The 55,742-nt window shown below is 69.0% G+C and carries 55 protein-coding genes (2 of these 55 only partly in view); 34 read left to right on the plus strand and 21 right to left on the minus strand.

Annotated elements, in window-relative coordinates; all coding sequences use genetic code 11:
• The 10 genes from ACFWV8_RS05580 to ACFWV8_RS05625 all read left to right on the plus strand — a co-directional run.
• On the plus strand, window positions 1-1,097 hold the 3' portion of the coding sequence (locus ACFWV8_RS05580) for an amino acid ABC transporter substrate-binding protein (RefSeq protein WP_384198234.1). 94 nt of this gene lie to the left of the window's left edge; only the last 1,097 of its 1,191 coding nucleotides appear in the window; the start codon falls outside the window, past its left edge; the stop codon is at window positions 1,095-1,097.
• A 178-nt stretch (window positions 1,098-1,275) separates the two neighbouring features.
• Window positions 1,276-1,584 carry a GNAT family N-acetyltransferase gene (locus ACFWV8_RS05585; RefSeq protein WP_384198236.1) on the plus strand — a complete coding sequence of 103 codons (309 nt, stop codon included), beginning with the start codon at window positions 1,276-1,278 and terminating at the stop codon, window positions 1,582-1,584.
• A 31-nt stretch (window positions 1,585-1,615) separates the two neighbouring features.
• Window positions 1,616-2,038, plus strand: coding sequence for a (4Fe-4S)-binding protein (locus ACFWV8_RS05590; RefSeq protein WP_384198238.1), 423 nt, complete (start codon window positions 1,616-1,618; stop codon window positions 2,036-2,038).
• A 49-nt stretch (window positions 2,039-2,087) separates the two neighbouring features.
• The gene (locus tag ACFWV8_RS05595; protein WP_384198240.1) at window positions 2,088-3,008 is read left to right on the plus strand and encodes an NADP-dependent oxidoreductase; all 921 of its coding nucleotides are present in this window, start codon (window positions 2,088-2,090) and stop codon (window positions 3,006-3,008) included.
• Between the two features lie 102 nt (window positions 3,009-3,110).
• Complete coding sequence (locus tag ACFWV8_RS05600; RefSeq protein WP_384198242.1) at window positions 3,111-3,950, plus strand: alpha/beta fold hydrolase; 840 nt, start codon at window positions 3,111-3,113, stop codon at window positions 3,948-3,950.
• A 157-nt stretch (window positions 3,951-4,107) separates the two neighbouring features.
• A complete protein-coding gene (locus ACFWV8_RS05605) occupies window positions 4,108-5,340 on the plus strand; it encodes a glutaminase (RefSeq protein ID WP_384198244.1) in 1,233 nt (410 codons plus the stop codon).
• Window positions 5,341-5,433: 93 nt separating this feature from the next.
• Window positions 5,434-6,078 (plus strand): LysE family translocator, encoded by a 645-nt coding sequence (locus ACFWV8_RS05610; protein WP_384198245.1) that lies wholly within the window; start codon window positions 5,434-5,436, stop codon window positions 6,076-6,078.
• Window positions 6,079-6,312: 234 nt separating this feature from the next.
• Entirely contained in the window at window positions 6,313-7,845 is a 1,533-nt protein-coding gene (locus tag ACFWV8_RS05615; RefSeq protein WP_384198246.1) for a glycosyl hydrolase, read from the plus strand.
• A 258-nt stretch (window positions 7,846-8,103) separates the two neighbouring features.
• Window positions 8,104-10,971, plus strand: coding sequence for a BTAD domain-containing putative transcriptional regulator (locus ACFWV8_RS05620; RefSeq protein WP_384198248.1), 2,868 nt, complete (start codon window positions 8,104-8,106; stop codon window positions 10,969-10,971).
• Window positions 10,972-11,106: 135 nt separating this feature from the next.
• A complete protein-coding gene (locus ACFWV8_RS05625; protein ID WP_384198249.1) occupies window positions 11,107-11,574 on the plus strand; it encodes a DUF4913 domain-containing protein in 468 nt (155 codons plus the stop codon).
• A 19-nt stretch (window positions 11,575-11,593) separates the two neighbouring features.
• Here ACFWV8_RS05625 and ACFWV8_RS05630 read toward each other — a convergent pair whose 3' ends face one another.
• Window positions 11,594-13,009 carry an RICIN domain-containing protein gene (locus ACFWV8_RS05630; protein ID WP_384198251.1) on the minus strand — a complete coding sequence of 472 codons (1,416 nt, stop codon included), beginning with the start codon at window positions 13,007-13,009 and terminating at the stop codon, window positions 11,594-11,596.
• A 1,136-nt stretch (window positions 13,010-14,145) separates the two neighbouring features.
• Window positions 14,146-14,664 (minus strand): MarR family winged helix-turn-helix transcriptional regulator, encoded by a 519-nt coding sequence (locus ACFWV8_RS05635; RefSeq protein WP_384198253.1) that lies wholly within the window; start codon window positions 14,662-14,664, stop codon window positions 14,146-14,148.
• Window positions 14,665-14,780: 116 nt separating this feature from the next.
• Between ACFWV8_RS05635 and zwf the strand changes: the two genes are divergently transcribed.
• The 4 genes from zwf to ACFWV8_RS05655 are packed head-to-tail and all read left to right on the plus strand — an operon-like array spanning window position 14,781 to window position 18,356.
• On the plus strand, window positions 14,781-16,334 hold the full coding sequence (gene zwf / locus ACFWV8_RS05640) for a glucose-6-phosphate dehydrogenase (RefSeq protein ID WP_384198255.1): 1,554 nt from the start codon (window positions 14,781-14,783) through the stop codon (window positions 16,332-16,334).
• A complete protein-coding gene (opcA, locus tag ACFWV8_RS05645; protein WP_384198257.1) occupies window positions 16,331-17,242 on the plus strand; it encodes a glucose-6-phosphate dehydrogenase assembly protein OpcA in 912 nt (303 codons plus the stop codon). The genes zwf and opcA overlap by 4 nt, the downstream gene beginning before the upstream one ends.
• A gap of 35 nt (window positions 17,243-17,277) precedes the next feature.
• Entirely contained in the window at window positions 17,278-18,165 is an 888-nt protein-coding gene (gnd, locus tag ACFWV8_RS05650) for a phosphogluconate dehydrogenase (NAD(+)-dependent, decarboxylating) (RefSeq protein ID WP_384198381.1), read from the plus strand.
• A gap of 23 nt (window positions 18,166-18,188) precedes the next feature.
• Entirely contained in the window at window positions 18,189-18,356 is a 168-nt protein-coding gene (locus tag ACFWV8_RS05655) for a hypothetical protein (RefSeq protein WP_384198259.1), read from the plus strand.
• A 5-nt stretch (window positions 18,357-18,361) separates the two neighbouring features.
• Here ACFWV8_RS05655 and ACFWV8_RS05660 read toward each other — a convergent pair whose 3' ends face one another.
• On the minus strand, window positions 18,362-19,234 hold the full coding sequence (locus ACFWV8_RS05660) for a ketopantoate reductase family protein (protein WP_384198260.1): 873 nt from the start codon (window positions 19,232-19,234) through the stop codon (window positions 18,362-18,364).
• Between the two features lie 70 nt (window positions 19,235-19,304).
• On the opposite strand from ACFWV8_RS05660, the gene ACFWV8_RS05665 reads away from it, so the two are divergent.
• The 5 genes from ACFWV8_RS05665 (at window position 19,305) to ACFWV8_RS05685 (ending at window position 24,887) form a co-directional block, all read left to right on the plus strand.
• On the plus strand, window positions 19,305-19,934 hold the full coding sequence (locus tag ACFWV8_RS05665) for a TetR/AcrR family transcriptional regulator (RefSeq protein ID WP_384198262.1): 630 nt from the start codon (window positions 19,305-19,307) through the stop codon (window positions 19,932-19,934).
• 160 nt (window positions 19,935-20,094) lie between these two features.
• Window positions 20,095-21,198 (plus strand): type III polyketide synthase, encoded by a 1,104-nt coding sequence (locus tag ACFWV8_RS05670; RefSeq protein WP_384198263.1) that lies wholly within the window; start codon window positions 20,095-20,097, stop codon window positions 21,196-21,198.
• On the plus strand, window positions 21,195-22,511 hold the full coding sequence (locus tag ACFWV8_RS05675; protein WP_384198265.1) for an aldo/keto reductase: 1,317 nt from the start codon (window positions 21,195-21,197) through the stop codon (window positions 22,509-22,511). The genes ACFWV8_RS05670 and ACFWV8_RS05675 overlap by 4 nt, the downstream gene beginning before the upstream one ends.
• A complete protein-coding gene (locus tag ACFWV8_RS05680) occupies window positions 22,504-23,721 on the plus strand; it encodes a cytochrome P450 (protein WP_384198267.1) in 1,218 nt (405 codons plus the stop codon). Before ACFWV8_RS05675 ends, ACFWV8_RS05680 begins: the two co-directional genes overlap by 8 nt.
• Before the next feature lie 98 nt (window positions 23,722-23,819).
• The gene (locus tag ACFWV8_RS05685; RefSeq protein WP_384198269.1) at window positions 23,820-24,887 is read left to right on the plus strand and encodes a DUF418 domain-containing protein; all 1,068 of its coding nucleotides are present in this window, start codon (window positions 23,820-23,822) and stop codon (window positions 24,885-24,887) included.
• A 173-nt stretch (window positions 24,888-25,060) separates the two neighbouring features.
• On the opposite strand, the gene ACFWV8_RS05690 is transcribed toward ACFWV8_RS05685, so the two are convergent.
• From ACFWV8_RS05690 to ACFWV8_RS05725, 8 genes are all read right to left on the minus strand, one after another.
• Window positions 25,061-26,890, minus strand: coding sequence for a type IV secretory system conjugative DNA transfer family protein (locus ACFWV8_RS05690; protein WP_384198271.1), 1,830 nt, complete (start codon window positions 26,888-26,890; stop codon window positions 25,061-25,063).
• Complete coding sequence (locus tag ACFWV8_RS05695) at window positions 26,887-28,326, minus strand: ATP/GTP-binding protein (RefSeq protein WP_384198383.1); 1,440 nt, start codon at window positions 28,324-28,326, stop codon at window positions 26,887-26,889. Before ACFWV8_RS05695 ends, ACFWV8_RS05690 begins: the two co-directional genes overlap by 4 nt.
• A 137-nt stretch (window positions 28,327-28,463) precedes the next feature.
• On the minus strand, window positions 28,464-29,960 hold the full coding sequence (locus tag ACFWV8_RS05700) for an SCO6880 family protein (protein WP_384198273.1): 1,497 nt from the start codon (window positions 29,958-29,960) through the stop codon (window positions 28,464-28,466).
• 59 nt (window positions 29,961-30,019) lie between these two features.
• Window positions 30,020-31,312, minus strand: a complete 1,293-nt coding sequence (locus ACFWV8_RS05705; RefSeq protein WP_384198275.1) for a hypothetical protein — start codon at window positions 31,310-31,312, stop codon at window positions 30,020-30,022.
• Between the two features lies 1 nt (window position 31,313).
• Entirely contained in the window at window positions 31,314-32,099 is a 786-nt protein-coding gene (locus ACFWV8_RS05710) for a hypothetical protein (protein WP_384198277.1), read from the minus strand.
• A 22-nt stretch (window positions 32,100-32,121) separates the two neighbouring features.
• Window positions 32,122-32,427 carry a hypothetical protein gene (locus ACFWV8_RS05715; protein ID WP_384198278.1) on the minus strand — a complete coding sequence of 102 codons (306 nt, stop codon included), beginning with the start codon at window positions 32,425-32,427 and terminating at the stop codon, window positions 32,122-32,124.
• A gap of 56 nt (window positions 32,428-32,483) precedes the next feature.
• Window positions 32,484-32,792, minus strand: a complete 309-nt coding sequence (locus tag ACFWV8_RS05720) for a hypothetical protein (RefSeq protein WP_384198280.1) — start codon at window positions 32,790-32,792, stop codon at window positions 32,484-32,486.
• Window positions 32,789-33,286 (minus strand): DUF6668 family protein, encoded by a 498-nt coding sequence (locus ACFWV8_RS05725; protein WP_384198282.1) that lies wholly within the window; start codon window positions 33,284-33,286, stop codon window positions 32,789-32,791. The genes ACFWV8_RS05720 and ACFWV8_RS05725 overlap by 4 nt, the downstream gene beginning before the upstream one ends.
• A 290-nt stretch (window positions 33,287-33,576) precedes the next feature.
• Between ACFWV8_RS05725 and ACFWV8_RS05730 the strand changes: the two genes are divergently transcribed.
• The 3 genes from ACFWV8_RS05730 to ACFWV8_RS05740 all read left to right on the plus strand — a co-directional run bounded on the left by ACFWV8_RS05730 (window position 33,577) and on the right by ACFWV8_RS05740 (window position 36,188).
• A complete protein-coding gene (locus tag ACFWV8_RS05730; RefSeq protein ID WP_384198284.1) occupies window positions 33,577-34,392 on the plus strand; it encodes a transglycosylase SLT domain-containing protein in 816 nt (271 codons plus the stop codon).
• 24 nt (window positions 34,393-34,416) lie between these two features.
• Window positions 34,417-35,373, plus strand: a complete 957-nt coding sequence (locus ACFWV8_RS05735; protein WP_384198286.1) for a hypothetical protein — start codon at window positions 34,417-34,419, stop codon at window positions 35,371-35,373.
• A 230-nt stretch (window positions 35,374-35,603) separates the two neighbouring features.
• Window positions 35,604-36,188, plus strand: a complete 585-nt coding sequence (locus ACFWV8_RS05740) for a sigma-70 family RNA polymerase sigma factor (RefSeq protein ID WP_384198287.1) — start codon at window positions 35,604-35,606, stop codon at window positions 36,186-36,188.
• A gap of 46 nt (window positions 36,189-36,234) precedes the next feature.
• On the opposite strand, the gene ACFWV8_RS05745 is transcribed toward ACFWV8_RS05740, so the two are convergent.
• From ACFWV8_RS05745 to ACFWV8_RS05755, 3 genes are read right to left on the minus strand one after another with little or no spacing between them, the layout of a single operon-like run.
• On the minus strand, window positions 36,235-37,167 hold the full coding sequence (locus ACFWV8_RS05745) for a hypothetical protein (protein WP_384198288.1): 933 nt from the start codon (window positions 37,165-37,167) through the stop codon (window positions 36,235-36,237).
• Window positions 37,168-37,222: 55 nt separating this feature from the next.
• The gene (locus ACFWV8_RS05750; RefSeq protein WP_384198290.1) at window positions 37,223-37,912 is read right to left on the minus strand and encodes a hypothetical protein; all 690 of its coding nucleotides are present in this window, start codon (window positions 37,910-37,912) and stop codon (window positions 37,223-37,225) included.
• Entirely contained in the window at window positions 37,909-38,961 is a 1,053-nt protein-coding gene (locus ACFWV8_RS05755; RefSeq protein WP_384198292.1) for an NlpC/P60 family protein, read from the minus strand. The genes ACFWV8_RS05750 and ACFWV8_RS05755 overlap by 4 nt, the downstream gene beginning before the upstream one ends.
• Before the next feature lie 316 nt (window positions 38,962-39,277).
• Between ACFWV8_RS05755 and ACFWV8_RS05760 the strand changes: the two genes are divergently transcribed.
• The 8 genes from ACFWV8_RS05760 to ACFWV8_RS05795 all read left to right on the plus strand — a co-directional run bounded on the left by ACFWV8_RS05760 (window position 39,278) and on the right by ACFWV8_RS05795 (window position 46,496).
• A complete protein-coding gene (locus tag ACFWV8_RS05760) occupies window positions 39,278-39,721 on the plus strand; it encodes a DUF6668 family protein (RefSeq protein ID WP_384198294.1) in 444 nt (147 codons plus the stop codon).
• Window positions 39,722-39,733: 12 nt separating this feature from the next.
• Complete coding sequence (locus ACFWV8_RS05765) at window positions 39,734-40,054, plus strand: hypothetical protein (protein ID WP_384198295.1); 321 nt, start codon at window positions 39,734-39,736, stop codon at window positions 40,052-40,054.
• An 81-nt stretch (window positions 40,055-40,135) separates the two neighbouring features.
• Window positions 40,136-40,894 carry a hypothetical protein gene (locus ACFWV8_RS05770; RefSeq protein ID WP_384198297.1) on the plus strand — a complete coding sequence of 253 codons (759 nt, stop codon included), beginning with the start codon at window positions 40,136-40,138 and terminating at the stop codon, window positions 40,892-40,894.
• Window positions 40,894-42,135 (plus strand): hypothetical protein, encoded by a 1,242-nt coding sequence (locus ACFWV8_RS05775; protein WP_384198299.1) that lies wholly within the window; start codon window positions 40,894-40,896, stop codon window positions 42,133-42,135. Before ACFWV8_RS05770 ends, ACFWV8_RS05775 begins: the two co-directional genes overlap by 1 nt.
• A complete protein-coding gene (locus ACFWV8_RS05780) occupies window positions 42,132-43,628 on the plus strand; it encodes an SCO6880 family protein (protein ID WP_384198301.1) in 1,497 nt (498 codons plus the stop codon). Before ACFWV8_RS05775 ends, ACFWV8_RS05780 begins: the two co-directional genes overlap by 4 nt.
• Before the next feature lie 40 nt (window positions 43,629-43,668).
• Window positions 43,669-45,135, plus strand: coding sequence for an ATP/GTP-binding protein (locus ACFWV8_RS05785; protein ID WP_384198303.1), 1,467 nt, complete (start codon window positions 43,669-43,671; stop codon window positions 45,133-45,135).
• 155 nt (window positions 45,136-45,290) lie between these two features.
• Window positions 45,291-46,166, plus strand: a complete 876-nt coding sequence (locus tag ACFWV8_RS05790) for a glycosyltransferase family 2 protein (protein WP_384198305.1) — start codon at window positions 45,291-45,293, stop codon at window positions 46,164-46,166.
• 84 nt (window positions 46,167-46,250) lie between these two features.
• On the plus strand, window positions 46,251-46,496 hold the full coding sequence (locus ACFWV8_RS05795; protein WP_384198307.1) for a hypothetical protein: 246 nt from the start codon (window positions 46,251-46,253) through the stop codon (window positions 46,494-46,496).
• Between the two features lie 191 nt (window positions 46,497-46,687).
• Here ACFWV8_RS05795 and ACFWV8_RS05800 read toward each other — a convergent pair whose 3' ends face one another.
• The 3 genes from ACFWV8_RS05800 to ACFWV8_RS05810 form a co-directional block, all read right to left on the minus strand.
• The gene (locus ACFWV8_RS05800; protein ID WP_384198309.1) at window positions 46,688-47,386 is read right to left on the minus strand and encodes a response regulator; all 699 of its coding nucleotides are present in this window, start codon (window positions 47,384-47,386) and stop codon (window positions 46,688-46,690) included.
• Between the two features lie 4 nt (window positions 47,387-47,390).
• On the minus strand, window positions 47,391-48,632 hold the full coding sequence (locus ACFWV8_RS05805) for a sensor histidine kinase (protein WP_384198311.1): 1,242 nt from the start codon (window positions 48,630-48,632) through the stop codon (window positions 47,391-47,393).
• A gap of 208 nt (window positions 48,633-48,840) precedes the next feature.
• Window positions 48,841-49,674: an enoyl-CoA hydratase/isomerase family protein gene (locus ACFWV8_RS05810; protein ID WP_384198385.1), complete on the minus strand. Its 834-nt coding sequence runs from the start codon at window positions 49,672-49,674 to the stop codon at window positions 48,841-48,843.
• Window positions 49,675-49,796: 122 nt separating this feature from the next.
• Here ACFWV8_RS05810 and ACFWV8_RS05815 point away from each other — a divergent pair, with 122 nt between their 5' ends.
• Window positions 49,797-50,186, plus strand: a complete 390-nt coding sequence (locus ACFWV8_RS05815) for a winged helix-turn-helix transcriptional regulator (RefSeq protein ID WP_384198312.1) — start codon at window positions 49,797-49,799, stop codon at window positions 50,184-50,186.
• Between the two features lie 71 nt (window positions 50,187-50,257).
• Here ACFWV8_RS05815 and ACFWV8_RS05820 read toward each other — a convergent pair whose 3' ends face one another.
• A complete protein-coding gene (locus ACFWV8_RS05820) occupies window positions 50,258-50,596 on the minus strand; it encodes a GNAT family N-acetyltransferase (protein ID WP_384198313.1) in 339 nt (112 codons plus the stop codon).
• 37 nt (window positions 50,597-50,633) lie between these two features.
• Complete coding sequence (locus ACFWV8_RS05825) at window positions 50,634-51,590, minus strand: pirin family protein (protein ID WP_384198315.1); 957 nt, start codon at window positions 51,588-51,590, stop codon at window positions 50,634-50,636.
• Window positions 51,591-51,693: 103 nt separating this feature from the next.
• On the opposite strand from ACFWV8_RS05825, the gene ACFWV8_RS05830 reads away from it, so the two are divergent.
• Window positions 51,694-52,182 (plus strand): carboxymuconolactone decarboxylase family protein, encoded by a 489-nt coding sequence (locus tag ACFWV8_RS05830; protein ID WP_384198316.1) that lies wholly within the window; start codon window positions 51,694-51,696, stop codon window positions 52,180-52,182.
• 74 nt (window positions 52,183-52,256) lie between these two features.
• On the opposite strand, the gene ACFWV8_RS05835 is transcribed toward ACFWV8_RS05830, so the two are convergent.
• Together ACFWV8_RS05835 and ACFWV8_RS05840 are read right to left on the minus strand one after the other, a co-directional pair.
• Window positions 52,257-52,496: a hypothetical protein gene (locus ACFWV8_RS05835; RefSeq protein WP_384198318.1), complete on the minus strand. Its 240-nt coding sequence runs from the start codon at window positions 52,494-52,496 to the stop codon at window positions 52,257-52,259.
• A gap of 27 nt (window positions 52,497-52,523) precedes the next feature.
• Complete coding sequence (locus tag ACFWV8_RS05840) at window positions 52,524-54,263, minus strand: pyruvate dehydrogenase (RefSeq protein ID WP_384198320.1); 1,740 nt, start codon at window positions 54,261-54,263, stop codon at window positions 52,524-52,526.
• Between the two features lie 173 nt (window positions 54,264-54,436).
• On the opposite strand from ACFWV8_RS05840, the gene ACFWV8_RS05845 reads away from it, so the two are divergent.
• A complete protein-coding gene (locus ACFWV8_RS05845) occupies window positions 54,437-55,507 on the plus strand; it encodes an LLM class flavin-dependent oxidoreductase (protein WP_384198321.1) in 1,071 nt (356 codons plus the stop codon).
• Window positions 55,504-55,742, plus strand: partial view of an NADPH-dependent F420 reductase gene (locus ACFWV8_RS05850; RefSeq protein ID WP_384198323.1) — the 5' portion only. The gene runs 430 nt beyond the window's last position; 239 of the gene's 669 nt are visible here — the first part of the coding sequence; it begins with the start codon at window positions 55,504-55,506; its stop codon lies beyond the right edge, outside the window. The genes ACFWV8_RS05845 and ACFWV8_RS05850 overlap by 4 nt, the downstream gene beginning before the upstream one ends.

Consider the following 55,742-nt stretch of genomic DNA (forward strand, 5'->3'; position numbering starts at 1 on the left):
TCTGGCGCGCGGACGTCAACGCTCGCGGTGGACTGCTCGGCCGTCCTGTCGAGTTCGTCCGCTACGACGACCAAGGGGACGCCGACCTTGTCCCCGGGATCTACGAGCGGCTGATCGACGAGGACAAGGTGGATCTCGTCATCGGTGGTTACGGCACCAACACCCTGTTGCCGGCCATGCCGTTGATGGTGGAGCGGGAGCGCTTCTTCGTCGGGCTCATGGGCCTTGGCGTCAACAACGCGCTCCTCTATCCGAACTACTTCGCCATGATCCCCACCGGGCCGGACCCGAATGCCGCACTCACCGAAGGGTTCTTCGCTCTCGCCGCGGAGCAGAATCCCCGGCCGGAAACCGTGGCGCTCGTCTCCGCCGACGCCGAGTTCTCGCGCAATCCCATTCTCGGCGCCAAGGCCAATGCGGAGAAGTACGGCATCAAGGTGGTCCACGAGGCCACCTACCCGCTGTCGACCCGGGATTTCGCGCCCGTTGTCGACGCGGTCGCCGAAAGCGGCAGTGATCTGTTGTTCCTCTGTTCCTACCTGGCCGACTCGGTCGGGCTGGTACGAACCATCCGGTCGCACCACTACCGGCCGAAGATGGTCGGCGGTGCCATGATCGGCCCGCAGAACACCGCGGTGAGGACGAAGCTCGGCCCGTCGCTCAACGGTTTCGTGAACTACGAGTACTGGGCGCCGGTGCCCAAAATGATGTTCCCGGGCGTTCGGGACCTGCTGAGCACGTACCAGGAACGGGCCGGCGAAGCCGGCGTCGACCTCCTGGGGCACTACATGGTGCCACTCGCCTACGCCCAGATGCAGGTGGTCGCCCAGGCCGTCGAAGCGACCGGCGGTTTCGACGACGCGAGCCTCTCGGCGTACGCACGGGAGAAGACCTTCCCGACCGTCATGGGCGATGTCAGGTTCGGGGTCAAGGGCGAGTGGTCGCAGCCGCGCGTTCTTCAGGTCCAGTTCCAGGGCATCACCGGCCACGACGTCGGTCAATTCCGGAACGGGTCACGGCAGATCGTCGTGTCACCGCCGGAATCGTCCTCCGGAGAGCTCGTCTTCCCCTACGCGGAGGCTCTCACCGACGAGTGACTGAGGGCAGCCGCGGCCCTGCGGCAACGGGTCGCCGGACATTCCGGCGGCCCGTTGCCCATTCGCCCAAGTCCTCAGGGTGCCGGATGCGGCATGAGCAAGTTGATGCGTCAACCGGATTGGGTTACTGTGCAACGAGACTCACGCGGAGGACTGCGGAGGACTTGAGGGAGGACACATGGCAGTGGAAGTGAGCGACGCTCCCGGAGCCAAGCGGTACGAGGCCCGGGTCGACGGAAAGGCCGAGGTCGCGGGCGTCGCGGAGTACATCCGCACCACGGAACTGATCGCGTTCGTACACACCGAGGTCTCGCCGGAGTACGAGGGCAGGGGAGTCGGGTCAGCACTGGCCCGCACCGCCCTCGACGAGGCACGGGCCGCGAACCTGCGGGTGCTGGCCACCTGTCCGTTCTTCGCCGGGTGGATCGCCCGGCACCCCGACTACCAGGACCTGCTGTACCAGTCCCGCAGCAAGGTCAGCGACTGAACAGCCGGGTACGGCAGTGACGGAGGCCGGCATGAGCGGCGGAACCGAGAAGAAGGCGTACGAGGGCCGGTCGATCACCGTGACCTTCGAGGCCAGGCGGTGCTTGCACGCCGCCGAGTGCGTGAACGGCCTGCCGGAGGTCTTCGATCCGGGCGAGCGGCCGTGGATCCGGCCCGACGGTGCCGAGGCCGAGCGCCTGGCCGAAGTGGTGCGTCGCTGTCCGTCGGGTGCGCTGCGGTACGAACTCGTGGACGGCGAGGCGGAGACCCCGGACCGGCCCACGCGGATCACACGCAACTCCGTCGGACAGCTGGTCGTCCGCGGCGAGTTGAGCGTGGGGACGCCGGAGGGCCCGCGGGCCGAGACCAGGGCCCTCCTGTGCGGGTGCGGACAGAGCCGTCTTCAGCCGTACTGCGACCACGCGGGGCCCTGCGGCCGGACACCGCAGGGCTGACCCTCCCCTCTCACACGTACATGCCCAACAGGAGCCAGGAGCCGAGCAGATGTCCCTCGCAGTGCGGTTCTCCGAGTACGGCAGCACCGACGTGCTGCGGGTCGTCGATGTCCCGCCGCCCACCGCCGGCCCCGGCCAGGTACGGCTCGCGGTGCGGGCCGCGGGTGTCAACCCGATCGACTGGAAGATCCTGCACGGGTACATGAGCCAGGTGATGCCTCTCGACCTCCCGGGTGGTCTCGGGTCCGACGTGGCCGGTGTGGTCGAGCAGGTGGGGGAAGGCGTGACGGCCTTCAGCGTGGGGGACGAGGTGCTGGGAGCCTCCATCACCCCGTCCTACGCCCAGTTCGCGCTCGCCGACCCGGCGGCGCTGGTCGCCAAGCCGGCCTCTGTCCCGTGGGAGGTGGCCGGAACCCTGGCGGGCACGGGCATCACCGCCTGGGAGGTGCTGAACAAGCTCAAGGTGGCCCAGGGGGAGACGCTCCTGGTCCACGCGGCCGCCGGTGGTGTCGGCACGTTCGCCGTGCAGCTCGCCGTCGACCGGGGCGTGCGCGTCATCGGCACCGCGAGCGAGGGCAACCACGAGCAACTCCGCTCCCTCGGCGCGGAACCGGTCACGTACGGCAAGGGGCTGGTCGAGCGCGTACGGGGCATCTCCCCGCAGGGAGTCGACGCGGTCATCGACGCCTCCGGCCGCGGTGAGATCCCGGACTCCATCGAACTCGCCGGCGGCCCGGCGCGTGTCCTCTCCCTCGCGGCGTTCGACGCGGCCGGGAGCGGTATCCAGATCCACCTGACCGAGCCGGGAGCGGGCGGGCCCCAAGCGCTCAGGGACATCCTCGCCCTCATCGAGGCGGGGCGGCTGCGGGTGCCGATCCAGCGGACGTACCCCCTCGGCGAGGTGACGGCCGCACTGGAGGTCAGCCGGTCGGGGCACCTGGGCGGCAAGCTCGTCCTCCTCCCCGTGTAGGGACGCCACGTCCCGCGAACAACGACAGTGTCTTGCCGGTCAACGTCGGGCCGGACGAGTGTGCCGGCGAGACGCCCACAGCGACCAGAAAGCGACAAGCACATGGGATACATCACCGTAGGAAATGAGAACAGCACGCCGGTCGAGCTCTACTACGAGGATCAGGGCGAGGGCCAGCCGGTCGTCCTGATCCACGGATATCCGCTGAACGGTCACAGCTGGGAGCGCCAGACGAGATATCTCCTGGCCGCCGGATACCGCGTCATCACCTACGACCGCCGGGGCTTCGGCAAGTCGTCGAAGGTGAACTCCGGCTACGACTACGACACCTTCGCCGCGGACCTGAACACCGTGCTGGAGACGCTCGACCTTCACGACGCCGTCCTGGTGGGCTTCTCGATGGGTACGGGCGAGGTCGCCCGCTACGTCTCACGATTCGGGCACGAAAGGGTCGCCAAGCTCGCGTTCCTGGCCTCGCTGGAGCCCTTCCTCGTCGCCCGGGACGACAACCCCGAGGGTGTGCCGCAGGAGGTCTTCGACGGAATCGAGGCGGCGGCGAAAGGCGATCGGTACGCCTGGTACACGCAGTTCTTCTCGGACTTCTACGATCTTGACGAGAACCTCGGCAGCCGGATCAGCCAGGAAGCCGTCACCGCGAGCTGGAACGTGGCGATATCGAGTGCCCCCGTGGCGGCGTACGCGGTCGTCTCCGCGTGGATCGAAGACTTCCGCACCGACGTCGAAGCGGTTCGCGACAGCGGCAAGCCGGCTCTGATCCTGCACGGCACGGCCGACAAGATCCTGCCCATCGACGCCACCGCCCGCCGTTTTCGGCAGGAATTGCCCAAGGCGCAGTATGTGGAGATCGAGGGTGCCCCGCACGGGTTGCTCTGGACGCATGCGGACGAGGTCAATTCAGCCCTGCGTTCCTTCCTCGGCTAGGGTCCGTCGTTTGGATCCGGCCTGATCCAAAGGACGGACCCTGGATCCGCGACGACGGCTACCCCCGCCCTCAATGAGGGCGGGGGTAGCCGGGCGAATGGTGACAGGCGTGCTACTGGGCTCCGAACACCAGCCTTGCGACAGAAGGACCTGCCTCATGAAGACTCCGGTGCCCGACTACCTGGACGAAGTGCTCGACAGCCTGCGTGACGACACCAGCGGCGCCAACGCCGACTACATCCCCGAGCTCGCCGATGCCGATCCGGAACGCTTCGGCATCGCGTTGACCACGACGCTCGGTCGCACGTACGCCGCCGGCGACGCCGACACGGAGTTCTCCATCCAGTCGATCTCCAAGCCGTTCGCCTACGCCGCCGCCATCATCGACCGTGGCCTCGACCGCGTCCTCGACGCCGTCGGGGTCGAGCCGTCCGGCGAGGCCTTCAACGAGCTCTCCCTCGAAGGGGGAACCCACCGGCCCAAGAATCCCATGATCAACGCCGGAGCCATCACGGTGCATTCGCTCCTGGTCGGCGCGGAGGCCGGCCAGGACGAGCGCGTCGAGCGTGCCGTGACGTTCTTCTCCCGCCTCGCGGGCCGGGATCTGCGGGTCGACGAGCGTGTGTGCGCTTCAGAGCTGGGCTCCGCGCACCGTAACCTCGCACTCGCCTACATGCTGCGCACCTACGGCATTCTCGACGGGGACGTGCAGTCCGTCGTCGCGGGATATACGCGCCAGTGCTCGATCCTGGTCAGCGTCCGGGACCTCTCCGTGATGGCCGCGACGCTCGCCACCGGAGGTATCCAGCCCGTCACCGGAGAACGGATCATGGACCCCGCCATCGCCCGGCACGTCATGGCCGTGATGGCCGCGGCCGGGATGTACGACGCGGCGGGCGACTGGCTCACCCGCGTGGGCATCCCCGCCAAGAGCGGCGTCGCCGGGGGCATCGTCGGCGTCCTGCCCGACCGGGCGGGCATCGGAACCTTCTCCCCGCGCCTGGACTCCTACGGCAACAGCCAGAGAGGGCGCCGCGCCTTCGAGCGGCTTTCCAAGGACATGGGGATGGACCTGTTCTCCTCCGATCAGGGGCGGCTCGATGCCGTCGACGTGAGCGAGTCACCGGGCACGGTCACCTTCGCCCTACGGGGCAACGTCCAACTCACCGCCGCTTCGGAGCTCTTGGACCTGATGGCCGACTCTGACGGCGCGGCCGATGTGGTTCTGGATGTCACCAGGGTGCATTCCTTCTCCGACGTCGGCCGTCGCATGTCGCTCGAAGGGCTGCGCCGACTGCGGCTGGACGGACGCAAGGTCGCCGTCCGGGACCCCTCGGGCGTGCTGCCGAACCCCGATCTGGGAGACGGCAGTTACCCCGACGCCCTCTGACCGGCCCCAGCGGGAAGGTGCGGTCGGCGGCCGTATCGGCAACAGTCCGGCCGGCATCGTTCCTGTCTTCACCCTGTCTGAGGAGATCGTTCCGTGGCGATTGATTGGCCGGCCTTCCTGCTGGCATCCCTGACCATCTCGGTGATCCCGGGGGCCAATCAGTTGCTGGGCCTACGGAACGCGTACCGGCAGGGGCCCCGTGTAGCGCTCGTCGCCGTAGGCGGCAGGCTGGCCGCGTTCGCCGTGATGATAGTGCTGGTCAGCGCCGGCCTCGGCACGCTGCTTCTCCAGTCCGAACGGTTGTTCACCGCCATCAAGTGGACCGGGGTCGTCTACCTGCTGTATCTCGGGGTGCGGATCCTGCGGTCGTCGCGGCGCGTGGCACCGGGAGCCGCCGCCGACGCGCGTACGCACGCGGACTCAGGGGCACGCGGCGTGTGGGCGCTGAGCCGTGAGGAGTTCGTCGTGGCCGGCACCAATCCCAAGGCCGTGCTGCTGTTCGCCGCGCTGCTGCCCCAGTTCGTGTCCGGCCCGGGACCACTCACCGCGGGTCTCCTGACGGTCGGCGTGGCCTACCTGGCGGTGGAGTTCGCCGTCGCGGTCGGCTACGCGGTGGTGGGTGCGCAACTACGGCGTGCCTTCGTGTCGGCGCGGGTCGACCGCGTCATCCAGCGCACGACGGGTGTGTGCCTGATCGGTTTCGCCGCGTACTTCGCGACCAGCCGACAACCCGCCTGAGCGCGCCGTCGGAACCGAATGTATCGACGTGGCGGACGCCAACACGACCAAGGCGGCCGGCACACCCGACGGGCCGGATCTCGCTCGGGCATGTGGTGAACCGATAGCCGCACGCATCCGTCGTGTGTGCGCAGTCGATTCCCCAGTCGAAGGGCATGTTCCATGCGCGTGAGATCATTTCGAAATTTTCGACCACTTCTCTTTGCTCTCCTGCTGGTCGTCGCCGTCTCGGCCGTGACCTCGTCGGCTTTCCAGGGCTCGCCCGGCGACCGCCAGGACCGGGTGTCCGAAGCGGCGGCGGACGCCGAACGCACCGTCACCCTGCGGAACGAGACAGACAGCCGTATCTGGGTCGGCGCCGCGGTCAACGCCGACGGCTCTCCCACGCCGACGGGACTTCCGACACTGGATCCTGGCGAGTCCGCCACCATCACCATGCCCGAACACTCGGGCCCCGGGCACTGGCGCGGCAAGTTCTTCGCGCGGCAGGGCTGCACCGGAGAGTCGGGCAGCACCTTCCACTGCGCCGTGGCCGACTGCGGACCGTTCGCCGACCGCTGTTCGACCGGTGAACAGCCCGCCAGTCTGGCCGAGTTCAACTTCGATTCGGCCGACCCCCTGGCACCTTGGTACAACGTCAGCTACGTCAACGCCGTCTCGGTACCGATCACCATCACCCCGGACGGAGTGCCGCCGCCCGAGAACGGCGGACCGTGCGCCTCGGTGGGCTGCCCCACCGATCTGCTCTCCGCCTGCCCGCCCGAGAACCTGACCAAGGACCAGGTATCGGGCAGGCCACTGGTGTGCGTCAACCCGAACCGCGACGCGAAGACCGCCTACAGCGACGCGATCGCCAAGAAGGTCCCCTCCGCCTACTCATGGTCCAAGCACGACACCGAGCCGGGCAACCAGGTCGTACGCCAGTGCGGCGAGTGCAGCGGACTGACCGTCACCTTCCACGGCACCGGTCCCGCCCACAGGCCCACTCCCCCCAAGCCCAGGCCCGTGCCCAAGTCCAAGCCCAAGGCCAACGGCGCGGAGGCAGCCGGCAAGGGTGTGGCGCTCAACCCCGGTGACGGGGTCGCCCAGGCGCTGGCCGACTCCGGCGCGACCTGGTACCACAACTGGACCTCCTCCACCGGCGACGTCGCGAAGCCGGAGGGCGTCGAGTACGTCCCGTCGATCTGGGGCCCCGGCTCCGTCAACGAGACAGAACTGGGCAACGCCGCCCGGGAGGGGAAGAACCTCCTCGGCTTCAACGAACCCGACAGGGCCGACCAGGCCAACATGACTCCCGAGCAAGCACTTGATCTCTGGCCCCAGTTGGAGAAGACCGGCCTGAACCTGGGTGCCCCGGCGGTCTCCACCGACGCCGACAAGCCCGGCGGCTGGCTGGACCGCTTCATGAAGGGAGCCGAGGAGCGGGGCCTGCGCGTCGACTTCATCCCGGTGCACTGGTACGGCTCCGACTTCAGCTCGCGGGCCACCTACCAACTGGCCGCCTATCTGGAGCGCGTTCACAAGCGTTACAACAAGCCGGTCTGGCTGACCGAGTACGCCCTCATCGACTTCACCCAGGGCGCTCCTCGATACCCCAGCGAGCAGGAACAGACCGCCTTCATCAAGATATCGACGGACGCGCTCGGACGGCTGGACTACGTCGATCGCTTCGCGTGGTTCGCCCTCACCACGCAGACGAGTCCGACGGGCCTCTACAACGGCCCCGCGTCGAACGCGAGCGGCAACACCTTCCGCGCCGCGGGCTGACCCTCGTCGGCCCGCAGGCGCGTTGGGTGCGCTGATCGCGAACATCGCCGGCGTATGCGGGCCTTGAGCACGGCGAAGACCTCCGATGCGGTGGAACTGTCCAGGAACACACCGCGCGGAGGTCTTCGTGCCAAGGACATCGGACGTCGTTCACGCCCACCGGCATGCTCGTCGGCATCCACCTCGGGTGGCGTGTCGAGCCTCCGCCCTCCACAAGCCTCGGCCGGGAACCACAGCCAATCTTTGTATAGTCGAGGGGTGGACACAGCCTACGAAGTCCCCCTGCGTTTCGCCGTGTTGGGGCCGGTCCGGGCATGGCGTGGGGACGAGGAGCTGTCGCTCGGTTCGCCTCAGCAGCGGGTGGTACTGGCGGCGCTGTTGTTACGGCGTGGGCGCCTGGTCACCACCGCCGAGATCGTCCACGCCGTCTGGGGTGAGGATCCGCCGGCGGCGGCCGTACCCGTTCTGCGAACCTACGTGTCCCGGCTGCGCAAGATCCTGGAGCCCGATCGGGTTTCCGAGTCCCGGGCTGTGATCGTCTCGGCCACTGACGGATATCTGGCCCGCGTCCCTGAAGAGGCCCTGGATCTGGGCGTGTTCGAGCGGCGGGTCGCACAGGGCACGAAGTTGCGCACTGCGGGCGAGTTGTCCGCCGCGTCAACGCTGTTGCACGCCGCACTCGACGGGTGGCATGAAACTCCCCTGGCCGGGCTGGCGGGCCCGCTCGCCGAGGCCGAGCGCTTCAGACTGAGCGAAGTCCGACTGAGCACCCTTGAGGCCCGCTTTGACATCGATGTCCGGCTCGGGCGACACGAGACGATTGTTCGCGAGCTCTACGCTCTGACCAGCCAGCATCCGCTGCGGGAGCGGCTGTCGCAGCTGCTTATGCTCGCCTTGTACCGATCGGGGCGTCAGGCGGATGCGCTGGCGTGCTATCGCAAGATACGAAGCACCCTCGTGGCTGAGTTGGGCATCGAACCCGGCGCCGCACTGAGGGAACTGCACCACAGCATTCTGACGGCCGACGCGTCACTTGAGTACTCTCCGCCCCCGCGACAAGAGGTCGATCAAGTACCCGCCGCTGGCGCGCGGATCTGCCGGCCCGCCCAACTCCCGGCCGACTTGGCTACGTTCGCCGGTAGGCAGACCGAACTCGACCAGGCGCGTGCGCTGTTGCCGAAGGACGGCGGCCACTCGGAGGCGATGACCATCGGCGTCGTGACCGGCATGGCAGGAATCGGCAAAACAACTCTGGCCGTCCATCTGGCTCATGAGATCGCCGACGGGTTTCCCGACGGACAGCTCTTCATCAACCTGCGCGGTTTCGACGCGACCGGTTCGATCGTGACGCCGGAGGACGCCGTCCGGATCTTTCTCGACGCCCTCGGCGTCCCCTCACAGCGCATCCCCACGCAACCCGAGGCCCAGGCCTCGCTGTACCGCACTCTGCTGGCGGACCGGCGAATGCTGATCCTTCTCGACAACGCACGCGACGTCGAACACGTCCGGCCGCTGCTGCCCGGCTCTCCCACCTGCCTCGTCATCGTCACCAGCCGCAACCAACTCACCAGCCTGATGGTCAATGAGGGAGCGCAGCCGCTCACTCTGCAGCAGTTGACCCCCGCAGCCGCACGCGACTTCCTGAGGCTCCGACTCGGCGACGAGCGAGTGGGCGCACAGCCACTCGCGGTGGACGAAATCGTCACACACGCCGCTCGGCTACCTCTGGCACTCTCCGTTGTCGCCGCCCGCGCGGCGATCAATCCCGGCTTCCCACTCAGCGCCATCGCCGACGAGCTGCACGACACCCAGGGAAGTCTCGACGCCTTCGTGAGCGGTGATCTCAGCACCGATGTACGAGCGGTGTTCTCGTGGTCGTACGACGCCCTGTCCGTCCCGGCCTCGCGACTGTTCCGCCTCCTGGGCCTCCACACCGGCCCGGACATCTCCGCACCCGCCGCGGCCACCCTTGCGGGCCTCACCCTGCGGGAGACCCGCGGCCTGCTCGCCGAACTCTCCCACGCGCACCTGCTCATCGAGCATCTGCCCGGCCGCTACACCGTGCACGACCTCCTGCGCGTCTACTCCCGCGAACGAGTCGACACCGACGAGTCACAGGAGGAGCGCGACCGGGCGGTGGATCGGCTCCTCGGCTGGTACCTGCACACCGTGGACGCGGCGTATCCCTTCCTCGCCCCGCACCGCCGACGCATTCTCCTGGAACCGGCGCCTGCCGACTGCCGCCCCCTGGCGTTCACGGCTCACGACCAGGCTCTGCACTGGTGCGAGACCGAGCGCGCCAACCTCGTCGCCGCCGTGCACCAGGCCGCCGCGTCCGGCAGATCCGACATCGCCTGGAAACTCGCCGCCGGTCTGTGGGGATTCTTCTATCTCCGCAGCCATCTCCAGGACTGGCTGGACACCTCCCGGACAGCTCTCGCGGCAGCCCGCGCGGCCCACGACCGCAGAGGCGAGGCCCAGTCCCTCGGGGACGTGGCCGGCGCTCTGGCGCAGTTCCGCCGTTTCGACGAAAGCATCGCGTACTACCGGCAGGAGATGGTCCTCCGCCGCGAACTGGGGGACAGGCACGGCAGGATGCACGCCGTCGCGAATCTGGGCAACATCTACCTGAACAGCGGCAGACCCGACAAGGCCGTCGAGTACAGCCGGCGAGCGCTCGTCATGTCCCAACTCGTCGGCTACTCCTGGGGGCAGGCGATCGCCTTGGCCAATCTGGGCGACGCCTACCAGCAACTGGGCCGGTTCGACGAGGCCAAGGACTGCCTGGAGCAGTCGCTGACCGTCCTGCGGACCATCGACAATCGCTGGGTCGAGGGTGTGGTGCTCGACATCCTCGGTACGATCGATCACCAGCTCCGTCGCTACGACGATGCCGTCGAGCACTACGGCCGGGCGCTCGACGCACATCGGGACGTCGCCAACGAGACGGGCGAGGGCTACACCCTGAGCAATCTCGGCGATGTCCAACTGGCCACGGGCGAGCCCGAGGCGGCTCGCACCAGCTGGCTGAAGGCATTGGCCATCTGGGAGAACTTCGATCACCCGGACGCCGAGGCCATGAGGGACAGGCTCTGCCGCCTGAACGACCGCACGTGTGCCGCGTGATCGCGTGACCGCGTGAGACGAGGCTCGGTGAACCTCGTACGTCCTGTGTGCGTTGTGCTCCCCGGGGCAGGCACGGTCCGCACATGCCACAACCTCCCCAACAATTCGTCCAGATGCGCATGGGAAGGGAACACGATGACGGTCGACACCGCTGACGCCGGACAAGAGGCTCAAACACCCTCGGAGGACACCTCCGAGAAACCGCCCCCCTCCGCACCCCGGTTCATCCTCTATCTGGAGGGGCCCGAGTACGCCAAGAATCTGCGCCAGTTGACGCTGTGGGCCCACCATGTGCTGCTGCCGGTCTACGGCAGGGAGGTCACCTCCGCCGCCCCCTGGTGCTCCCGTTGGTGGGAGCACCAGGAAGCGGTGGCCCAGCTCCACGGCCTGTGGCTCGCCTGGGCGGATCTGACCGGCCCCGGCTCCGGGATGTCCGGACCCGCCAACTGGCACCGGGACCACCTGGGGCCGGTCATGCAGTCACTGCGAGATCCGTCGGGCCCCTTCGCCGGCTGCAAACCCGGCAACCACCGGTCGAAGGAGAAGCCCCCCGTCGATGCCGTCGACCCGTTCGGCCCCGACCGGGGCAGGGGCCCGAACTAGCAGTACGCCGGGAGGAGCGTCAGCTCTTCACGAACCGCCACTGGTGGTCGTCGCGGTCGTCGCAGGGGTAGATCGTGAGACTGGCGTTCGCGGGCTTCTCCTTCTCCGTCCGCGATATGTCGAGACACATGTCGCCGCTCATCTGGTTGCGGATCCAGTACGTGCCGTTGGGGCGCTTGTGGAACCACCAGAGCATGTTGTCCGCAAGGGTCGCCTTGCACCTGAACTCGTTCACCCGCATCGAGACCGGGGCGGGGTCGTCGTCGTACAGGTCCAGACAGCGGCCGTCCTTGACGTTGCGGATCAGGTACAGGTCGGCGCCGCCGGTGCCGCGGCCCTTGTGGGTCCGCTTCAGGGTCCATTGCTGGTTGTCGGCGCTCGTCGGGTCGCACGGGCGAGCGTCCTGGACCCTGCCGTGCTGCTTGCCCTCGCCCCGGCCGGGAAGATCGACGCAGGTGCCGAACTTCTCATTCTTGATCAGGAGCGGACCGGTGGGGAACTTGGGGCCGGTCGCCCTGGGCTTCGTCGGCGTCGGCTCGGGCTCCGGCTCCGCGGGCTTCGGCTTCGGTTTCGGCTTGGGAGGGGCGGGCTTCGTCTTGGAGGACGACGGCGACGGCGACGGCGACTTCGTGACCGAAGGCGACGCCGAAACCGAAGGCACCGGGCTGCTGGGGCGCGAGTAGCCCGGTGGCCGGAACGTCATCGGGGAATTGCTCGCCTCCTGACCGGAACCGGCCGCCTGATTCTTCCCCTCGGCCCCTCCCGATCCCGTGCCACTGCCCAGCGCCACCAGCGAGCCGACGACCAGTACCGCGACGGCGGCGGCCACTCCGCCGATGAACAGGGGCCGCTGGAACAGCCCCGGCCGCTCGTACTCCTCGTCCGACTGGGACTGCTTCCTCGGCCGGGCGGACTCCCCTCCCGGCACCGCGCGAAGAGCGGGAGAAGGCGTGGGCCGTGGCCTCGCGGGCGGCTCCGGCAGCGCGTTCGTCTTCGCCTCGCGACCGGTGTCCGGGGTTCCGGCCTCGGTCTCGGTCTCGGCCCGCGGCCTGCCGGACTCGAACGGCTCGACAGGCTCCCGTTGCTGCCGGGCGCGCTCGCCGGAGCCGCCGGCCGCGACCGGCCCCTTCTCCGCGTCCTCCTCGTCGTCCTCCTCCTTCTCACGCTGCTCCAGCAGCTTGCTGGACCCGTCCGGCGCGACCTCCACGATCGCCGTATAACCCGCCGACGGGTCGGAGATGGCTCCCGTCACCGGAGCGTTCAGGCCGCGCGCGTATCCGTGCAGCATGTCGAGGATCGCGACATCGAGCGGCTCGCCCGGCACCACAGTCACCGGATCGCCGTCGATGGCGGCGGAACCGTCGCCGAAGATGACTACCGAGAAGTGGGCGGGCGGCTCGGGCCCCGGGCCGCCGGCTTCGTCACCTCTGTTCATGTCCATACCTTCCTTACGGTGTCGGCGCGCGGCCTCGCACGGGCACGGCCCACGCGCCACGGCAGCTCTGCGCACACCGCAACGGACACCGGAGGGAAACAGTTCAACTCCGCCGGATCTGAACCGACTACGGTCCCTCACCGTTGTTGCTCAAGATGCCCCGTCATGACCACCCTGCCGCAAGTCGGTTTAGGAGCACCGCATGTCCGATACGGACAGAGTTGACGACCCTGATCGGAAAGAGGAAGAGAAGGGGTGGAGCACCCGGCTGGGGAGAGCGGTAACCGCACTCAAGCCCCTGGGGCGGACAGCCCGGCGAGCCGCGGCTTCGGACAATGCCATGGTGCTCGCGGTCTGGCTGATGGTCGGGGCAGCTGTCTTGGCCGGACTCGGGTTCGGGGGTGGTGTCGTGGCAGGGGTCGCCCTGACTGGATTGGCCGTCGGAGCGATCGCGTTCAGCTCTCGGAGGTCGGAGAAGAAGAGGGCGCGCGAACAGGAACAGGAACAAGCCCCTTCAGCGCAGCCGCAGAAGAAAGCCTCCGAAACCGAACTCACCGAAGCAGTCAAGGAGGCGGTACGGGAGGCGCTCACCGAGGCTCGGGGGGGCCGCGGTGACCAGGTGGGCCTCACACTTGGGGATCCGAACCAGCGACCGGTGACGCGATCGACAGACTACGGAGACTGGTCGAGGCCGACCTCGCCGACTGAACGAGCGGGCCTGTCGCCGTCACCGGTCAGCGTGCCTCAGAACCACGAAACCGCAAGCAGTGCACATGAAGCGATAGCGAAATTCCTGAGGGAACAACAAACACCGGAACCTGACGCACGGCCAAGTAACGCAGCGCGCGGCGCATACGCGGACAGGCCCTTGCCCAACTTTTCCAAGCCCCAGCCCCAGCGCCAACGCCGGGCGCAGTGAGGTTACTCCGGCCGGAGCGCGGCCAGTCGCCGCTCGAAGGGGACAACGTGATGCGGTCGGCGAGGCCGTCGGTGCCATCGCCGAATTGATCGGGGCGTTCTTGGCAGCGAGCAGGGACCGGTGGGTCGGAGCCTCCGGCACGTCCGCCGGGCGCCCCTTTTCCGCTGCCCGGCGGGTGCGCCGGCGCCTCGTGGTCGTCGCCATGAGCCTCGGTTGACTAATCAACCATCCTGGTGGTTGTCTTGCCGCGGAAGCCTCCTCGACCGCCTTGGAGTGAATCCTTTTCCAGCTGCTCCAGAAGGCGCTTCGAGAGTTCGCTGAACGTGTTCAGCTCCTGTGCTGTGAAGGGGGTGATGAACAGGCGGCGCACAGCTCCGGCGTGGAGTGGGGCCGCCGCCACGATCGCTTCCCGGCCGGCCGGGGTGGCGACCACGAACGCGCCGCGGCCGTCCTCGGGGCACGGCTCACGAGTCACCAGTCCGCGTTTCGTCATCCGGGCGATGTGGTGGGACATGCGGCTCTTCTCCCATTCCACCGCCCTGGCCAGGTCCAGGAAGCGGAGCCGGCCCTCGGGTACCTCGGTGAGATTGAGGAGAACCGCGTAGTCGGCGGCGGACAGGTTGAACTCGGTCTGCAGATCGCGGAAGAGCCGGCCGATGAGCCTGCTCTGCAACCGGACGAAGTTGTGCCAGGCGTGCTGCTCCGCCGGGGTGAGCCGGCTTGGTTCCTCAGTCATGCGTGTAAGGGTAGAGGGGTTTGTTGATGTGTCACCCAGTCATGTAGATTGAGCATCGATAACGGTTGATGCATCATCTAATATGAAACGCCTTGCCGCGAAAGGGGATTGACGCGATGTCGGACACAACCCCGACGTCTGGGGCGGACGGGTGGACGAACCCTCTGCGCACCGCCTCCGACCGCCGGCTGCCGCGTATCGCGGGCCCGTCGGGTCTGGTCATCTTCGGTGTCACCGGTGACCTGTCCCGCAAGAAGCTGATGCCGGCCGTGTACGACCTCGCCAACCGCGGGCTGCTGCCACCGGGCTTCTCACTCATCGGCTTCGCCCGGCGGGACCGGGAGGACGAGGACTTCACGCGGACAGTCCACGACTCGGTGCGCGAACACGCCCGTACGGAGTTCCGGGAGGAAACCTGGCAGCAGCTCGCCGATGGCATGCGTTTCGTCCTGGGCGACTTCGGTGATGACGAGGCGTTCAAGAAGCTCCGGGAGACCGTCGACGACCTCGACGAGTCCCGGGGCACCAGCGGCAACTTCGCCTTCTACCTGTCCGTGCCGCCGAAATTCTTCCCCAAGGTCGTCCGGCAGCTGAAGAAGCACGGACTGGCCGACGCGCCCGATGGCTCCTGGCGGCGGGCGGTGATCGAGAAGCCCTTCGGGCGGGACCTGAGGAGCGCCCGTGAGCTGAACGCGCTCGTCCACGACGTGTTCGAGCCGGACCAGGTGTTCCGCATCGACCACTACCTGGGCAAGGAGACCGTCCAGAACATCCTGGCGCTGCGCTTCGCCAACCAGATGTACGAGCCGATCTGGAACCGGTCGTACGTCGACCACGTGCAGATCACGATGGCGGAGGACATCGGCATCGGCGGCCGGGCCGGCTACTACGACGGCATCGGCTCGGCTCGCGACGTCATCCAGAACCACCTCCTCCAGCTTCTCGCCCTGACAGCCATGGAGGAGCCCATCGCTTTCGACGCCGATGCGCTGCTCACCGAGAAGCTCAAGGTCCTGAAGTCGGTGCGGCTGCCGGAGGAACTGGGCGAGCACACCGTGTTCGGCCAGTACACGGCCGGCTGGCAGGGCGGCGAGAAGGTCGTCGGCTATCTCCAGGAAGACGGCATCGATCCCGCGTCGCGGACCGACACGTACGCGGCCGTCAAGCTGGAGGTGGACAACCGCCGTTGGGCGGGCGTCCCGTTCTACCTGCGCACCGGCAAGCGGCTGGGCCGCCGGGTCACGGAGATCGCGGTGGTCTTCCAGCGTGCCCCGCACTCGCCGTTCGACTCGACCGCCACCGCGGAACTCGGCACGAACGTGCTGGTCATCCGAGTGCAGCCCGACGAGGGCATGACCACCCGATTCGGTTCGAAGGTGCCCGGCACCTCGATGGAGATCCGTGACGTGACCATGGACTTCGCCTACGGCGAGTCCTTCACCGAGGAGAGTCCCGAGGCGTACGAGCGCCTGATCCTCGACGTCCTGCTCGGCGACGCCAACCTCTTCCCGCGCACCGAGGAGGTCGAGGAGTCCTGGCGGATCCTCGACCCGATCGAGGAGTACTGGGAGACGCACGGCAGGCCCGCGCGGTACCCGTCGGGCCGCTGGGGCCCCAGCGAGGCTGAGGAGATGCTCGCACGAGACGGACGGAAGTGGCGCAGGCCGTGATCACCGACCTCACGTACACGACGGCCGCCCGGATCAACAAGGCATTGACCGAGGGCAGGGCCAACGGCAGCGCCGCTGTCGGCATGGTGCTCACTTTCGTCATCGTCACCGACGAGGAGAACGCACACGACGCGGTGAAGGCCGCGACCGAGGCCTCGCGTGAACATCCCTCCCGGATCCTGGCCGTCATCAAGCGGCCGGCCCGTGGCCTCCGGCACCGCAGCGATCCCCGCGTCGATGCCGAGGTCCGTATCGGCGGCGACGCCGGCAGCGGTGAGACCGTGCTGCTCCGGTTGTACGACGAGGCCGTCGACCACGCCGACTCGGTGATCCTGCCGCTGCTGCTGCCGGACGCCCCCGTCGTCGTCTGGTGGCCGACCGACGCGCCGGCGGCGCCCGCCGAAGACCCGCTGGGCGCGCTCGCCCAGCGCCGGATCACGGACATGTACGCGGCAGAGGAGCCGCTGCGGGAACTGGCCGAACGTGCGGCCTCCTACGCCCCCGGCGACACGGATCTGGCCTGGACGCGCCTCACCCCGTGGCGTTCCATGCTGGCCGCGGCCCTCGACCAGGTCCGCACCACCGTCACTTCGGCGGTGGTGGAGAGCGAACCGGGCAACCCCAGCGCCGAGTTGCTGGCCCGCTGGCTCACCGACCGCCTCCGCGTACCGGTCGAGCAGCGGGACACCGAGGGCCCTGTGGTGACAGGGGTCCGGCTGTACACAGGGTCGGGCGAGATCCACATCGATCGCCCGGTCGGCGCGGTGGCGACCCTCTCCATCACCGGCCAGCCCACCCGCACCCTCGCCCTGCGCGTGCGGAGCACGGCCGAGCTGATCGCCGAGGAACTGCGCCGTCTCGACCCGGACGACGCGTACGCGGCGGCGCTGCCCACAGCGTTCTTTTGACCGAACCCAGCACAGGAGCAAGTGACATGACGGCGATGGAACTCGGACTGGTCGGCCTGGGCAAGATGGGCGGCAACATGCGCGAGCGGATACGCCGTGCGGGCCACATCGTCATCGGCTACGACAGCAACCCCGAGGTCTCCGACGTGAACAGCCTCGGTGAACTCGTCGGCAAGCTCGACGGGCCGCGCGTGATCTGGGTGATGGTCCCCGCGGGTCCGGCGACGCAGGGCGTCATCGACGAGCTGGCGGAACTGCTGTCTCCCGGTGACATCGTGGTCGACGGCGGCAACTCCCGCTGGACGGACGACGAGAGACACGCCGTTGAGCTCGCCGCGAAGGGCATCGGCTTCGTCGACGCCGGCGTCTCCGGCGGTGTCTGGGGTTTGCGGAACGGTTACGCCCTCATGGTCGGCGGTGCGGCTGAGGACATCGCCGTCGTGCGGCCGGTCTTCGAGGCGCTCAAGCCGGCGGGCCCGTACGGCTATGTCCACGCGGGCAAGGTCGGCGCCGGGCACTTCGCGAAGATGGTCCACAACGGCATCGAGTACGCCATGATGCAGGCCTACGCCGAGGGCTGGGAGCTGCTGGAGAAGGTCGACTCCGTCACGGATGTGCGTGAGGTCTTCCGGTCCTGGCAGGAGGGCACGGTGATCCGCTCCTGGCTGCTCGACCTGGCCGTGAACGCCCTGGACGCCGATGAGCACCTCGGCGAGCTCAGGGGATACGCCGACGACTCGGGTGAGGGCCGCTGGACGGTCGAGGCCGCCATCGACAACGCCGTACCCCTCCCCGCCATCACCGCCTCTCTCTTCTCCCGGTTCGCGTCCCGGCAGGACGATTTCCCGCAGATGAAGATGATCGCCGCCCTGCGCAACCAGTTCGGCGGCCACGCCGTCGCCGCCGCCATCGACAACGAGTAGCCATCCAGGAATGTGAAGGTGAAATGGATCAGACGCTGTCACGATGTCCGCACCCGCTCAGTCGCGACGCGGGCAAAGGCGAGTACACCACCGGTCAGTACCGCGGCATGCTGATGCGTGCCCTGGCGCTGAGGCCCGAGCAGCTCGTGCCCGTGATCGAGTCGTGTGTGGTGAGGTTTTCGCCGTTCTGACTCGCTCAGCGGGCTCCCGCAGGGGCGCGGAGCTGTTCGGCCAGCCGATCGAGTTCGGCCGCCACGGCGGGCGAGGTGGCGCTGAGTCCGCTGTTCACAGCCGTCGGGCTCTTCAGGAAGCGCCGGAGCACGGCCACCAGGAGCCCTTGCGGCAGAGTCCGCAGCGCGGCGAACGCGCGAGGTACCGGCGGCGTCTTCATCGCGGCGAGGTTCTGCCGCATGAGGCGGAGCATGCCGCGGACCGCGGCCGGGTCGTCGGCCAGCGCTACCGGGCCGCCCGCCGCGTGTACCGCCTGACCGAGCGGGACCTCGAACGCGGCGTGCGTCCTGAGCCAGGCATCCATCCGCGGCTCGGCCTTGGCGTTGAACCCGGCGGTACGGAACGTCTCCACGAGCCGTACCAGTCGCGGGGTGGTACGGCCGTCGGGCTCGCCGATCGGTATCGCGACCCGGCGGGTGATGAAGTTGGTCTTCCGGTAACGGATCACGTCGCCGTCCATCGTGCCGCCGCTCGTGGGGAAGCCGAGCAGCACCCGCTCGTGGCCGATCACCGCGCCCAGCGTCTCAGGGCCGGCTGCCCAGTTGAGCAGGAACAGCACGTCACCTTGGACACCGGCGAGTGAGTCCAGCACCGCGTCCACCTGGTGGGTGCGGACGAAGACGGTGATCAGGTCGTACCCGCCGTCCGGGTGCTCGACCACTGGTACCGGCACCCGCCTGGCAGCCGGGTCGTTTTCCTCGGCGAGCCGCACTCCGTGCCGGCGCAGCGCGGTCAGACGCTCGCCCCGGGCGAGGAGCGAGACGTCGTGGCCGGCCTCGTGCATACGGGCGGCGAACAGGCTGCCGCAAACCCCGGCGCCGTACACGAGCAGCTTCATGACAGCCCTCTCTCATACGTTCGTTTGAATCATACGTTCGTTTCATTGAAACATATGTAGAGTCCCTCGTGTGGCGACCCCAGACACCCGCACCCAGATCCTCGACGCGGCCGAGCACCTCTTCGCCGAGCACGGATACCGCGGCACCTCGGTCCGCGCGATCACCAAACTCGCCGGAGCGAACCTGGCCGCCGTCGGCTACTACTTCGGCTCGAAGGCGGAGCTGATGGCCGCGGTCGCCCGCCGCGTGATCGAGCCCATCAACGCCGCCCAGTGCGCCGGGCTCGACAAACTGCTCGCCCGGACCCCCGACCCATCGGTCGGTGAACTGGTGGAGGCATTCGCGGGGCCGCTGTTCGACGTGATGCCGGCCGGCGGCGAGGGAAGCGCCCGGACGTCCCGGCTGATCATGACGATCCTCAGCGACCCGGCCGAGGAGGTACGCGGCTGGACCGGCCCGGCCGACGCCTCGGTCCGCGAGCGCTACCTCGCGGCCTTCGCGCGCGTACTGCCCGGCCTTTCCCCGGAGGAGCTGTGGTTCCGGATGCGGGGGATCCTCGCCGTGACGGCCGTCGACCGCCTTGAGGTCCACCAGCAGCCGTCCCCCGGCTGCGTGTCCCCGGCGGCGGGCGAGGCGGCCCGGCGATGGGCGATCACGTTCCTGACGGCGGCGGCGAGCGCGCCACCGACCCGGACCTGACGACCCAAGACCCCACTCAGCGCACCCGATCGAGGGTCGGCTTGGCGTTGAACCATCCGGCAACTTCGACCGTAGTGGATCAGCACAGGGGCCACAGAGCCCGATGGATGAACACGGGGATCCCTGAATCATCTGTTCCTGAATACCGATCGGAAGACGTGTGCCTGTACTTTGCTGCCCAGCGGTCGACGTACCCGAATACACGATCAGTATGCGGGAGACGCTTGAGCTCGCGGAGCGCCTCCACCCTGATCACGATCAGCTGCCGTTGGCACTCAAGTTGATCGAGAATACCGGAGTACGGACCCGGCATCTGGTTCAGCCCATCGAAAGAACCCTGGCGCATCCGGGATTTGAGGAACGCAACCGAATTCATCTCCGGGAAGCGAAGGCCCGGATACCGGCCGTGGTCGAGCGGGCACTGCGGAATGCCGCGCTCAGTGCCGACCAGGTTGATGCCATCATCTACGTGTCGTGCACGGGATACAGCATGCCGTCCCTGACCGCATGGATGATCAATAACCTGGGATTTCGGGCGGACACACGCCAGTTGCCCATCTCGCAGCTGGGTTGCGCCGCGGGCGGCGCCGCCATCAATCGTGCCAGTGACTTCTGCCGGGCCCATGCCGACGCGAATGTCCTGATAGTTTCCTGTGAATTCTGTTCCCTCTGCTATCAACCGACCGATATGACCGTGGGAAACCTGCTGTCCAACGGGTTGTTCGGGGACGCGGTGGCTGCCGCTGTCGTTCGTTCGGAGGGCGGCAGCGGAATACAGTTGGCGCGGAACGGATCGCACCTCGTGCCGAACACCGAGGATTGGATCTCGTACGCGGTGAAGGCCACCGGGTTCCATTTCCTGCTCGACCGAAGAGTCCCGGGGACGATGAAGCAACTCGCCCCTGCTCTGATCGATCTGGCCGACAAGCACGGGTGGGACGCGGGCGCGCTCGACTTCTACATCATTCACGCCGGCGGACCGAGGATTCTCGACGACCTGTCTCTTTTCCTCGGCGTCGATCCAGCCATGTTCTCCTACAGCCGCAGCACCCTGACGGAGTACGGGAACATCGCCTCCGCCGTCGTACTCGACGCCCTGCGCCGACTGATCGAATCAGGGACCGTTCCGCACGGGGCACGGGGAATGCTCGCCGGGTTCGGGCCCGGCATCACTGCCGAAATCGCGCTGGGCACCTGGGTTGCCCCTGACGCACAGCTCTCCACGCCGCTCCCCTCTCACGAAGAAAAGGAATTCGCACTGTGACCATCTCGCCGAACGGCGTCAGTCAGCAGTTGACCATCGGAGGAGACCGTACGGTCAACCGGATCGGCTACGGTGCCATCAAGCTGACCGGGCCGGGATGCTGGGGGCCGCCGAAGGACCCGGCGTCAGCCGTCCGACTGCTGCGCCGCGCCGTGGAGTTGGGCGTCAATTTCATCAACACCGCGGATGCCTACGGGCCGGACTTCAACGAGCAGATCATCCGCGAAGCACTGCATCCCTACCCCGAGGACCTGGTGATCTGCACCAAGGGCGGCTTGTTGCGGCGCGGCCCCGGAGACTGGCGGGAGGGGTACATCGCCGCTTGCGGCCGGCCCGAGTATCTGCGCCAGCAGGTCGAGATGAGCCTGCGCAACCTGGGTCTGGACTGCCTCGACCTGTATCAGCTGCACAGCATCGACCCGGCTGTGCCCCTCACGGACCAGGTGGGTGAGCTGCGACGGCTTCAGGAAGAGGGGAAGATCCGGCACATCGGGCTCTCCTCCCAACCCGGAGTGACGATAGAGCAGTTGAAGGAGGCGGCCAGTGTCGCCACGATCGCGTCGGTGGAGAACCTCTACAACATCGGCGACCGCACCGACGAGGCGGTCGTCAGGTATGCCGAGGAACAGGGCATCGCCTACATCTGCTACTGGCCGCTGGGCAGCGGAAGCCTGCTGGCGTCGCACAGCAAGCTCGCCAAGGCGGCCGGCGAGATCGGAGTGAAGCCCGCCCAACTGGCCCTCGCCTGGCTGCTGCGCGACTCGCCCACGACACTGCCGATCCCCGGCACGACGTCGATCGAGCACTTGGAGGAGAACCTGCGGGCGGCCGACATCCTGCTGGACGACGATCAGTGGGACGAGATCGCCCGAAGCTCCCGGGAGGAAGCTCCGACCCGGCCCTCCGCGCCCGTTCGGCGCGTACCGAAGGAACACCCGAACGTCGAAACCCTGCGATCCGTGTACGAGAACCTCTCATCCATCGGGGAGTACTCGGACGACGACGTCGTCCTGCACCCGGCCGGGCGCACCGAGCGCGATCCCGGAGATATCGTGGGCAAACCCGCGGTCGTGGCGCGGCAGGCGGCGCTTCTCGAACTTCACCACGGCACCACGGTGATGGAGCTGGAGAGCATCACCGCCAACGACTACTTCGGGGCGGTGCTGGGCACCGTGCACACTAAGTACCCACAGGTCGCTGCAGTGCGGTTCTGCGGACTCTGGCGCTTCAGGGACGGCCGGATCGTGGAGCACTGGGAGAACGCCTACAACACCCAGGAAGCCCTGAAAAAGCTGACGCAGACTCATGGCTGAGCAACCCCCGGTGGACGACAGCGCGGTCTGGGACTGCCCCTTCCACCACAACGAGGCACTTGAGTTCGATCCGCTGCTGCTGCGGCTGCTCGATGAGGACCCTGTGGCGCGGATACGCATGCGACACGGGACCGGTGAGGCATGGCTGGTGTCCCGGTACCGGGACGTACAGACGGTTACCTCGGACCGCCGATTCAGCCGGGCCGCCGGAGTTGGCCGGGACCTGCCGCGGATGACACCGCAGCCCATCGCGCACTCGGACGCGATCAACAACATGGACCCTCCTGAGCACACCCGATTCCGCCGGGCGATCGCTCAGGGGTTCACGCGCCCCGCCGTCGAGCGTCTGCGGCCCCACACCGAGAGAGTGGTGAATCAGCTGCTGGACGACCTGGCCGGGACGAGCGCCCCGGCCGACCTGGTCCAGCACTTGTCCTCGCCACTGCCTCTGGCGGTGACGAGTGAGATGTTCGGCATCCCGGAACGTGATCGGAGCTGGTTCCAGGAACGGGCCGCGGCGGTCATGACGTTGGCGAGCCTGCGGAGCGCCGAAGCGGCACAGGCGAAGTCGGATCTGCGCGGCTACTTCACCGAGCTGGCCGAGCGCAGGCGACGGGAGCCGGGTGACGACCTGCTGAGCGCGATGGGCAGGTCCGAAGGTGCCGACGAGCCGCTCACCGACACCGAGCTGGCGATGCTCGGGCAAGTGATCGTGGTCGCTTCCGACACGCTGACCTTCGAGATCAGCAACATCATCTACACCTTGCTCACCAGGGACGCCTTCCTTGCCGAGCTCCGAACACGGCCCGAGCGGCTCCCCGCAGCCATAGAGGAGATGCTGCGGTTCATTCCCTTCCGGCAGGGAGTCGGTATTCCACGGGTGGCCACCGAGGACGTGGAGCTGAGCGGGACAAGGATCCGAGCTGGTGACGCGGTGCATGTGTCGTATCTGAACGCCAACCGGGACGGCGAAGTGTTCACCCGCCCGCACGAGTTGGACCCGCGACGGGAAGCCGCGCAGCACATGGTGTTCGGATACGGCCCGCACCGGTGTCCCGGCGCGCAGCTGGCCCGGATGGAGATGCAGGTCGCCTTGGCGGCGCTGCTGCGCCGCTTCCCGAAGCTGCGGCTGGCGGGCGAGCCCGGCGACATCGTGTGGAACGCGGAGTCCATCTGGCGGTTCCCGCTCGCGCTTCCGGTCCGCTGGTAGGGCTCCGGAGCACCGCTGGACGGAGCGGACGGATACGAGAGATCGACCTGCTGCGCGGATTCGCCCTGCTGGGCATTCTCCTGGTCAATCTCCCGGCCATGGCCGGACCTCATATGGGTCCGGGGGGCGAACTGTCCGTGTGGTGGGTGGACGAGGCGGCCGACTGGCTCGTCACGGTCCTGGTCAGCGCCAAGTTCTACCTGCTCTTCTCCTTCCTGTTCGGTTACAGCTTCACGTTGCAGAGGGCCTCGGCCGAGCGCGCGGGGGCACCGTTCGCTCCTCGGCATCTGCGCCGGTTGAGCTGCCTGTTCCTCCTGGGGCTCGTGCACGGCGTCTTCCTCTTCTCCGGCGATGTCCTGATGGTCTACGCGGTGCTGAGCCTCGTCCTCTTCGCGGTCAGGGACATCGAGCCCCGGACCGCCGTACGGGCGGCGGCCTGTCTTGTCATCGGTGTCGCGGTATGCCTCCTGGCCTGGGGCCTGTCGACGGTCGCCTACGCGGAGCCGATGAATCCGCGGGACCGCACGGCCGCGATCCAGGAGATCGCGGCTGCCTACCAGGGGGACTTCGGCTCCGTCGTCCGGGCCAATCTGGGGTGGTTGCGCGACTCCCTGGGCTGGAGCGTCCTGTACGGCGCCGACATGCTGGCGGCCTTCCTGGTGGGACTGGCCGCCGGCAGGCGCGGGCTGCTCAGTGACACCGGCCGGCACCGCGCGCGGATGGTGCGGATCGTCGTCCGCGCGCTGCCCGTCGGCCTGGCGGGGAGCATCTTCATGGCGGTCTGCCGCAACGGGCCGCTGGACGCCCGGTGGTACGACGTCGGCTCGGCCGTCGGCGTGCTCACCGCCCCGGCGCTCACGGCCGCGTACGTCTGCGGACTGCTGCTTCTGCTGCACTCCCGGCCCGGCGGCCGTACCGCCGGCGCACTGGCGGGGGCCGGCCGACTGGCCCTTACGCACTACCTCACCCAGTCCCTGGTGATGGCGCTGGTCTTCACCGGTTACGGACTGGCCTGGTACGGCCGCCATGGCACCGTGGTGCTGCTGGCGGGGTGCTTCGCCCTGTACGGGGCGCAACTCGCGTACGGCGGGTGGCTGTTGCGCCATGTCCGGTACGGACCGGTCGAATGGCTGCTGCGCGCGGTGACGCTGGCTCGCAGACCCTAGGGCGTGTTTGAGAAGTCCCGTCTGGCCCACGGCGTCTGGCACGCGCGCTCGCTGCGTTGTCGGAGTCATCCAAGTACGTCCAGTACGAGGATGATCCTCCGCCTTGCGATCGCACGCACCAGACGCCGTGGGCCCCGCCCAATGGGCGGACGACGCTACTTCTAAAACACGCCCTAGGGGTACTGCTTGTCCAGGGACACCGCGTCCCTCTCCCACCTGTTCATGGAGCCGGCGGGAGCATGGGTGCCGCCGCCGGACCAGGAGCGGGCTGCCCGCTCGGTGATGGCCGCCGTCTCGGCCTTCGCCGCCGCCGAGATGGCACCGGCGTTGGGCTCCTTGTACCAGGGGCGCAGCCGGATCAGGGCCGGCCGTACACCGGTGGCCAGCAACAGGGCGGTGCCCTTGGGCAGCGCGCGTATCCGGTCCGCGGGCAGCACCGGGTCCAGCCGGTAGGAGTACGAGTGGGAGCCGCCGTCCTTGCTCTTGGAGTAGGACGCGGTGCGTACGTCGTGGTTGCCGACGAGCTTGGAGATCTTCTCCACGAAGTCGGCGTCGTCCAGGCCGGCGCCGAGCAGCTTGATGGTGGCCGCGCTCCACAGGGCGTCCATGCCCGCCTCGCCCCACACGCGGCTTCCCTGCCGGTAACTCTGAAGCAGGGTCACGACGTTGATGCCGCGTGAGCCGAAGTGGCTGTAGAGGTCTGGCAGGTCGGAGATCCGACAGACGTTGGCCGCCTCGTCGAGGACCGCGGTCATCGGAGGGTCGAGCCGGCCACCCATGCGCTCGGCGGCCACCACGCCCGCCCGCATCGTCGCGTCGGCGAGCCCCGCGATCACTCCCGCCGCTGAGCCACCGCCGTCCTTCGACAGCAGATAGAGGGTGTCGGTGGCCAGGACGTGCTCGTGCGGCTTGAACTGCGGCAGTGCGGGATCGGGCGTCACCCAGGCCACGATCTCCGGGTCGAGCAGGCAGGCCACGCACTGCCGGGCGGTCTCGTAGATGCCGTCGCGGGTCTCCACCGCGCCCCGGACCGTGCCCTGCAACTGCTCGGCCATGGCGATCATGTCGACGTCCCGCAGCAGGTCGATCGGCGTGCGGTCGGCGGGGTCGGCGAGCCATGCCAGCAGGTCGAGCACGGATGCCTTGCCGCGCGCGGCGGCGAGGAACAGGGAGGTGAGGGTGTTCTGGGCCGCGGAGATCCAGAAGTCCTTCTTCGACTGGTCGTCGTTGACGGAGGCGACGAAGTGCCCGGCCAGCCGGCGGGCGCCCTCGATGGTGTGGCAGTCGGCGAGGATGTCCCACCACATCTCGCGCGGGGTGTGGGCGATCCCCTGCGGGTCGAACGTCCATACCCGGCCCGCCTCTTCGCGTGCGGCGCGGGTGACGGAGTAGACGTCGGACTTGTTGGAAGTCAGCAGTACCGCCCCCTGGGCGCGCAGCACCCGTGGGACGGCGATGCCGGTGGACTTGCCGGCACGCGGGGCCATCAGGTCCAGCTCCACGTCCTCGTAGGACGAGCGCAGTTCGGGGCCGCTGGGATCGAGGTCGCCGAGGAGGTTGCCCGTCTCGTCGGGGTGCAGGTGCCGGCGGCCCTTGAGCGAGGGGCGCAGGTCGCGGGCGCGTTCCGCGATGCCGGCCGGGGCCAGGGCGGCCAGTTCCCGGCCCCCTGCCAGCCCCTTGGGCCGGGCGGCGCGCCGCAGCACCCACCGTACGACCAGCACACCGGCGGCGACGGCCGAGCCGAAGACCAGGACGACGCCGGCGATCACACCGCCCGGCGAGGCGTCCGGCCAGAGTGCCGACGGCCCGTCGGTGAAGAGGGTGGCGAACGTCGCCAGGGCGAACGGCGGAGGATGCCAGCCGGCGCCGGTCAGCGCGGCACCCAGCGTGCCGCCGAGCCACACGCCCCCGAACACCACCAGGCTCACGGCCGCCACCACGACGATCGCCCAGGGTGCCAGCTCACCGCCGTGGCTCCTGGCCTTGGCCGCAGTCGCGCTCACGCGGTCCAATTCCTTTCTGTCTCCGACAACTTGGAGAGGTCCGGAACATGCGCGGACGCCTGCTCGATGACGGGATCGTTCGACGCCCAGCGCTTGTTGGTGTCGTGCAGGCGCCGTTCGGTGTCGGTGATCGCGACCTGGATCGGGATGCCGGGCCGGCCGCCGACCTTGATCAAGAAACGGCCGCGGCCCGGCGGCTCCTCGCGGTCCCCGTGGGCGGCCCAGCCCGGGGGCGAGGACCAGGAGGAGACCAGATCGATCTCCCGCCGGGACAGGCCGACGATCTGGCCCAGCTCCTCCATCTCCTGGCGCGGCAGCCCCGCGCACACCACCATGCCGGCGCGTTCGACGAAACCCCGTGCCTTGACCCGGTCGGAGTCGGTGCCCAGCGCCTCGGCGTCCTTGAGCGTGTGGGTGATCTTGGCGTCGCCCAGGCCGAGGCTTCGGTTGAGCCGGGTCAGGGCGTCGATACGGTCCACGATGCCCGAGGCCGCGCGCAGCGGTCGCCACAACTCGTCGAGCACTGTGAAGAACCAGCGCCGGGGCCGCAGTCCGGCGTCCGCCAGGGCGTGCGAGGCGGCCACGGTGCCCAGGCCGTCGGACCAGGCGGCCAGCATCGCCGCCGCGGTGAGCTGGGTGTCCGCCTCGCCGATCCGGGAGATGTCCACGCACACCGCCGGTGAGTCCAGGTCGATGCGGGTGGACGTCTCCGAGGCGAACGTGTCGCCCAGCGGTCCGTCGAGGATGCCCAGCAGCGAGCGGTGCAGGGGGTCCACGGCGTCGCGGTAGCGGGTCTCGTCCCCGCGGTCCAGGGTCACCGCCCGTACCCGGTCCGGCCCTTCGGTGATGATCCGGAGCAGATCGGGCAGCAGCGGCTGGCGGCCGGGCGGTGTGTGCTCGCGCAGATGGTGCAGCGCCGCCGACAGCACCGACTGCTCGTGGTCGTCGACGGGACGGTCGCGCACGATGGTGACGAGCGCGGCGACCATGTTGAGCACCCGGCCGTGGGTCTCGGCCATCAGCACCCGGCCGGCCTCGCCGCCGATGCGCCGGGCGGCGGCGCCCATGGCCCCGGGGTCCAGGACGTTGATGCCGCCCACTCCGCGCCCGATGGAGATGACCTGTCCGCCCAGGGCGCGCACGGTGTCGGCGTAGTCGGGCTTGAGGTCGCCCAGCACCAGCGGCACCACACCGGTGGCGGCCAGCCCGATGAGCATCCGGTTGACCAGGGTGGACTTGCCCAGGCCCGGCATACCGAGCATGAACAGTGAGGGGTTGGAGATGTACTGGGCGCGGGTGAACCAGGACAGCGGGTCACCGCAGACGGTGGCTCCGGTGAACAGGTGCTGGCCGAGCGGGACGCCGCTCATCGGCGCGCCGGAGCCCGCCGCGAACGGCCACAGGCCGCATGCCTGCACGGTCGTCGCCCGCCACATGGTCGGCGGGTCCACGTTGGCCACCTGGCCGCCGCCGGGGCCGGGCCAGCCGCGCGGCGGTACCAGCGGGGTCCTGGGGCGCGGGGGAGACTTCTTGCTCTTGGTCGTGCTCTTGGTCCGGGGCGTGTTTCTGCTGCTCACAAGGCCTCCTTCAATTCGCGCGGGACCAGGGTGTACTCCCACGGCAGGATCCCGACCGGCAGCGTGCAGCTGAACGCCGCCGCCTGCATCCGGTCGGCCGGACGCATCATCAGGCGCGCTCCGGCCAGTTGGTTGCGCACCGACGTGTTCGCGTCGTCGAGATCCTCGACGCTGTCGACCGTCACCGTGGCCATCAGCGAGAACTCCACCAGACCGGCGCCGCTGGCCTCCTCCACCGCCGTCTGCTCGGTGGCCTGCACCTCGTTGGCGGCACGCGCCTGCACCATGCCGCGCTTCGAGGTCGCCATGAACTGCGCCGCCCGCCGGTCGGCCTCGACGATGCGCGCCGAGGTCGCCGGGTCGATGGGGCGGTAGAGCAGGGCCACGCGCTTGCGGCGGGTGCCCGGAGTGGCCTCCAGCAGTCCCTGAAGCACTTGGGCACGCACCGTGCCACGTGGTGCGATGGTGAGCAGCCAGGTCCGGGACACTCCTGAGTCGTGCTGATACGAGTTGGCCGTTTCCACGGTCGCCGTGGGACCGGCGTCCTCCCACTCCAGACCGGTTCCGCCGTACTGCGCGCGGGCGTCGAGGACGTCCCCGGCCACGGCCGGGTCGTAGGCCACCCGTACGACTTCCGCGACGCGCTCGGCCGACAGCGGGGCCGCGGGGCCGCCGCCCGCGGCCATCAGTCCCGACAGCAGGCCGGGAATGCGGACGGCGAGATCGGTGATGACGTCGTCGCTCTTGCGTTTCTGGCCGGTGAGATTTCCGTAGGTCAGCGTGATGTAGGTGTGCATCTCGGAGGACGCGGTCGGATACCGCTGCACCACTTCCTCCATCACGGCCCGTGCCGCCTCCGGGGCGTCGGGACGAATGCGGGGCAGAAGTTCGTTGGCCAGCCTGTTTCCCGTGTCCGGGGCGGTCTCGACCACCACCGCCGCCCCGCGCAGGCCCGGCTCGGCGGAGAGCCGGGCCAGCCAGTGGCCCCATGACGCCACCCAGGTGTCCACCTGGTCTGCGTCGACCAGGGAACCGCCGTCGGGTTCACACTCAAGCACGATGGTGTAGAGATTCCGGCTGCGGTGGTGCACCACACCGAACGGCTGGTCATAGGCGTCCCTGCCCTCCTTGAGCGTGACCCGGCTCAGCAGTCCCGGCGGACGGAACCGGCCACCCGGCCGCGGGGACAGCGGACCGGAGACATAGGTGGTCGATCCCTTGGCCTTGCGACGGAACCAACTGACGCGCAGGGCGAAGAGCTGATAGACGTTGCGCCCGTCCTGCGTGCGCGCGGCCAGCGGCAGCAGCAGAAAGACCTGCATGACGACCAGGACCAGAGTGACCTGCAACGAGATCAGCGACGCGATGAGGTCGATGATGATCCCGCCGAACACTCCGATGGTGCCGACGAGGCCGAGCGGCCCCAGGCCGGGCCGTCTGGGCCTGCGCCAGTTCCCGTACGTGGGATGGATGACAGGAGCTTCGGTGGACATGGGAAATACCTGCTTCGCTTACGGTGAGTGGATCGCGGGACCGTCCTGGAACGACGTGCTCACTCGCGGGGAGCATTGCCCGTAGGTTTGTCGGCGGGCGGCAGTTGACCGTTCCGGCCTTGCGGGGGTTCGCTTCCGCTGCCCGGCGGTGGGCTGTCATTGCCTCCGCCTCCGCCGCCCGAGGGGCTGCTACTGCCCGACGACGAACTTCGTTCGCTTCCTCCGCTGCCCGACGGTGAGCTGTCCGTGCCTCCGCCCGCGCCGCCCGAGGATTCGTCTCCGCCTCCGCTGCCCGACGGTGAGCTGTCTTTGGCTCCGCCGGCCGAGGATTCGCCTCCGCCGCCTCCGCCGCCTCCGCCGCCCCCGCCCGACGGCGAACTGTCTTTCCTTCCGCCCCCGCCGCCCAAAGAGCTGGCTCCCGAGGGCTTGAGCGCCCCGGCGCCACCACCAGCGAGAGAGGCGGCCCCTGCGCCGATCGACTTCGCGCCGGTGGCGATGCCACTGGCGATGCCGCCGGCCATTTTGTCGGCCCCGTCGCTCCCGAGGGACTCCATCGCCGGAACGATCACTCTCATCAGCGCGGGCAGAGCGATCGCCGAAAGCAGAAGCACTCCCATTCCCGCGACTTGGACATTGACTTCGGAAGCGCCTTCGCCCGGGACCGAGGTGGCTTGTGAATTCACCATGACGGACCCCGAGAAGAACACGAGGCTGACCATGGGCTTGTACAGCAGCCAGGCGATCAGCCACCCCATGTGCTTCTTCCACCAGGTGCCGCCCCACTCGGTCATGGAGGCGGCGGCGGCCAGGGGGAGCGTGCCCATCAGGATGATCATCACGCCGAGCCGGATCCACATCAGAAGCGCGTGGATGATGCCGGCGACGATGAGGAGGCAGCCGAGGATCAGCAGCAACATGGCCGGGATGCTCTCACTGCAGTCGATGCCGTCCATCAGGTTCTCAAGGGCGCCCGTGAACAGATGGGCGGAGTATCTGTCCATGAGGGCGGTGAACGTGATGAGCACGCTGCTCGCGAGCGTGTTGACCAGGGTGATCCGCAGGACGCCCTTCAGCGCGGTCTCGCCGCTGTCGGCCTTCCTGTCCAGGGCCATTTTGACCGCCGCGAAGAGGATCGAGCCGACTGCCAGATACATGACGATCCACTGCGTCTGACGGTTGATCACACCCGACGATTCCTCGTCGTACGAACCGATGCTTCCCACGGCTTCGAAGATGCTGAAGGCGCCGCGCATCGCGATCTTGGCAACCATCCTCATCATCTCGGCGATCGGATCGCCGAAGATCAATTTGCCGATGTCGATGCCGGCGTCGCAGTCTGCGGCCAAGTACATGTCATTTTCCCCACGCGGAGAAGCCGCTGGGCTTCGCCTGCCGTACTCGTGTGTAGAGCGACCCGTCGTCCAGAGGGGCCACCTTCCAGTCGCCGTCCCGCCAGCGCAGGGACACCGATGTGCTCAGGTAGCCGCCTACGGGATTGGTGAGGAGCAGCCGTACGGTGGCGGATTCACCCGAGTAGGACGCCAGTGAGAAGCCCACGAACCGCCCACTGAGGTTCGCTTCGGGATCCGCCGTCCCGGCCTCGGCCTTGGCGGTGAGGAATCTGTCGCGCGGCCTCCCGGGCACGAGCTGCTGCTCCGCGGCGGCGCGCCACGCGGTGCCGCTCAACTGGACGGGAACGACGTGCGCCGCCAGTACCGCGCCCGTGGGCGTGTGGGCGAAACACCACCACACGGAGCTGTCGGTGTGCAGCGGACCGGCCGACGCCGACGTGGGAACCATGACGGTGACGAGCTTCTGCCACCGCAGATCCCTCGGTGTGGTGGTCGGCCGCGAGGTGCCCCGGTCGTCGGTACGGCAGTTCTCCGGACGTCCTTGCGGACCGCCCCGGACCTGTTGCGGATCGCCGGGGGACAGCGGGCCGCTCAGTCCGGACAGCAACTTCCGGCTGTCGGCCACGATCTCCGTTTCCTTGGCGGTGACGCCGTTGGTGGCCCCGGTCGAGAGGGCCGCCAACGACATGACCACGAGAAAGCCGAGGAACCCGGCCGCGGTGATCCAGCCGCGTTGCTTGTAGAAGGGCCCGTCGACGGGCTTCCGTTTCCGTAGCGAGCGCAACATGTTGATGTTCTCTCCAGCGGGATTACGCCGCGAAGAAGAAGGTGACGACGGGGCCCGCGGTGGAGACGAGGACGCAGCCTCCCAGCACCATGCCCAGGCGGCTCATGTGCTCGGAACCCTCTCCGCGCTTCACGGACGCGGCCATCATGACTCCGGTGATGATGATTCCCGCCACACCGGCGGCGGTGCCTGCCCAAGCAGCGATCCCCAGAACGGTGTCGACGGCATTGGCCAGTTCTTGAGGAGCGTTCCGCTCCGGGTTGGGAACCTTGTCGGTGGCCAGATAGTCCCAGCCCTTGGCGGAGAGCGCGCGCAATGTGTCCTTCATCAGGGTCTCCGTTTTCATAACAAGTCGAAGTCGAATATTCACGTGTTCACGTGCGGTCAGCGCAGGAGATAAGGCCAGATCACGTAGTTGACGAGGGGCCCTGCGGCGACGCCGAGGACGCAGGAACCCAGGATGATGACGACCCCTCGGAAGTAGGTCGCCCCTTCGCCCATCTCTCCGGCCCGCAGGCGCATGGCCATCTGAATGCCGATGAAGATCACGCCCGCCACGGCGGCGGCCGTCACGAGCCAGGCGAGATTGCCCAGCAGCTCACCCGCCTCGGGGTCCGGATCGAAGTCTCCGTTGGGCCCGTACTCGGCTTCCCCGGGCGAGTACCAGGGGCGGGGGACCTCCGCGGGGTTCACCGGGGTCCCGCCGTACGTCCGGTCGTGCCGGAGGTGAGTTCCGCCAGCGCACGTACCTCTTTCGGCAGCGGATCCACCTCCTCGCCGAGGCGCCACGCCGGAACCCAGGGAACGCGGTGGACCTCGGCCGCCGAACGCAGTACGCGTACACGTCGGCCGAGTTGGCGCGGCAGGCGACCCGGCGCGTCGGCGACGAGCACGAGGGCGATGAGGTGCACCCCGTCGGGGTGTTCTCCGGTGCGCAGTGCGTTCAGCGCCTGGGACGCCGCCCGCATGCCACCGGCATGGGTGCGGGCCACCAACAACACTCCGCCTGGTTCGCCCCGGGCCGGTTCGGGCCACCGAAGGCGCAGGTCCGCCCCGCCCAGCACCCGCGCGAGCGTGCTCGCCCCGCCACCGCCGTGCGCGTTGACCCAGGCGACCGGCTGCCCCCGGTGCGGCGAGGGCGCGCGTGGGGCGGGCGCGGGTGCGTCGGGGCGCGTGGTCCTCGCCACTGAGCGCGGTGACACGGCTGTCGGCGGGGTGTCCTGCTGGGTTGCCGGCCCACGAACCCACATCTGTGGGCCGGCGAATGCCGACGGTGGAAGATCCATGAGCGTTCGCCCTCCTCTCGGTTCCGAACTACGGCGGCGGATCCCGCATTGAACTGATCGGCCGCTTCGTCCGTTGCGCCGGTGCGGGCCCGCGGTGATCCGTCGGGCAGCCACTACGGGAAAACCCATGACCTGGTTCAGCGCTGTTCGAAACCACGTCGTGGACCCGATCACGAGAGGAGCGACCGGACATGGGCGCGGACAGCAGCGGGCAAGCCACCAAAGGTACGAACGCCGTGCTCGTGGCCGTCGGCGCGGGTACGGCTCTCAGTGGATGCATGCTTTTCCCGCTGATCATCCTGATCATCCTGGTCGGGGCGATCGTGATCTTCGTCATCTATGTCTTCTTCTTCCCTCTGGTCATCATTTGCGAAATCTTCGGCTGTGGGGGAGGCGACGGCAGCGCGACAGGGGACAGCGACCAGGTCGCCGAGGCGTTCGGCGGCGACGGGCGGAGCGAGTTGTACGAAGCGAGCGTGCCCGCGGAGTTCCGTGAGCACATCAAGAAGGCCGGGGCCGAATGCACACAGATCGGCCCGATCGTCATCGCCTCGCAGATCCAGCGGGAGTCCATGTTCAACGAGAAACTCGTCGGGCCCGACGGGGCCGAGGGGATCTCCCAGTTGCCCCCGGACAAGTTCGACGAGTTCGGCGAGGACGAGGACGACAACGACGAGACCTCGGCCCTGGACGCGGCGGACTCGATCATGGCGCAGGGCAAATACCTGTGCTCACTGGCCGAGGACATCGACGAACTCGCCGCCAACAACGAAGTCAAGGGCGATCGCCTCGACTTGACCCTGGCGGCGTACCACGTGGGCCTGGACGCGGTCAGACAGGCGAAGGGGGTACCGGACCACTCCGGCGCGCAGAGCTACGTCTACGGCGTCAGAAGCTCGTTCGCCGTGTACTCGGGTGCCGTCAAGGTTCCCGAAGGATCCGCGTACCCCACCATCAGCCCACTGCCGCTCGACAGCATCAACCCGTCGCCCACCGGTGGGCAGTGACCAGGACAGCGAAGGAATCATCGGGTGCTAAGGAAACACATCGGGCAGGGCCGCGACGGCCAGGAGGACGCGGACCGGGGGGCGTTGCTCTCCGTGGAGGTGTCCATCGATCGCGACGGCCGTGTGACGGTCGACGGCGTGCCCTTCCCGCTGCCGGACGGCGAACCGGTCAACGTGGCCGTGCTCGACACGATGCAGCGACGGTCGCGGGCCGGGGGCGGCCCCGTCGAGGCGATGATCGTCGACCGGCAGGCGGGGTACGCCACCCGTGTCGAGGTCACCGCCGACGGGTCGAGCCGGATCGTGCGGCACGAGCGATACCGGGAGTTGACCGAGACGGACCCGCTCGCGGAGGGGCCGGGGCCGGCGGATTCCGGGCCGGCCGAACAGCGACCGGACGGACAGCGACCGGACGAACCGCCTTCCGCCGGGCTGTCGTTGGTGCCCGGCCCCTCGCCCGACGCACCGCCCGGCGAAGGCACACCATCCACCGACGTGGGTGCACCCGTGCTTGTCCCGGACGAACTCGCCGGACTCGTCGCGAGTATCGGTCATGCCATCGACGCCGGAGCGCGGGATCGGGCGGCGGCGCTCGCCTTCCGGCTGCGGGAGCACACCGCGCGCACCTTCGGCGCCGAGCACCCGTACACGCTGGAGGCGCAGGCCCTGGAGGCGTACGCGGCGTACAAGGGCGGCAACCACGCCGCCGCGACGCTCACCTGCCTCGAACTCGCCAAGATCCGGCATCAGCAGGGCGACCCGCGCGCCCATGAGGATCTGCTGCGGGCAGTCGCCGTGTGGCGGCTGATCGACGACCTGTCGTCCGCCCTCGAACACGGCCGGACCCTGCTCGCCGCGTGGTCCCGGCTCGCGGAGGGAGGCTGTGTGGCCGTGGGGGACGTCGAGTTGGCGAGGGGCATGGATCGCCGTATACGCGCTCTCGCCACCGAGGCCGCCGTGTCAGAGACCGGCGTGGCCTGAAGGGGAACGCGCAGGTCGACACGGGGGGAGCGCCCAGGGAGAGGCGCGCCCCCGTGCGGTATTCGGCCCTCCGGTTACTGCTGAGTTTGGCTGAATCGGACGTTTAAACGTCAAACGAACGTCAACGCGACGTGGAGCCCCACGCGTAACACTCCCCCCGAATCGAGGCCGCCGGGCGCGGTCTTGAGACCTGGCCTTCCCCCGAGGCCGTGCAGTGAGGGAGTAAGAACGTGAGCGGCACAGTGATGGGCTCCTTGGGAGCGGTGAGCGCCGGAGAACGCGCGATGCGCACACTCCACGACGAACAGGCGGGCGCGCTCTACGCCTACGTGGTACGGCTGTTGAACGGTGACCGGTACAAGGCCGAGGACGTGGTGCAGGAGACCCTGCTGCGCTGCTGGCGGACACAGGACCTGACTGACGGCCGGCAGTTGCGGCCGTGGTTGTTCAGAGTCGCCCGCAACCTCGTTGTCGACGAGTTCCGGATGCGCAAGACCCGTCCCCAGGAGGTCAACGGCAACATCTGGCTGGACGACTTGCTGACCAGCTCCGACGACGTGGACTGGCTGCTCTCCTCCCTGTTGCTGAAAGAGGCGTTCAAGAAGCTGTCACTCAACCATCGCGAGGCGCTGTACGAGACGTACTTCTCCGGCAGGTCGATGCGGGAGACGGGCCTGCTGCTCGGTATACCGGCGGGCACCGTCAAGTCGCGTGTGCATCACGCATTACGCGCACTGCGGCTGGCCATGGGGGTTGGCGAAAGCCCCGGCGGCCAGGTCGTCAAGAAGCCCGAGGAGCACCTGTCCGCCGCCTGAGGCGCGCACCCGTCGGCCGGGCCGCGGCCCCCCGTACGGACCGGACTCAGCCCGCCTTCCGGGTGTCGACCGCGGGCCGTTCCCAGGTCGGCGCGGGTCGGGGGGCTCGCGCGGCGGGTGGGTCCGCCACGACTCGCGGGGCGGGTGTGTCCGCCACGGACCGCTCCCGCGCGCCCGGTTCGCCCGCGTCCTGGGCCTTCAGCAGCCACTCCCGGTGTTCCAGGGCCGCGGCGAGCGCTTCGCCGGACCGGCCCGGGATCTGGTTGCGCATACGGATCACGTCGACCCCGGCGGACAGCGCCTGGCCCACGTGCGTCATCCGCATCCACAGCGTCTCGGCGTGGCTCGCCACCGTCTCGGCCTGCTCGGCGTCCCCCCGGTAGTGCCAGCGCTCGGCCACGTCGCGGTACAACTGGACGCCGCCCACCATGTCTCCGGCCAGGGCGGTGGCCCGTGCGTGGACCTCGCGGACACGCAGGGCCTCGGGGTGGGAGACCCCGAGGACCCCGGCCGCCTGCGCGTCGAGCCGGGCGGCGAGCTCGCCCGCCTGGTCGGTACGGCCCGCGTCGAGATGGTCCCGTACCTGGGCCAGGGACTCCGCGTACGTCTCGGCCCTCTTCGGCGCGCCGGGCCGGGGCCCGGAAGCGGCGGGGACGGTCGCCGCTTTCGCTGAGCGCCCGGCCGGGCGCCTCCCCTTGCGTTTCTTCGGAGCCGTGGTGCGCGCGCCGCCGCCCGGCACCTCGCTCACCTCTCCCTCGGGCGAGACGATCAACTGCCATACGGCACCGCCCGGTTCGGTGGCCGTGGCCCGCACCGCCCGTCCGAGCCGGGCGGCGGCGCCGGCCACGACCTCTATGGCGGCGGCGCGCGTGGCGTGCCCGGACAGGGGAATCAGCGGGCCCGATATGAGGATCCGGCCGTCGTCGTGCACGGTGAGGTCGTAGACCGGCCAGGCGGGTACATCCGTGGATTCGCGCATCGTCGACAGAACCTCTCTACCGTGCAGTTGGACATTCAGGGCCTGGGGGACACCTCTAACGGACGGTGACCTCGGCGACCCGCCACGGCTTGTCGGTCGTCGTGCGGGTGAGATGTACGTAGACGGAGGAGACGACGGGATCGCCCGTCCACCCCTCACGCCCCTTCGGGGTGGCGGTGACGGTCCACTGCCGCCATGCCTCGGTGCCGGTGTCCGGGGGCTTCGCGGCGTCCTCGGTCTTCTTCAGCGCGACGGTGGTACGGGCGTGGTGTCCGGCCCACTCCCGCCACTGGGCACCGGGGACCGACCGGGGCCGGTGGGCGCGTACTTGGTCCGCGTACGCCCCGGTCAGCCACCCCGCTTCGGCGGCGCGCAGCTCGGCGTCGCGGGGCCCGCCGTCGGTGGTGGTGTCGTAGGTCCACAGGGCTTTGAGCACACCCCCACCGACCGCGTCGGCATCGGTCCCTTCGACTTCCTGGGGCCGGACCGCGCTTCCGCGGGGCGTGTCTGTGCTCGCAGGCTCCGCGGGCTCCGTGGGCCCTGTGGGCTCCGGGAGCGCGGGTGCGTCCGTGCGAGGGACGGACGGCGTCGGGTACGGGCCGGTGCCGGTCGCCGGAGGGGCCGACGGCTCCGGGAGCGCGCGTTGCCCACCGTCACCACCGGAACCGCACCCGCCGGTGAGTAGACCGATCGCGAGCACCGTCGCCACCGAGACGGTGGTGGCCCATGTACGGGTGTAAGTCATCCGAACCGCCTGGCTGTCTGGGGCTTGCCCGCGTAATAGGGCTCGTTCAGGTTGCTGATCTTGACCACGTCACCGGTCTTCGGCGAGTGGATGAACTGCCCCTGGCCGATGTAGATGCCGATGTGGTCGTAGCTGCCGTTCAGCTGGAACCCGATCACGTCGCCGGGCCGCAGGTCGTCGCGGGACACCGCCTTGCCCGCTGTGACCTGGAGCTGGCTGACACGGGGGAGGAGAAGGCCGCCGCCCGAGGCGTGGTAGACCGCGTTCTGCACGAGGCTGGAGCAGTCGAACCCCACCGTGTTCGCGCCCTGCGCGAATCCGCGCCCGGGGCCCTCCGGACCGCCGCCGCCCCACGAGTAGGGGGTGCCGAGCCATTTCTTGGCGTTGGCCACGACCCGGTCGCCGAACGCGCCGCCGGTCTCGGCCGGTTCGCCGCCGGTGTAGCGCGACATCGAGGCGATGATCCTGGTGACGTAGTTCCCTGTCTCCGGGATCGGCGGCACGCCCCTGGCTTGCTCGACCGCTCCGGGGCCCGCGTTGTAGGCGGCGAGCATCAGACGGGTGAGGTCGCCGCCGATGTCCATCTCCCTGACCGTGTCCGCGAGCCAGCAGTCGTAGCGGGCTTGGGTCATGATCGCGTCTCCCGGGGTGAACGGGTCGGCCACACCGTCCGGTTCGGGACTGCCGTCCTTGCCGGCCGCGTCCACGCCCCAGGTCGCCCAGGTACTGGGGATGAACTGGCTCAGCCCTTCGGCCTGGGCATGGCTCACGGCGGTGGGGTCCCAGCCGGACTCCGCCTCGATCTGCGCGGCCACCAGCGGGGCGCTGACCTCCGGGCAGAGATCGCCGGCACGTTTGATCCACCGCACGTACTCCGGCGGTATGCGTTCGGTCGTGAGCCCGGTGACCACCAGTCCCACCGGTTCGACGTCCTGTTGCCGGCCGGCGGCCCCCAGCACCGAGAGACCGACCAGGGAGCCGACCAGTCCCAGGACGACGCACCCGGTGGCCAGAACGGCCGGCCCGGTCCGGCCGGGACGGCTGCTCATCGGCGGTCTCCCACATGGTGCGCAACTATCCGAAAAGCCATGTGGTCCGACATGGGGGAAACAGTCCTTATCTGTCTTAGGAGCAAGAAAAGTAGTTTCTTGTGAATTGGCAACTCATGTGTATTATCGGCGCGTTGTGTTGACGGCCGAAGGAGATGTCTTGGCAGGGGATGAGCCGGTGGTCAATCCCTGGCTGCGTGCGGATCCTTCGGGGGTCACCAACGGGAAACCGGGGCGAACGGTTCAAGACGCGGACACCGGGTTCTCCGGACCGCGTGCACCTCAGGGCGCCGGAGTCCCCCCACCCGACCGGGGGTTGCCCGTCGCTCATCCGCTTCTGAGCCGCGGGCAGTCCTGGTGGTGGCTCGGCGTACACGGCGGGGCGGGCGTCAGCACTCTGGAAGAGACCGTGCCCGGTGGCCGGGACGCCGGCCGCGCCTGGCCGGTGACCACCGGCTCCCAGGCGGTGGTACTGGTGGCCCGCTCCACCGCGCGCGGCCTCGGCGCGGCGCGGAACGCCGCCCAGCAGTGGGCATCGGGCATGGTCACCGGCATCGACCTGCTGGGTCTGGTCGTTGTCGCCGACGCCCCGGGCCGGCGTCCCAAAGTCCTGCGGGACCGGGTGCTGTTGGTGTCCGGTGCCGTACCGAGGCTGTGGGAGATCCCGTGGGTGGAGCCCTGGCGGCTCGGCGAACCCCGTGTGCCCAAGGAGTGCGCGGCGCTCGCCCGCGACCTGACCCGACTCACCCAACCCGCTTAGAAGGGAACCGAGTTGTCCAGCCTGATGGCGGCCCTCATGGACGCCTCACCGTATGTGGACCATGTCGTCGCCGCATCGCCGGCGCCCTCGGGTGTGCCCGATGTCGGCGGGGGAGAGGCGCCGCCCGGAGCCGCGGACATGCTCAAGGTGCTCAAGTGGGTGGCCTGGAGCGTGACCCTTCTCTGTGTCGCGGGCATCTTCGGCGTCGCCGCCCGGATGGCGGTCGACCACTCCCGGGGAGGGGGCCGTGAGCACGCCAGAGGACTCGGCTTCGTCCTGGGGGCCTGCCTGCTCGTCGGCTCCGCCTCGGGCATCGTCGGCGCGTTCGTCTAGGCCCTGTCCGGACGGGGCCTCCGGGAAGACCGTCCGTCCGGCCCCTCACTCACCCGACCAGCCATCAGGATGGGAGGAACCATGGCAGACCCCGGCTCCTACACGGGGGCCAGCGAGCCGCGAAGTCCGTGGCTGCGCCCCGGCTTTGTCCTCGCCGCCGCGTTCATCGGCTTCGTCGCCGTCGTCGCGGGGACGGTCGTCCTCACCTCGGACCCCGCCGGCCAGGACGACGCACTCCCCGGCTCGCGGCCACCCGCCGACCGTGCCACCGCCCCGGCGACGTCCCCACCCGCTGACGACGGTCGGTGCCCGGAACTGGCCGACAAGCGCCAGGAGTTGCCCACCGCCGCTCCCCGGGGGGTGACCTGGTCCCTGTTCGGCGCCGTCGCCGTCCCCGCCTCCGAGGGGTCGGGTCCGGCGGTGGCCGGCGATGACGTGGCGCGCTGCTACGCCCGTACTCCCGTGGGCGCACTGCTGGCCACCAGCCAGATCAGCGTGCGCTATCTGGCGGCCGACGACTGGCGGAAGGTGACCCGCGTCCAGACCGTCGGCGCCGGCCGCGACGCCTACATAGCCGGGCGGACCGAGGCCGAGAGGAAATCGCCCACGGATCCGGACGGCGGTGTCCACGGACAGATCGCCGGATTCCGGTTCGTCACCTACGACGACAGCACCGCGGTCGTCCAGACCGTGTGGCGGTTCCCGGACGGCGCGTTGCAGGCCGCGACCACGACGGTGCTCTGGCGGGACGGCGACTGGCGGCTGGAGTACCCGGCGGACCCGGCCCCGCCCATCCCGGTCGGTTCCCTCGCGGGTTACACCGAGTGGGGAGGCGTCTGATGGCGGGCTGCGACTTCGGCTGGGTGACCCCGTCGGTCGGCGGCTACTGCGTGGGCGACGGCGCCGGGACGGTTCCGAAGGACCTCGGCGACAGCGCGTTCGACGACATCGCCGAGAGCGCCGCGAAGGCGGCGAGTACGACTGTCGAGGCGCTCGGCGGCGCGTGGATGAACCTGGGCACTCCCGACCTGACCGACGACGCGGGGCCGGTGGCGTTCCTCCAGGGCTCCACCCTGTGGTTCACCTCGTTCACGGCCGTACTGTGCCTGCTGGTCGCGGCCGGGCAGCTCGCCTGGCAGCGCCGCGGCGACTCGGCCAGGCAGGCCCTGCAAGGGATGCTCAACCTGGTGATGGTCTCATCGGTCGGGGTCGCCACGGTCGCTCTGCTGACCTCGGCCGGCGACAAGTTCAGCGTCTGGATCATCGACAGGTCAACGGGCTGCCGGCAGATCAGCGCCACCGGGGAACCCGTCGCGCAGTGTGTGGGCGAGTTCGAGAAACGTACGTCGGCCATGCTGGCGCTGGGCGGCGCGGACTCCTCGTTCCTCGTCCTGATCATGGCCGTGCTGGTGATCACGGGCACCGTCGCGCAGATCGCCCTGATGATCGTGAGGATGGCCATGCTGGTCATCCTTACCGGAACGCTTCCCCTGGCGGCGGCGGCCAGCTCCACTCCCGCCGGCCGGGTCTGGTTCCGTAAATCCGTGGGCTGGCTCCTCGCCTTCGTGCTCTACAAACCGGCGGCGGCCGTCGTGTACGCGGCGGCGTTCTCGCTCAGCGGCCAGAAGCAGGACAACGAGGTCGTCTCGATGGTCTCCGGAGTCGTGCTGATCGTCCTGGCCTGCTTCACGCTTCCCGCGCTGATGCGGTTCGCCGCACCCGTGGTCCAGGCCGCGGTCTCCGGTAGGGGCCGTACGGCCCAGGCGTCCGCCGCGGCGGACGGATCGGCCGCGGCGGCCACCGGGGCGCTGCCCGTTCCGCATCTGCGCAGCCTGGCCACCGGTCGCTCGGTGGCCGGGGCCGCCGTGAATCCGGAGGCCACCGGCGCACGGGCGGGGTCGACGACCGCCCGGGGCGCCGTGGGAGCACGGGGGGTGCCGGACGGCGACCGTGCCACGGGCGCACCGTCGGAGCCGGAGAGTTCCGCCGAGGAGCGGTCCGAGGACCGGGGGGAGACCGCCGCCCGGGTGCCCGTCCTGGTCCGGCAGCATCCCGACGACCATCAGGAGGAAGGCCCATGACGACTGAAGAGCTCACCACACGCACCTACGGCAACTTCCGTAAACCTCGCACCTCCGGGCTGCGCGGGTTGTCCCTGGGGGCGACTCTGCTGCTGTTCGCCGGGCTGATCGCCGTGGTGCTGACCACGCTGGTCTCCCTCCTGGCCGCGCTGAGCCTCGCGTTGTCGCTGGCGATGCTCACGGCCGCGCTGGGTTTCAAGGACCGGCACGACCGGACGCTGATGAAGCGCGGCTCGGTCCGTCTGGCCTGGTGGCGCACCACCTCTTCCGGCGGCCATCTGTACCGGTCGGGTCCGCTGGGCCGTACCGGCTACGGCACCTGCCGACTGCCGGGCCTGGCGGCCGAGTCGACGCTGACGGAGGCGCAGGACGGATACGGCCGCCCGTTCGCCGTGATCACGATTCCGGCCACCGGCCACCACACCGCGGTCATCTCCTGCGACGCCGACGGATCGGCCCTCGTCGACGAACGGCAGGTCGACACCTGGGTGGCCCACTGGGGCCAATGGCTGTCCGCCCTGGGTGCCGAACCGGACCTCGTCGCCGCGAGCGTCACCGTGGAGACCGCCCCCGACTCCGGCGTGCGGCTCCAGCACGAGATCGCCGCCAACACCGCATCCGATGCTCCCCAGTTGGCGACGGAGATGCTCCAGGAGGTGCTGGCCGCCTACCCCGCGGGCTCCGCGCGGATCGCCACCCGCATCGCGTTGACGTACTCCGGTGCCGCCCGTCCTGGCACCCCCCGCCGCAGCGCCGAGGACATGGCGCTCCACATCGGCACCCGCCTGCCGGGCCTGACCGCCGGGCTGTCCCTGACCAGCGCCGGCACGGCCGTACCGATGACCGCGACCGAACTCGCCGAGGCGGTGCGCGTCGCCTACGACCCGACGGTGGCGACCCTGGTGGAGGAGGCCCAGGCCACCGGCGGCACCGGGCTGACCTGGCGGGACGCCGGACCCATGGCGGCCCAGGAGGCCTGGGACCACTACCGGCACGACGGGGCGTTCAGCGTGACGTGGGCCATGACGGAGGCCCCGCAGGGCGAGGTGTTCTCCAACGTCCTGACCGGGCTGGTGCAGCCCAACCGCGACATCGCCCGCAAGCGGGTCACGCTTCTGTACCGCCCGCACACTCCGGCGGACGGCGCCCGGGTCGTCCAACAGGACTACAAGAACGCGCTGTTCAGCGCCCAGCAGTCACAGATCGGCAAGGCGCGTGAGGACGCGGAGGTGGTGGCGGCGCGCAGGACCACCGAGGAACAGGCCCAGGGACACGGCGTGATCCGCTTCGGTCTGCTGATCACGGCGACCGTCAACACCGCCGGGGAACTGGCGAAGGCCGCAGCGGCGGTCGACAACCTGGCCCCCGCCGCCCGGATCGCGGTGCGGCCCGTCTACGGCTCCCAGGCGGCGGCGTTCGCCGCGTCCCTGCCCCTGGGGCTGGTGCTCCCGCTGCACACGGCTCTGCCGCAGACGGTGCGCGACGCGATGTGAGGCGATGTGACGGAGAGCGTCCAAGAAAGAGGAGAACCCGATGGCACGCATGACCAGGCAATCCCGTCCGTCCCGCCCCACGCCCCGTGGCTGGCCCGGCCCCGGCGGCGGCATGGTCGGCTATGTCGATCCCGCACCCGAGTGGCGAGGCACTTCCGTGCAGGTGTGCGGTCTGTGGCCGTTCGGCGCGGGCGCCGGGACCCCCATGGTCGGGGTGCCGCTCGGCCGTGACCTGGACTCCGGGGCCACGGTGTGCTGCGACCCCGTGTCCTGGTTCATGCGCACGGGGCTGCTGGCCAACCCGTCGATGTTCGTGCTGGGCCGCCCCGGGCTCGGCAAGTCGACGGTCGTACGGCGTATGGCCCTCGGCCTCTCCGGTTACGGTGTCCATCCGCTGATCTTCGGTGACCTCAAGCCGGACTACGTGGACCTGATCAGGGCCATCGGCGGCCAGGTCATCAGCCTGGGGCGGGGCCGCGGCAACCTCAATGTCCTGGACCCCGGCGAGTCCGGCCGGGCGGCGGCCCGGCTCACCGGCGATGCCCGCGGACGGCTGCTCGCCGACATCCACGGCCGCCGTCTCAACATGGTCTCTGCCCTGGTGACCATCCTGCGCTCGGCGCCGCCGACGGACCGTGAGGAGACGATCCTCTCGACCGCGCTGAACGTCCTGGACGACCGGCACGACTCGCGCTCGGGCCGGGTGCCGGTGCTCGGCGACCTCGTCCAGGTCATCAAGGACGCCCCGGAAGCGGTACGGGCGGTCGCCCTGGACCGGGGTGACCTGACCCGCTACCGCGACATCACGGAGAACCTGGAGGCGTCACTGACCGCCCTGCTCGGCGACGGCCGCCTGGGCGGGACCTTCGCCCGGCCGACGACGGAGGCGATGAAGCTGGACCGCCCGGTCTGCTTCGACGTCAGCGGCATCGACGACAGCGAGGCCCTGCTCCAGGCAGCGGCGCTGCTGTCCTGCTGGTCGTACGGCTTCGGCGCGGTCTCCGCGGCACACGCGCTCGCGGACGCGGGACTGGAACCGCAGCGCAACTACTTCCTGGTCATGGACGAGTTGTGGCGCGTCCTCCAGGCGGGCCGCGGCCTGGTCGACCGGGTCAACGCCCTCACCCGGCTGGACCGCCAGCGCGGAGTGGGCCTGGCCATGATCACCCACAGCATCGACGACCTCCTGGCACTGCCCACGGAGGAGGACCGCACCAAGGCGAAGGGTTTCGTGGAACGCGCCGGCATGGTGGTCTGCGGGGGACTCCCGCCCGCCGAGATACCGCAGCTCGCTCAGATCGTGGAGCTGACCGAGGCCGAGAAGCGCCTGCTGGTCGACTGGTCCACCCCGCCGGCCTGGGACGCGACCAACGGCCGCCGCGCCGAACCACCGGGCCTCGGCAACTTCCTCATCAAGGTCGGCAACCGCCCCGGGATTCCTCTGCACGTGGACCTGACGGCGGCCGAACTCGATGTCAACAACACGAACAAGAGATGGAACAAGTAGCCGCACGCCGCCCGCGCCGAACCCGCCGCGATCGGCGTCCCTCTCGCGGAGTGCCCGCCGAAGATTGGAGTAAGCATCAAATCCAGGGTGATCACGGACGGCGAAGCAGTGGGGTTCTCGGACATCCCTCTTCCCGCGGACCGCACCGAGCTCAGATGCACGGCGCCGCTGGAGCGGTGGAATTAGTGCCGATCATCAGCATCATCACGCCCGTGTATGACGGCGGCCACCAGTACCTGGGCGATGCCTACATATCCGTCAAGAACCAAGCTCTGCCTCATGGGTGGTCGTGGGAGTGGATTGTGCAGGAAGACGGGCGAACGAGCCGTCCCACCGCGGCGCTTCCCAACGACCCGCGCGTGCGTGTCGGCACAGGCACTCGCGGCGGCGCGGGCGTTGCGCGCACCCTGGGACTCGCGCGAGCGAGAGGAGATCTCGTCCGGGCGCTGGACGCCGATGACCTGCTCATGGAGGGGGCCCTCGCGCGCGACATCCAGGTGTTCAGGGACTTCCCCGGCATTTCCTGGTGCGTCTCAAGCTGTCTCGACCTCCTGCCCGACGGGGCTCTCGTTCCGGGACCGTACGATCCCCCGGCCGGCGCCCTGTCCTTTCAGCAGCTCCGCGAGCAGTTCGAGGCGGACCGGTTCCCGGTGGTCGGTACACACCTCACTGTCCGCACCGGACTGGTGCGCGCGCTGGGCGGGTGGCCGGCACTCCCCGCGCTGGAGGCGATGGCGCTCGTCCTGGCGTGCGCGGCTGTCGCACCTGGCCGCATGATCAGCGAGCCCGGAGGGATCTACCGAAAGCATCCCGCCCAGACGACGGCGCAGCCGCATTACCGCGACGACGGCGAGTTCATCACGTTGCGCGCCGCGCTCTTGTCACGGATGGACTCTCTTCAAGCGTCAGGATGGCGCTGGGTGCCGGCCGCAGGTGAGCCGGCGGCCTCCGGACTCGATGGCTCCGAGGCCGCGCTCCTCAAGGGATTGTCGTCCCGGGGCGTAGGAGTGGGGAATTGCTCGGAACGCTGAACCGCTGAGGTGCGGGGGCCGTTGTGCTTCCCGTATCGGATACCGGTCCGGTGTTCCACGGCTGAAGGTCCAGGGAGTACGCACATGCCCGAACGAGATCCGGCCCGTCGTATCGCGCCCCATGGTCTGCTCAAGCGGCGGCGTCACGAGGCGGTCGAGGCAACGGCCCCATCCCCGCAGGAGCCGTCGACGGACGACCGTGCACTGCGACTTCCCGTCTCCCCGCTGCCCGCCGCTCTGCTGCCGCTGCCCACGGGGTTCGACCTGACGCCGGAGGCCGCCGCGGGCCTGGCCGACTCCACACGGAACCCGACGCGGCGCGCCGGCTGAGCCAAGCGCGCCACCTGGTACGAGTCGAAACCACGACTTCGCTGCGGGCCGCCGTCGAGTGGGCGTCCCGCCGTAGCGCACACAGGCGGCGCCGGGAATTGTCGCCGCGGTCGACGCCGCCATGAAGCGGGAGCAACCCGGCGTGGGCTCTCGCACGGGCGTATACCGTCACCGATCGGTCTGTCACGGGCTCAGCGGCGCGCGTCCCCCTCGCGAAGTTGTTCGTGGCCGAGGCCGTTCTCCCATGCCCAGGCGGCGATTTCGACGCGGTTGCGAACGGCCAGTTTGCGCTGCGCGTTGGCCAGATGCGTCTTGATCGTGGAGAGCGATACGTGGAGCTCCGCCGCGAGTTCGTCGTTGGTGAGTCCTCGGGCGACCAGCCGCGTGACATCGAGTTCCCGTGCGGTGAGCGGATCGGCCGGCGGGCGCCGCGGGTTTCCCCTTCCGGTCGTTGCCGGTGGCGTCGGTCGCATGTGTCGCAACAGTCGGAGCGTGATGGCGGGGGAGATCAGGGACTCGCCGACAGCGGCGGCCCGCACGGCCTCGGTGAGCAGGGCGGGCGCGCCGTCTTTGAGGAGGAAGCCGCAGGCACCGCTGCGGAGGGCCTCGTACACGTACTCGTCGAGGTCGAAGGTGGTGGCCATCACCACGTTCAGGGGATCACGGACTTCCGGGCCGGCCAGGAGACGGGCCGCCTGGAGGCCGTCGAGCTCCGGCATCCGGATGTCCAGCAGGCAGACGTCCGGCCGTAGGGAGCGGGCCAGTTCGACAGCGGTGACACCGTTGCCGGCTTCCGCGACGACCTCGATGTCGGGCTGGGAATCGAGGATCATGCGGAAGGCGGCGCGGATCATCTCCTGGTCGTCGGCGAGCAGTACGCGGATCGTCATGCTCCTATGATCGCAGCGGGATCTCCGCGGTGACACGCCAGCCTCGGCGGCCGTCCTGTGGCCCTGCGGTGATCGTCCCGCCCAGGGTGGTGACGCGTTCGGTGAGGCCGACGATTCCGTAGCCGGCAGCCGCTACCGGGGCCGGCTTCCCTTCCCCTGCGGAGGGCTTCGCGCCGACGCCGTCATCGGCCACCGTCACCAGCAAACGGCCGGGGTCGCCCTCCCCGAGGCGGACGCCGACCTCCACCTGCTGCGTGCCCGTGGCGTGGCGGCTGATGTTGGTCAGGGACTCCTGGAGCAGGTGATGGACGGTGGTGGCGACCTTCGGTTCCAGGGGCCTCGTGGCGACCTCGGGGGCGAGGGAGAGACGCGCGGGAATCCTGGTGGTCTGTGTGAACGCCTCCGTCAGTCGTCCGAGGCCGGACAGGTTGGTACCGGCGGCCGTGGGCCCGGTGCCGGGGTCCCGCAGTTCGGTGACCAACTCCCGCATGGAGGTGAGGGCCTGGGTTCCGGCCAGCTCGACGTTCTTGAGGAGTTCGTCGAGTTCATGGGTGTCGGGTGCGTGTCCGGCTTCGGTCACGTAGCGGATGGCCTTGATCTGCGTGACCATGGCGGTCACATGGTGGGCGACGAAATCGTGCAGCTCCCGGGCGTATTCCAGACGCTGTTCGTTGAGTGCCGCCTGCCGCTGTCGGTGCCGGGCCTGGTCCAGCATCCGCAGGTAGATACCGAGTGCGGCCAGGGGCGCGAGGCTCAGCATGATCGCGGGTTCGATGATCTTGAGCTGGTCCCATTCGCCCTGGGGGAGCCGTAGCGGAGCCAGTCCGGCCGTGACAGCGGCCGCGAAGGCGGTCACCGTCGCCACGAGGGGGTTGGGCAGCCGCAGGCTCCGTGCCACCAGGAGAAGCAGGGCGATCAACTCCAGGGCCCCGAACGTGTTCTCCGGCCGGTGGGAGAGCTGTGTGGTCACCAGGCTCAATGTCGCGGAGCACAGCACGGCGCTCGCGCTGAGAACCAGCACGAGCCGCTGGGGGGCGCACAGAGCGACCCAGGCCAGAGCGCCGCACAGTGTGGTGGCTAGCGCGGTGGGCACGAAGCCCGTGTTGGCTCCTTCCAGGGCCACACCGGCGAACAGCAGCACACCGACGGCCACGCGTGCGGCGCCGTGTCGCAGGAGGCGCTCAGGGGGCTTGCGCGTGCCGGAAGCCAATATCAGCTCAAGGGGACGGAAGGACGAAGAAGGCATGTCAGAAGGCTAGGAGGCGCCGTTCGCGGCCACCATGGCCGATCGGACGATTTCCGCGACCGCGGGGATCAGCATTTCGGACGAGCCGCTCCTCCCCGCCCAGGCGGGTCCAACTGAATTGCCACCTTCTTCCACGACTCCGTCCTCTGATGGCACCCCTCCGTCGACCTCCAGGACACCAGCGAGTACGCGGGGACCTGTCCCGGTCCTATCCGGTCAGTCCCCGGAGCAGGCCCTCCAGGTCGCGCTCGCCGTCGTGGGTCTGGGCTCCGGCGGTCAGGCCGCCGCGGATCAACCGCTCGGCCGCGGGGCGAACGAACTGGCCCGCCCAGGCCTCGTGCTCCCGTACCAGCCCTTCGGCCAGGTTCTCGGGGACGATGGCACGCTTGGCCGCCGCGATCACGCCCTCGGGCAGGGCCGCGATGTTGCGGGCGAGGCGGTCGACGAAGTCGTCGAGCTCGTCAGCCGGTACGGCCCGGTTGACCCAGCCGTAGCGCTCCGCGGTTTCGGCGTCGTACAGATCGGCGCCCAGCACCGCCTCCAGGGCGCGATTGCGGCCGACCCGGCTTGCGAGGTACTGCGTACCCCCTCCACCGGGGACGATGCCCATGAGAGCTTCGATCTGGCCGATCCCGGCGCGACCGATCGCCGCGAAAGTCATGTCCGCGGCCGCGACGAACTCCGCCCCTCCTCCGCGCGCCGTCCCGGCGAGCTTGACGATGGTCACCTGGGGTTGGTGCCGGAGCAGCTCCCCCAGTGCCTGGAAGACGTTGACGCCGTCCGGAAGGTCGGCGGCGAACTTGTCGAAGGCGTCCGGCGTGTCGATGAGCGACATGTCGACGTGGGCGATGAAGAACTCCGGGTCGGCGCTCTCGAACACGATCACCCGAACCGAGTCGTCGTCCCTCAGCGCGGTCAGCAAGTGCCGGAGGTCGGTCATCAGGGCGACGTTCAGGACGTTGACCGGTGGGTTGTCGAGGGTGACGCGGGCGATGCCGTCCTCGATGCTCAGCCGCAAGGTGGTGTAGGCGTGGTGGTCCATGGAGATCTCCGATCGGTACCCGGTATGCATCTAGGTTCCTGATGCATACTTACGATGCGATGGTGGGCGACCGGCGTCAATAACGCACTTTCGGCATCGTAAGGATCGCGGAGGATACCGATATGGCCATCTCTGAGAGCGGCACCGACGGCGGCACCGACACCGTTTACCGGTCCGACTGCCCCAGCCGCCCGATCCTCGACCAGATCGCCGACAAGTGGTCGATGATGGTCATGGCAGTACTTGACAAGCCCACCCGGTTCAACGAGATCAAGCGCCGTCTTGAGGGCGTGACCCAGCGGGTCCTGACCCAGACCCTGCGCCGCCTGGAGCGGAACGGGATGGTCGTACGCCGCGTGCTGCCGACCTCGCCGGTCGGGGTCGAGTACTCCCTCACCCCGCTCGGCGAATCCCTGCGGGAGCCGTTCGGCCGGCTGTACGACTGGACGGTCGACAACGCGGACGAGATCCGGGCGCACCAACTGGACTACGACCAACGCGTTCAGAGCTGACACCGGTTCCAGCCGGGAGGGCAGTGCCACGAAGATCGGCATACGGTCGACGCCGTGGCGAGGTTACGCACTCAGCCGAGCTGCGCCTCCAGCCACCGCAGGATGTCGGGTGTGACCGGGTCGGTGATGTCCGCGAACTCGTCGTGCCGCTTGAGGAACTTGGCGACGTAGGGGCAGACCGGGACGATCCGCATTCCGGACGCGCGTACGTCGGCGAGTGCCTGCTGGACCAGCTGTGGGGCCAGGCCCTGGCCGGCGAAGGCCTCGTCGATCTCCGTGTGGAAGAAGACGCGCCGCGCGCCCAGATCACGGTAGGCGGTCAGGCCGGCGCGCTGGCCGTCGACCAGGATCTCGTACCGGCGCTCGGCGTCCACACGCTCGACGACCGTGGTGGTGGAGGACTCGCTCATGGAGTGCCTTTCGTGAGTTCGTAAAGGGGTCAGCGGTTCAGCGGGTCGGTGGGTTCCGGCGCGGTGTGATGACGGCGTTCGGCAGGGCCGGTGCGGGAAGGCGGCCACCGGGAAAGTCCTCGATGACACCGAAGCGGTCGGAGGACGCTTCCCAGTCCTCGCGGGCTTTCACGATGTCCTCGTGGCTGCGACCGATGAAGTTCCACCACATGACGATCTCCTCCTCGAAGGGAGGTCCTCCGAGGAGGACGGTCCGCGCCGGGGCGTCGGTCTCGTTCACCACTGTGAGGGTGTCCGCGCCGCGAGGGACGTAGCCGAGTTCGGCAGGCCGTAGCACCGTGTCGATCAGGCGGATGTCCCCGCTGTCCACCAGGAGGCCGTGCTCGAAAGCCGTGTCCACGGCGAGGGTGAGCGTCATGTGCGGTGCGATGACGATCTCGGCGCCGAGCAGCGGCGTGAAGGTCCGGACCGGGGAGGTCCGGTCGGCGAGCGAGCCCAGAAAGACCCTGATGTCGGCCCCGTCGACCTGCGCGAGTTCGGGCACGTGGTGCTGGAAGTCCCGGGCGGTGTCGCGGTGTTCCTCGGGCAGCGCGACCCACAACTGGACGCCGTGGATGACGGTGGTGTCCGGGGTGGAGACCTCCGAGTGGGCGATGCCATGTCCGCCGGTCATGAGGTTCACCTCGCCGGGCCGGACCAGGGAGTGGGTGCCGAGGGTGTCGCGGTGCTCGACCTCTCCGCTGAACAGCCAGGTCACCGTCTGCAGTCCGGTGTGTGGATGCGGGGGAAGGTCCATGCCACCCGACGCGGCGACCTGGTGCGGGCCGTAGTGATCGGCGAAGCACCAGGCGCCGATGAGTGTGCGCTTCCGCTGGGGCAGTGTCCGCCGCACGCGCATCGCACGTGGACCGCCGAGGGGGACCTCACGCGCCGACAGGACATCGACCCGGGGAGCTCCGGTCGGCCGGTCGCCTTCGGTTTCCGTGTTGCTCACCGGCACCTCCTGGACGATTTGGTTGTCGCATCAACTAGGATGCCACGAAGGCGGGCGGATGGCCAAAGCACCCGCACGAACACAAGTCACTCCGAGGCCCGACATGAGCATCCCTAGCCAGACCTCCCCACCCCGCAGGATCTTCATCGACAAACAGAGCCCCAAGGCCTTCCACGCCCTGGCGCAGGTCTCGGAGGCGGTCCGGGCGACGGCGTCCGAGGCCGGGCTCGACCGCACCACCGTGGAGCTGATCAACCTCCGCGTATCGCAACTCAACGGCTGCGCCTACTGCCTCGCCGTGCACACCAGAGCGGCCCTGCGCGCCGGTGAATCACCGCAGAGACTCGGAGTCCTGAGCGCATGGCGGGACACCGGCCTGTTCACTGCCTCGGAGCGCGCCGCCCTGGCGCTGGCCGAGGCCACAACCGATCCGGTGAACGCCGTGGCCCAGACATCCGCCTACGAGGCCGCCCGAGAGGTTCTCTCCGAGGACCAGACCTCAGCGGCGATCTGGGTGGCGGTCACCATCAACGCGTTCAATCGCGTGTCGATCATGAGCAAGCACCCGGTACCGCCGCTTCAGGACAAGTAGCGGCGGTTGACCCGCCAAACGAGACACGACCAACACTCGCTCGTCCGGTCCACGGCGCCGCTCTTCCGTCCGCGCTACTCCGATGGCTTGACGCTGCCGAGATCACTTTCAGCGTCGAAGCCGACGCGCTCGTGCGGAAGAGCGGCTGGGTGTCCGATGTCGGCCCCCAGGTCAAAAGTGGCGGCGGCGATCGCATCGGCTATGTCCGCCTCCTGGTGCTTCTGCTCCGCCCGTTCATGATGGGCACTCAGAAGATCAGCGATTCTCCGGATCGGACCCTGATGGAGGTCAGGAGTCGGCGTTTCCTCGCTCATGGACGGTGATTCCCTTCCGTAGACATCTCAGGGGCGGGGTATGTTCCGCAGGTTGGCGCGGGCCAGGTCGAGCATCTTGCCGACGCCGCCGTCGAGCACTGTCCGGCCCGCGGCGAAGGCGAATCCCTTCACCTGGGCGGCCGAGATGTGCGGTGGGATCGACAGCGCGTTGGGGTCGGTCACCAGGTCGACCAGGAACGGTCCGTCGTGGGCGAGCGCCCGCTTGAGTCCCTCGACGACATCCCCGGGGTGCTCGATGCGGATCGCCTCGATGCCCGCGCCGCGGGCGATCGCCGCGTAGTCCACCGGCTCGTGGTCGGTCTCGTGCTCGGGCAGCCCCTCGACCAGCATCTCCAACTTCACCATGCCCAGGGAGGAGTTGTTGAAGACGATCGTCTTCACCGGCAGATTGTGCAGCTTCACGGTGAGCAACTCGCCCATGAGCATGCCCAGTCCGCCGTCACCCGACATCGAGATCACCTGGCGGCCGGCGTAAGCGAACTGCGCGCCTATCGCGTGCGGCAGCGCGTTGGCCATCGTGCCGTGCAGGAACGAACCGATCACCCGGCGCCGGCCATTGGGTGTCAGATAACGCGCAGCCCACACGTTGGACATGCCGGTGTCCACGGTGAACACCGCTTCGTCATCGGCGAGTTCGTCCAGAACCGAGGCCGCGTACTCGGGGTGGATCGGGGTGTGCCGCTCGACGTCGCGGGTGTAGGCGGAGACCACCGTCTCCAGCGACTTGGAATGCTTGTGCAGCATCCGGTCCAGATAGGTACGGTCCCGCTTCGCCTCGACCAGCGGCAGCACAGCCCGCAGCGTCTCCCGGACATCGCCGTGGACCCCGAGTTCCAGAAGCGTGCGACGGCCGAGGCGGCCCGCGTCGTGGTCGATCTGTACGGTCCGTGCCTGCGGCAGAAAGTCGTTGTACGGGAAGTCGGTGCCGAGCAGGACGACCAGGTCGGCCTCATGCATCGCGTCGAAGCAGGCGCCGTAGCCCAGCAGACCGCTCATGCCCACGTCGTACGGGTTGTCGAACTGGATCCACTCCTTGCCCCGCAAGGTGTGCCCGATGGGGGCGGCGGCCTTCTCGGCCAGAGCCATGACCTCGGCGTGGGCGTCCCGTACCCCCGCGCCGCAGAACAGCATCACCTTCCGTGCCGCGTTCAGCCTCTCGGCCAGCCCCCGAACCTGTGTGTCCGGCGCGACGACCCGGCCGCGCTCGGTGACCAGGTCGCTGCTTCCCGTCGGACGAGTCGCCTCCTCGTGCGCGACATCGCCCGGTATCACCAGGACCGACACCGCGCTGTTGCCAAGAGCCCGCTGCATGGCGATCCGCAGAACCCGGGGCATCTGCTCGGGGGTGCTGATCATCTCGCAGTAGTCGCTGCACTCGGTGAACAGCCGCTCCGGGTGGGTCTCCTGGAAGAAGCCGGTGCCGATCTGGTGGGACGGGATGTGCGAGGCGAGTGCCAGGACGGGCGCACCGGAGCGGTGAGCGTCGTACAACCCCTGGATCAGATGCGTGTTTCCGGGGCCACAGCTTCCGGCACACACCGCGAGCCTGCCGGTCAGCTGTGCCTCCGCCGCCGCGGCGAAGGCGGCGGCCTCCTCGTTCCGTACATGCACCCACTCGATGCCGTCGGTACGGCGCACCGCGTCGACCACCGAGTTCAGGCTGTCACCCACCACGCCGTAGATCCGCTCCACGCCTGCCTGGCGCAGAATGTCGACCAGCTGCTGGGCCACGCTCAGCTTCCGCATCGCCGGACTTCTCCCCTCGGGCTGCACACCTGTCTCACGTGTGTCTCACGTGACTCTCGACAGCCCCAATGTCGTTGATGCATCCACTTTACTTTAGTTGACGTAACAACCATAGGATGTCATGGTTCACGTATCAACTAGATCGACGGAGAGCGTTGAACGAAGTGAACACGATGGACGTTTCGCAAATCGAGTTCGGTATCGACAGCTTCGGAGACCGGCCCCGAAACGACGCGGGCGTGATCGTCTCGCACGCCCAGGCCATCCGCGCCGCGGTGGCCGAGGCGGTCCTTGCCGACCAGATCGGTATCGACGTTGTCGCGTTGGGGGAGCACCACCGGCCCGAGTACGCGATCTCCAGCCCTGAGACAGTACTGGCGGGCATCGCGACAGCCACGAAGCGCATCCGGCTCGCCTCGGGTGTGACCGTGCTGTCCTCGGACGACCCGGTGCGCGTGTTCCAGCGGTTCGCCACGGTCGACGCGCTCTCGAACGGCCGCGCCGAGGTGATCCTCGGTCGCGGTTCCTTCACCGAGTCGTTCCCCCTGTTCGGGTACGACCTGAAGGACTACGAGGTGCTGTTCGAGGAGAAGATCGAACTCTTCCATCGTCTCCTGGACGAGAAGCCGGTCACCTGGGAAGGCACCACGCGCGCCGCCCTGCGCGATGCGGACGTGTACCCGAAGACCGATTCGGGACGTCTCAACACCTGGGTAGGGGTTGGCGGGACGCCGCAGTCCGTGATCCGCACCGCTCAATACGGCTTCCGGCTCATGCTCGCCATCATCGGCGGCACCCCCGACCGGTTCGCTCCCTACGTGGATCTGTACCGGCGTGCCAGTGACGAATTCGGCACGACCGCACAGCCGGTCGGAACGCATTCGCCCGGCTTCGTCGCCTCCACCGACGAAGAAGCCAAGGAGCTCTTCTACCCCGGGTACAAGGAGATCCGCGACCGGATCGGGGCGCAGCGCGGCTGGCCGCCGCTGCGACGCGAAGAATTCGACGCCGAGGTGGACCGCGGATCGCTGTATGTCGGCTCGGTCGAGAAGGTCGCGACCAAGATCGCCCATGCTGTCCGGGTACTGAACGCGGGCCGGTTCGACATGATCTACAGCACCGCCGGCACCGTTTCGGCCTCCGCACGTCTGCGGTCGGTCGAGCTGTACGGCACCCAAGTCATTCCCCGGGTCCGCGAGCTTCTGACCGAGCGGCCCGCGGCCACCGCGGGAGCGACACGATGACCAACCCTGTCGCCACTGTCGGGATCCTGGGAGCGGGGAAAGTCGGCACCGTCCTCGCGCGCCTGGCGGTCGCCTCCGGCTATCGAGTCCTGATCTCCGGGTCCGGCGATCCCTCCAAGATCGCGCTTACGATCGAAACCCTCACTCCCGGGGCCACCGCCGTGTGGCCGGCCCAGGCCGCGGATGCCGCCGACGTGGTGGTCCTGGCTCTCCCGCTCGGCAAACACCGCGACCT

The organism is Streptomyces sp. NPDC058665 (assembly GCF_042714995.1).
Classification (GTDB): Bacteria; Actinomycetota; Actinomycetes; order Streptomycetales; family Streptomycetaceae; genus Streptomyces.

Excerpts from the sequence above, each read along its gene's own strand:
- gnd (WP_384198381.1), top strand. The coding sequence starts at position 17,278 with ATGGAACTCGGACTGGTCGGCCTGGGCAAGATGGGCGGCAACATGCGC.
- ACFWV8_RS05630 (WP_384198251.1), bottom strand. The coding sequence starts at position 13,009 with ATGAACAGAGGTGACGAAGCCGGCGGCCCGGGGCCCGAGCCGCCCGCC.
- ACFWV8_RS05780 (WP_384198301.1), top strand. The coding sequence starts at position 42,132 with ATGACGACTGAAGAGCTCACCACACGCACCTACGGCAACTTCCGTAAA.
- ACFWV8_RS05755 (WP_384198292.1), bottom strand. The coding sequence starts at position 38,961 with ATGAGCAGCCGTCCCGGCCGGACCGGGCCGGCCGTTCTGGCCACCGGG.
- ACFWV8_RS05660 (WP_384198260.1), bottom strand. The coding sequence starts at position 19,234 with ATGAAGCTGCTCGTGTACGGCGCCGGGGTTTGCGGCAGCCTGTTCGCC.
- ACFWV8_RS05600 (WP_384198242.1), top strand. The coding sequence starts at position 3,111 with ATGGGATACATCACCGTAGGAAATGAGAACAGCACGCCGGTCGAGCTC.
- ACFWV8_RS05635 (WP_384198253.1), bottom strand. The coding sequence starts at position 14,664 with ATGACTGAGGAACCAAGCCGGCTCACCCCGGCGGAGCAGCACGCCTGG.
- ACFWV8_RS05730 (WP_384198284.1), top strand. The coding sequence starts at position 33,577 with ATGGGCGCGGACAGCAGCGGGCAAGCCACCAAAGGTACGAACGCCGTG.
- ACFWV8_RS05710 (WP_384198277.1), bottom strand. The coding sequence starts at position 32,099 with ATGTTGCGCTCGCTACGGAAACGGAAGCCCGTCGACGGGCCCTTCTAC.
- ACFWV8_RS05830 (WP_384198316.1), top strand. The coding sequence starts at position 51,694 with ATGAGCATCCCTAGCCAGACCTCCCCACCCCGCAGGATCTTCATCGAC.
- ACFWV8_RS05700 (WP_384198273.1), bottom strand. The coding sequence starts at position 29,960 with ATGTCCACCGAAGCTCCTGTCATCCATCCCACGTACGGGAACTGGCGC.
- ACFWV8_RS05685 (WP_384198269.1), top strand. The coding sequence starts at position 23,820 with ATGGCCGGACCTCATATGGGTCCGGGGGGCGAACTGTCCGTGTGGTGG.
- ACFWV8_RS05625 (WP_384198249.1), top strand. The coding sequence starts at position 11,107 with ATGACGGTCGACACCGCTGACGCCGGACAAGAGGCTCAAACACCCTCG.
- ACFWV8_RS05775 (WP_384198299.1), top strand. The coding sequence starts at position 40,894 with ATGGCGGGCTGCGACTTCGGCTGGGTGACCCCGTCGGTCGGCGGCTAC.
- ACFWV8_RS05595 (WP_384198240.1), top strand. The coding sequence starts at position 2,088 with ATGTCCCTCGCAGTGCGGTTCTCCGAGTACGGCAGCACCGACGTGCTG.
- ACFWV8_RS05715 (WP_384198278.1), bottom strand. The coding sequence starts at position 32,427 with ATGAAGGACACATTGCGCGCGCTCTCCGCCAAGGGCTGGGACTATCTG.
- ACFWV8_RS05585 (WP_384198236.1), top strand. The coding sequence starts at position 1,276 with ATGGCAGTGGAAGTGAGCGACGCTCCCGGAGCCAAGCGGTACGAGGCC.
- zwf (WP_384198255.1), top strand. The coding sequence starts at position 14,781 with ATGTCGGACACAACCCCGACGTCTGGGGCGGACGGGTGGACGAACCCT.
- ACFWV8_RS05770 (WP_384198297.1), top strand. The coding sequence starts at position 40,136 with ATGGCAGACCCCGGCTCCTACACGGGGGCCAGCGAGCCGCGAAGTCCG.
- ACFWV8_RS05655 (WP_384198259.1), top strand. The coding sequence starts at position 18,189 with ATGGATCAGACGCTGTCACGATGTCCGCACCCGCTCAGTCGCGACGCG.
- ACFWV8_RS05845 (WP_384198321.1), top strand. The coding sequence starts at position 54,437 with ATGGACGTTTCGCAAATCGAGTTCGGTATCGACAGCTTCGGAGACCGG.
- ACFWV8_RS05820 (WP_384198313.1), bottom strand. The coding sequence starts at position 50,596 with ATGAGCGAGTCCTCCACCACCACGGTCGTCGAGCGTGTGGACGCCGAG.
- ACFWV8_RS05835 (WP_384198318.1), bottom strand. The coding sequence starts at position 52,496 with ATGAGCGAGGAAACGCCGACTCCTGACCTCCATCAGGGTCCGATCCGG.
- ACFWV8_RS05810 (WP_384198385.1), bottom strand. The coding sequence starts at position 49,674 with ATGGACCACCACGCCTACACCACCTTGCGGCTGAGCATCGAGGACGGC.
- ACFWV8_RS05705 (WP_384198275.1), bottom strand. The coding sequence starts at position 31,312 with ATGTACTTGGCCGCAGACTGCGACGCCGGCATCGACATCGGCAAATTG.
- ACFWV8_RS05695 (WP_384198383.1), bottom strand. The coding sequence starts at position 28,326 with ATGTGGCGGGCGACGACCGTGCAGGCATGCGGCCTGTGGCCGTTCGCG.
- ACFWV8_RS05750 (WP_384198290.1), bottom strand. The coding sequence starts at position 37,912 with ATGACTTACACCCGTACATGGGCCACCACCGTCTCGGTGGCGACGGTG.
- ACFWV8_RS05840 (WP_384198320.1), bottom strand. The coding sequence starts at position 54,263 with ATGCGGAAGCTGAGCGTGGCCCAGCAGCTGGTCGACATTCTGCGCCAG.
- ACFWV8_RS05590 (WP_384198238.1), top strand. The coding sequence starts at position 1,616 with ATGAGCGGCGGAACCGAGAAGAAGGCGTACGAGGGCCGGTCGATCACC.
- ACFWV8_RS05815 (WP_384198312.1), top strand. The coding sequence starts at position 49,797 with ATGGCCATCTCTGAGAGCGGCACCGACGGCGGCACCGACACCGTTTAC.
- ACFWV8_RS05605 (WP_384198244.1), top strand. The coding sequence starts at position 4,108 with ATGAAGACTCCGGTGCCCGACTACCTGGACGAAGTGCTCGACAGCCTG.
- ACFWV8_RS05745 (WP_384198288.1), bottom strand. The coding sequence starts at position 37,167 with ATGCGCGAATCCACGGATGTACCCGCCTGGCCGGTCTACGACCTCACC.
- ACFWV8_RS05805 (WP_384198311.1), bottom strand. The coding sequence starts at position 48,632 with ATGCCTTCTTCGTCCTTCCGTCCCCTTGAGCTGATATTGGCTTCCGGC.
- ACFWV8_RS05800 (WP_384198309.1), bottom strand. The coding sequence starts at position 47,386 with ATGACGATCCGCGTACTGCTCGCCGACGACCAGGAGATGATCCGCGCC.
- ACFWV8_RS05680 (WP_384198267.1), top strand. The coding sequence starts at position 22,504 with ATGGCTGAGCAACCCCCGGTGGACGACAGCGCGGTCTGGGACTGCCCC.
- ACFWV8_RS05795 (WP_384198307.1), top strand. The coding sequence starts at position 46,251 with ATGCCCGAACGAGATCCGGCCCGTCGTATCGCGCCCCATGGTCTGCTC.
- ACFWV8_RS05790 (WP_384198305.1), top strand. The coding sequence starts at position 45,291 with ATGCACGGCGCCGCTGGAGCGGTGGAATTAGTGCCGATCATCAGCATC.
- ACFWV8_RS05785 (WP_384198303.1), top strand. The coding sequence starts at position 43,669 with ATGGCACGCATGACCAGGCAATCCCGTCCGTCCCGCCCCACGCCCCGT.